Origin of the sequence: Quatrionicoccus australiensis, from assembly GCF_020510425.1 — a bacterium.
Taxonomy (GTDB): Bacteria; Pseudomonadota; Gammaproteobacteria; order Burkholderiales; family Rhodocyclaceae; genus Azonexus; species Azonexus australiensis_A.
In genome coordinates this window covers 2,957,977-3,013,027 of the sequence record NZ_JAHBAH010000001.1, presented here as the reverse complement: position 1 = coordinate 3,013,027, position 55,051 = coordinate 2,957,977, and the positions used below count along the sequence as shown (strand labels likewise).

61 protein-coding genes and 4 tRNA genes (2 of these 65 running past the window's edge) are annotated in these 55,051 nt (G+C 57.9%); 49 read left to right on the top strand and 16 right to left on the bottom strand.

What is annotated here, in order from left to right; all coding sequences use genetic code 11:
- The 3 genes in view from KIG99_RS14595 to KIG99_RS14585 are tightly spaced (at most 1 nt apart) and all read left to right on the top strand, a layout consistent with a single transcriptional unit that may run on beyond the window.
- On the top strand, positions 1-1,284 hold the 3' portion of the coding sequence (locus KIG99_RS14595; protein ID WP_226460806.1) for a type I secretion system permease/ATPase. It extends 474 nt beyond the left edge of the window; the window shows 1,284 of its 1,758 coding nt (coding positions 475-1,758); its start codon lies beyond the left edge, outside the window; its stop codon occupies positions 1,282-1,284.
- A complete protein-coding gene (locus tag KIG99_RS14590) occupies positions 1,271-2,662 on the top strand; it encodes an HlyD family type I secretion periplasmic adaptor subunit (protein WP_226460805.1) in 1,392 nt (463 codons plus the stop codon). Before KIG99_RS14595 ends, KIG99_RS14590 begins: the two co-directional genes overlap by 14 nt.
- 1 nt (position 2,663) lies before the next feature.
- The gene (locus tag KIG99_RS14585) at positions 2,664-3,989 is read left to right on the top strand and encodes a TolC family outer membrane protein (RefSeq protein WP_226460804.1); all 1,326 of its coding nucleotides are present in this window, start codon (positions 2,664-2,666) and stop codon (positions 3,987-3,989) included.
- 22 nt (positions 3,990-4,011) lie between these two features.
- On the opposite strand, the gene KIG99_RS14580 is transcribed toward KIG99_RS14585, so the two are convergent.
- Positions 4,012-4,088: transfer RNA gene (locus KIG99_RS14580), tRNA-Val, on the bottom strand.
- A 10-nt stretch (positions 4,089-4,098) separates the two neighbouring features.
- A tRNA-Gly gene (locus KIG99_RS14575) sits at positions 4,099-4,174 on the bottom strand.
- 182 nt (positions 4,175-4,356) lie between these two features.
- On the opposite strand from KIG99_RS14575, the gene KIG99_RS14570 reads away from it, so the two are divergent.
- The gene (locus KIG99_RS14570) at positions 4,357-4,587 is read left to right on the top strand and encodes a hypothetical protein (RefSeq protein ID WP_226460803.1); all 231 of its coding nucleotides are present in this window, start codon (positions 4,357-4,359) and stop codon (positions 4,585-4,587) included.
- Between the two features lie 181 nt (positions 4,588-4,768).
- On the opposite strand, the gene KIG99_RS14565 is transcribed toward KIG99_RS14570, so the two are convergent.
- A tRNA-OTHER gene (locus KIG99_RS14565) sits at positions 4,769-4,835 on the bottom strand.
- Between the two features lie 162 nt (positions 4,836-4,997).
- On the opposite strand from KIG99_RS14565, the gene KIG99_RS14560 reads away from it, so the two are divergent.
- The 16 genes from KIG99_RS14560 to KIG99_RS14485 all read left to right on the top strand — a co-directional run bounded on the left by KIG99_RS14560 (position 4,998) and on the right by KIG99_RS14485 (position 17,072).
- Complete coding sequence (locus KIG99_RS14560; protein ID WP_226460802.1) at positions 4,998-6,383, top strand: tyrosine-type recombinase/integrase; 1,386 nt, start codon at positions 4,998-5,000, stop codon at positions 6,381-6,383.
- Between the two features lie 119 nt (positions 6,384-6,502).
- Positions 6,503-7,165: a hypothetical protein gene (locus tag KIG99_RS14555; RefSeq protein WP_226460801.1), complete on the top strand. Its 663-nt coding sequence runs from the start codon at positions 6,503-6,505 to the stop codon at positions 7,163-7,165.
- 339 nt (positions 7,166-7,504) lie between these two features.
- A complete protein-coding gene (locus tag KIG99_RS14550) occupies positions 7,505-7,840 on the top strand; it encodes a helix-turn-helix domain-containing protein (protein WP_226460800.1) in 336 nt (111 codons plus the stop codon).
- Positions 7,840-7,998 carry a hypothetical protein gene (locus tag KIG99_RS14545; RefSeq protein ID WP_226460799.1) on the top strand — a complete coding sequence of 53 codons (159 nt, stop codon included), beginning with the start codon at positions 7,840-7,842 and terminating at the stop codon, positions 7,996-7,998. The genes KIG99_RS14550 and KIG99_RS14545 overlap by 1 nt, the downstream gene beginning before the upstream one ends.
- 1 nt (position 7,999) lies before the next feature.
- Complete coding sequence (locus KIG99_RS14540; RefSeq protein WP_226460798.1) at positions 8,000-8,824, top strand: hypothetical protein; 825 nt, start codon at positions 8,000-8,002, stop codon at positions 8,822-8,824.
- Positions 8,821-9,354, top strand: coding sequence for a hypothetical protein (locus KIG99_RS14535; protein WP_226460797.1), 534 nt, complete (start codon positions 8,821-8,823; stop codon positions 9,352-9,354). The genes KIG99_RS14540 and KIG99_RS14535 overlap by 4 nt, the downstream gene beginning before the upstream one ends.
- A complete protein-coding gene (locus tag KIG99_RS14530; protein WP_226460796.1) occupies positions 9,351-10,283 on the top strand; it encodes a DnaB-like helicase C-terminal domain-containing protein in 933 nt (310 codons plus the stop codon). The genes KIG99_RS14535 and KIG99_RS14530 overlap by 4 nt, the downstream gene beginning before the upstream one ends.
- Positions 10,283-10,573, top strand: coding sequence for a hypothetical protein (locus KIG99_RS14525; RefSeq protein ID WP_226460795.1), 291 nt, complete (start codon positions 10,283-10,285; stop codon positions 10,571-10,573). The genes KIG99_RS14530 and KIG99_RS14525 overlap by 1 nt, the downstream gene beginning before the upstream one ends.
- A 273-nt stretch (positions 10,574-10,846) precedes the next feature.
- Complete coding sequence (locus KIG99_RS14520; protein WP_226460794.1) at positions 10,847-12,364, top strand: phage tail tip lysozyme; 1,518 nt, start codon at positions 10,847-10,849, stop codon at positions 12,362-12,364.
- Between the two features lie 11 nt (positions 12,365-12,375).
- Positions 12,376-12,876, top strand: a complete 501-nt coding sequence (locus KIG99_RS14515) for a hypothetical protein (protein ID WP_226460793.1) — start codon at positions 12,376-12,378, stop codon at positions 12,874-12,876.
- Complete coding sequence (locus KIG99_RS14510; RefSeq protein WP_226460792.1) at positions 12,873-13,865, top strand: phage protein; 993 nt, start codon at positions 12,873-12,875, stop codon at positions 13,863-13,865. The genes KIG99_RS14515 and KIG99_RS14510 overlap by 4 nt, the downstream gene beginning before the upstream one ends.
- Before the next feature lie 103 nt (positions 13,866-13,968).
- A complete protein-coding gene (locus KIG99_RS14505) occupies positions 13,969-14,622 on the top strand; it encodes a hypothetical protein (protein ID WP_226460791.1) in 654 nt (217 codons plus the stop codon).
- Between the two features lie 530 nt (positions 14,623-15,152).
- Positions 15,153-15,434: a terminase small subunit gene (locus KIG99_RS20885; protein ID WP_226461842.1), complete on the top strand. Its 282-nt coding sequence runs from the start codon at positions 15,153-15,155 to the stop codon at positions 15,432-15,434.
- Positions 15,435-15,488: 54 nt separating this feature from the next.
- A complete protein-coding gene (locus KIG99_RS14495) occupies positions 15,489-16,229 on the top strand; it encodes a hypothetical protein (protein WP_226460790.1) in 741 nt (246 codons plus the stop codon).
- Between the two features lie 202 nt (positions 16,230-16,431).
- The gene (locus KIG99_RS14490; RefSeq protein WP_226460789.1) at positions 16,432-16,719 is read left to right on the top strand and encodes a hypothetical protein; all 288 of its coding nucleotides are present in this window, start codon (positions 16,432-16,434) and stop codon (positions 16,717-16,719) included.
- On the top strand, positions 16,716-17,072 hold the full coding sequence (locus KIG99_RS14485; protein WP_226460788.1) for a BrnA antitoxin family protein: 357 nt from the start codon (positions 16,716-16,718) through the stop codon (positions 17,070-17,072). The genes KIG99_RS14490 and KIG99_RS14485 overlap by 4 nt, the downstream gene beginning before the upstream one ends.
- Before the next feature lie 438 nt (positions 17,073-17,510).
- Here KIG99_RS14485 and KIG99_RS14480 read toward each other — a convergent pair whose 3' ends face one another.
- Both KIG99_RS14480 and KIG99_RS14475 read right to left on the bottom strand, forming a co-directional pair.
- On the bottom strand, positions 17,511-17,756 hold the full coding sequence (locus KIG99_RS14480) for a hypothetical protein (RefSeq protein ID WP_226460787.1): 246 nt from the start codon (positions 17,754-17,756) through the stop codon (positions 17,511-17,513).
- Positions 17,757-17,805: 49 nt separating this feature from the next.
- Positions 17,806-18,114, bottom strand: coding sequence for a hypothetical protein (locus KIG99_RS14475; protein ID WP_226460786.1), 309 nt, complete (start codon positions 18,112-18,114; stop codon positions 17,806-17,808).
- 349 nt (positions 18,115-18,463) lie between these two features.
- Between KIG99_RS14475 and KIG99_RS14470 the strand changes: the two genes are divergently transcribed.
- The 3 genes from KIG99_RS14470 (at position 18,464) to KIG99_RS14460 (ending at position 19,613) form a co-directional block, all read left to right on the top strand.
- The gene (locus tag KIG99_RS14470; RefSeq protein ID WP_226460785.1) at positions 18,464-18,682 is read left to right on the top strand and encodes a transposase; all 219 of its coding nucleotides are present in this window, start codon (positions 18,464-18,466) and stop codon (positions 18,680-18,682) included.
- Between the two features lie 71 nt (positions 18,683-18,753).
- Entirely contained in the window at positions 18,754-19,311 is a 558-nt protein-coding gene (locus KIG99_RS14465) for a helix-turn-helix transcriptional regulator (RefSeq protein ID WP_226460784.1), read from the top strand.
- Positions 19,308-19,613, top strand: coding sequence for an integration host factor subunit beta (locus KIG99_RS14460; RefSeq protein ID WP_226460783.1), 306 nt, complete (start codon positions 19,308-19,310; stop codon positions 19,611-19,613). The genes KIG99_RS14465 and KIG99_RS14460 overlap by 4 nt, the downstream gene beginning before the upstream one ends.
- A 154-nt stretch (positions 19,614-19,767) precedes the next feature.
- On the opposite strand, the gene KIG99_RS14455 is transcribed toward KIG99_RS14460, so the two are convergent.
- Positions 19,768-19,841 (bottom strand) — tRNA-Thr (locus KIG99_RS14455).
- Between the two features lie 46 nt (positions 19,842-19,887).
- Here KIG99_RS14455 and KIG99_RS14450 point away from each other — a divergent pair.
- From KIG99_RS14450 to KIG99_RS14435, 4 genes are all read left to right on the top strand, one after another.
- On the top strand, positions 19,888-21,645 hold the full coding sequence (locus tag KIG99_RS14450; protein ID WP_226460782.1) for a GGDEF domain-containing protein: 1,758 nt from the start codon (positions 19,888-19,890) through the stop codon (positions 21,643-21,645).
- Positions 21,646-21,710: 65 nt separating this feature from the next.
- Positions 21,711-22,865 carry a dTDP-4-amino-4,6-dideoxygalactose transaminase gene (rffA, locus tag KIG99_RS14445; RefSeq protein ID WP_226460781.1) on the top strand — a complete coding sequence of 385 codons (1,155 nt, stop codon included), beginning with the start codon at positions 21,711-21,713 and terminating at the stop codon, positions 22,863-22,865.
- 30 nt (positions 22,866-22,895) lie between these two features.
- Entirely contained in the window at positions 22,896-25,505 is a 2,610-nt protein-coding gene (locus tag KIG99_RS14440) for a tetratricopeptide repeat protein (protein WP_226460780.1), read from the top strand.
- On the top strand, positions 25,502-26,341 hold the full coding sequence (locus KIG99_RS14435) for a glycosyltransferase (protein ID WP_226460779.1): 840 nt from the start codon (positions 25,502-25,504) through the stop codon (positions 26,339-26,341). The genes KIG99_RS14440 and KIG99_RS14435 overlap by 4 nt, the downstream gene beginning before the upstream one ends.
- On the opposite strand, the gene KIG99_RS14430 is transcribed toward KIG99_RS14435, so the two are convergent.
- Both KIG99_RS14430 and KIG99_RS14425 read right to left on the bottom strand, forming a co-directional pair.
- Positions 26,338-26,901, bottom strand: coding sequence for an acyltransferase (locus KIG99_RS14430; RefSeq protein ID WP_226460778.1), 564 nt, complete (start codon positions 26,899-26,901; stop codon positions 26,338-26,340). The two genes, KIG99_RS14435 and KIG99_RS14430, sit on opposite strands and share 4 nt — an antisense overlap.
- 48 nt (positions 26,902-26,949) lie before the next feature.
- Positions 26,950-29,325, bottom strand: coding sequence for a tetratricopeptide repeat protein (locus KIG99_RS14425; protein ID WP_226460777.1), 2,376 nt, complete (start codon positions 29,323-29,325; stop codon positions 26,950-26,952).
- 210 nt (positions 29,326-29,535) lie between these two features.
- On the opposite strand from KIG99_RS14425, the gene KIG99_RS14420 reads away from it, so the two are divergent.
- The 9 genes from KIG99_RS14420 to KIG99_RS14380 all read left to right on the top strand — a co-directional run bounded on the left by KIG99_RS14420 (position 29,536) and on the right by KIG99_RS14380 (position 35,767).
- Positions 29,536-30,348, top strand: a complete 813-nt coding sequence (locus KIG99_RS14420; protein ID WP_226460776.1) for a flagellin N-terminal helical domain-containing protein — start codon at positions 29,536-29,538, stop codon at positions 30,346-30,348.
- Positions 30,349-30,441: 93 nt separating this feature from the next.
- Positions 30,442-30,795, top strand: a complete 354-nt coding sequence (locus KIG99_RS14415) for a flagellar protein FlaG (protein ID WP_226460775.1) — start codon at positions 30,442-30,444, stop codon at positions 30,793-30,795.
- A 31-nt stretch (positions 30,796-30,826) separates the two neighbouring features.
- Positions 30,827-32,272, top strand: a complete 1,446-nt coding sequence (gene fliD, locus KIG99_RS14410; RefSeq protein WP_226460774.1) for a flagellar filament capping protein FliD — start codon at positions 30,827-30,829, stop codon at positions 32,270-32,272.
- Positions 32,273-32,278: 6 nt separating this feature from the next.
- Positions 32,279-32,683 (top strand): flagellar export chaperone FliS, encoded by a 405-nt coding sequence (gene fliS / locus KIG99_RS14405; protein ID WP_226460773.1) that lies wholly within the window; start codon positions 32,279-32,281, stop codon positions 32,681-32,683.
- A 3-nt stretch (positions 32,684-32,686) separates the two neighbouring features.
- Positions 32,687-32,971 carry a flagellar protein FliT gene (gene fliT, locus KIG99_RS14400; protein WP_226460772.1) on the top strand — a complete coding sequence of 95 codons (285 nt, stop codon included), beginning with the start codon at positions 32,687-32,689 and terminating at the stop codon, positions 32,969-32,971.
- Complete coding sequence (gene fliK / locus KIG99_RS14395; protein ID WP_226460771.1) at positions 32,968-34,086, top strand: flagellar hook-length control protein FliK; 1,119 nt, start codon at positions 32,968-32,970, stop codon at positions 34,084-34,086. The genes fliT and fliK overlap by 4 nt, the downstream gene beginning before the upstream one ends.
- Entirely contained in the window at positions 34,067-34,360 is a 294-nt protein-coding gene (locus tag KIG99_RS14390) for an EscU/YscU/HrcU family type III secretion system export apparatus switch protein (protein ID WP_226460770.1), read from the top strand. Before fliK ends, KIG99_RS14390 begins: the two co-directional genes overlap by 20 nt.
- Before the next feature lie 69 nt (positions 34,361-34,429).
- A complete protein-coding gene (locus KIG99_RS14385) occupies positions 34,430-35,227 on the top strand; it encodes a flagellar brake protein (protein ID WP_226460769.1) in 798 nt (265 codons plus the stop codon).
- A 102-nt stretch (positions 35,228-35,329) separates the two neighbouring features.
- Positions 35,330-35,767 carry a hypothetical protein gene (locus KIG99_RS14380; RefSeq protein ID WP_226460768.1) on the top strand — a complete coding sequence of 146 codons (438 nt, stop codon included), beginning with the start codon at positions 35,330-35,332 and terminating at the stop codon, positions 35,765-35,767.
- A 90-nt stretch (positions 35,768-35,857) separates the two neighbouring features.
- On the opposite strand, the gene fliE is transcribed toward KIG99_RS14380, so the two are convergent.
- From fliE to KIG99_RS14365, 3 genes are read right to left on the bottom strand one after another with little or no spacing between them, the layout of a single operon-like run.
- A complete protein-coding gene (fliE, locus tag KIG99_RS14375; protein ID WP_226442643.1) occupies positions 35,858-36,178 on the bottom strand; it encodes a flagellar hook-basal body complex protein FliE in 321 nt (106 codons plus the stop codon).
- A gap of 49 nt (positions 36,179-36,227) precedes the next feature.
- Positions 36,228-37,598, bottom strand: a complete 1,371-nt coding sequence (locus KIG99_RS14370) for a sigma-54-dependent transcriptional regulator (protein ID WP_226461841.1) — start codon at positions 37,596-37,598, stop codon at positions 36,228-36,230.
- Positions 37,591-38,787 (bottom strand): sensor histidine kinase, encoded by a 1,197-nt coding sequence (locus KIG99_RS14365; RefSeq protein ID WP_226461840.1) that lies wholly within the window; start codon positions 38,785-38,787, stop codon positions 37,591-37,593. The genes KIG99_RS14370 and KIG99_RS14365 overlap by 8 nt, the downstream gene beginning before the upstream one ends.
- A gap of 109 nt (positions 38,788-38,896) precedes the next feature.
- On the opposite strand from KIG99_RS14365, the gene fliF reads away from it, so the two are divergent.
- Genes fliF through fliR form a run of 13 tightly spaced genes read left to right on the top strand, consistent with a single transcriptional unit; the run spans position 38,897 to position 49,596 of the window.
- A complete protein-coding gene (gene fliF, locus KIG99_RS14360; RefSeq protein WP_226460767.1) occupies positions 38,897-40,633 on the top strand; it encodes a flagellar basal-body MS-ring/collar protein FliF in 1,737 nt (578 codons plus the stop codon).
- On the top strand, positions 40,626-41,627 hold the full coding sequence (gene fliG / locus KIG99_RS14355) for a flagellar motor switch protein FliG (protein ID WP_226460766.1): 1,002 nt from the start codon (positions 40,626-40,628) through the stop codon (positions 41,625-41,627). Before fliF ends, fliG begins: the two co-directional genes overlap by 8 nt.
- Positions 41,628-41,639: 12 nt before the next feature.
- A complete protein-coding gene (locus tag KIG99_RS14350) occupies positions 41,640-42,335 on the top strand; it encodes a flagellar assembly protein FliH (protein WP_226460765.1) in 696 nt (231 codons plus the stop codon).
- The gene (fliI, locus tag KIG99_RS14345) at positions 42,320-43,729 is read left to right on the top strand and encodes a flagellar protein export ATPase FliI (protein WP_226460764.1); all 1,410 of its coding nucleotides are present in this window, start codon (positions 42,320-42,322) and stop codon (positions 43,727-43,729) included. Before KIG99_RS14350 ends, fliI begins: the two co-directional genes overlap by 16 nt.
- A gap of 6 nt (positions 43,730-43,735) precedes the next feature.
- A complete protein-coding gene (gene fliJ / locus KIG99_RS14340) occupies positions 43,736-44,188 on the top strand; it encodes a flagellar export protein FliJ (RefSeq protein ID WP_226460763.1) in 453 nt (150 codons plus the stop codon).
- A 58-nt stretch (positions 44,189-44,246) separates the two neighbouring features.
- Positions 44,247-45,293 carry a flagellar hook-length control protein FliK gene (locus tag KIG99_RS14335; RefSeq protein ID WP_226460762.1) on the top strand — a complete coding sequence of 349 codons (1,047 nt, stop codon included), beginning with the start codon at positions 44,247-44,249 and terminating at the stop codon, positions 45,291-45,293.
- Positions 45,294-45,323: 30 nt separating this feature from the next.
- Positions 45,324-45,896, top strand: a complete 573-nt coding sequence (locus tag KIG99_RS14330) for a flagellar basal body-associated FliL family protein (RefSeq protein ID WP_226460761.1) — start codon at positions 45,324-45,326, stop codon at positions 45,894-45,896.
- Between the two features lie 6 nt (positions 45,897-45,902).
- Positions 45,903-46,919, top strand: a complete 1,017-nt coding sequence (fliM, locus tag KIG99_RS14325; protein ID WP_226460760.1) for a flagellar motor switch protein FliM — start codon at positions 45,903-45,905, stop codon at positions 46,917-46,919.
- A complete protein-coding gene (fliN, locus tag KIG99_RS14320; protein WP_404817886.1) occupies positions 46,912-47,346 on the top strand; it encodes a flagellar motor switch protein FliN in 435 nt (144 codons plus the stop codon). The genes fliM and fliN overlap by 8 nt, the downstream gene beginning before the upstream one ends.
- Before the next feature lie 44 nt (positions 47,347-47,390).
- A complete protein-coding gene (gene fliO, locus KIG99_RS14315; RefSeq protein ID WP_226460759.1) occupies positions 47,391-47,810 on the top strand; it encodes a flagellar biosynthetic protein FliO in 420 nt (139 codons plus the stop codon).
- Positions 47,803-48,546 (top strand): flagellar type III secretion system pore protein FliP, encoded by a 744-nt coding sequence (gene fliP / locus KIG99_RS14310; RefSeq protein WP_404817885.1) that lies wholly within the window; start codon positions 47,803-47,805, stop codon positions 48,544-48,546. Before fliO ends, fliP begins: the two co-directional genes overlap by 8 nt.
- The gene (gene fliQ / locus KIG99_RS14305) at positions 48,543-48,812 is read left to right on the top strand and encodes a flagellar biosynthesis protein FliQ (RefSeq protein WP_226442631.1); all 270 of its coding nucleotides are present in this window, start codon (positions 48,543-48,545) and stop codon (positions 48,810-48,812) included. Before fliP ends, fliQ begins: the two co-directional genes overlap by 4 nt.
- A gap of 1 nt (position 48,813) precedes the next feature.
- Positions 48,814-49,596 carry a flagellar biosynthetic protein FliR gene (gene fliR / locus KIG99_RS14300; protein ID WP_226460758.1) on the top strand — a complete coding sequence of 261 codons (783 nt, stop codon included), beginning with the start codon at positions 48,814-48,816 and terminating at the stop codon, positions 49,594-49,596.
- A gap of 11 nt (positions 49,597-49,607) precedes the next feature.
- Here the strand turns inward: fliR and KIG99_RS14295 are convergent, their stop codons facing one another.
- The 5 genes in view from KIG99_RS14295 to KIG99_RS14275 are tightly spaced (at most 51 nt apart) and all read right to left on the bottom strand, a layout consistent with a single transcriptional unit that may run on beyond the window.
- A complete protein-coding gene (locus KIG99_RS14295; RefSeq protein WP_226460757.1) occupies positions 49,608-50,093 on the bottom strand; it encodes a hypothetical protein in 486 nt (161 codons plus the stop codon).
- A complete protein-coding gene (gene flgL / locus KIG99_RS14290) occupies positions 50,090-51,046 on the bottom strand; it encodes a flagellar hook-associated protein FlgL (protein WP_226460756.1) in 957 nt (318 codons plus the stop codon). The genes KIG99_RS14295 and flgL overlap by 4 nt, the downstream gene beginning before the upstream one ends.
- Positions 51,047-51,059: 13 nt before the next feature.
- The gene (gene flgK / locus KIG99_RS14285; protein ID WP_226460755.1) at positions 51,060-53,096 is read right to left on the bottom strand and encodes a flagellar hook-associated protein FlgK; all 2,037 of its coding nucleotides are present in this window, start codon (positions 53,094-53,096) and stop codon (positions 51,060-51,062) included.
- A gap of 51 nt (positions 53,097-53,147) precedes the next feature.
- Complete coding sequence (gene flgJ, locus KIG99_RS14280; RefSeq protein WP_226460754.1) at positions 53,148-54,125, bottom strand: flagellar assembly peptidoglycan hydrolase FlgJ; 978 nt, start codon at positions 54,123-54,125, stop codon at positions 53,148-53,150.
- A gap of 9 nt (positions 54,126-54,134) precedes the next feature.
- On the bottom strand, positions 54,135-55,051 hold the 3' portion of the coding sequence (locus tag KIG99_RS14275) for a flagellar basal body P-ring protein FlgI (protein ID WP_226460753.1). Its footprint extends 178 nt past the window's final position; the window shows 917 of its 1,095 coding nt (coding positions 179-1,095); its start codon lies off the right edge, out of view — the gene reads right to left on this strand; it ends in the stop codon at positions 54,135-54,137.

The following is a 55,051-nucleotide window of genomic DNA, read 5'->3' as shown; positions in this document are numbered from 1 at the left end:
CTGCACCCCTGGCTCGGCCTGATTGCCCTGGTCAGCGCCGTCATCCTGTCGATCCTGACCTATGTCACCGAACTGCTGACCCAGCATCCGCTATCACGCGCCAACGCGCACGCCCATGAAGCCAGGAAGATCAGCGACGTCAATCAGCGCAACGGCGAAGTGGTCGAGGCGATGGGCATGCTGCCCGCCCTGACCGGGCGCTGGCAGGCCGCCCAGGATGGCCATCTCTACGAACAGGCCCGCGCCAGCGACCGCGCCGCGCATGTCTCGTCCTTCACGCACTTCTTCCGCCTGCTGCAGCAGGGCCTGATTCTCGGCGCCGGCGCGATGCTCGCCGTCGACGGCTCGCTCACGCCCGGCGGTATGATCGCCGGCTCCATCCTGGCCAGCCGCATGATGCTGCCGATCGAGCAACTGATCGCCTCCTGGCGGCAATGGATCGACGCGCACGAAGCCTGGAAGCGGATCGACCATGCCTTGTCACTGCCCGAACCCGGCTTTTCCGGCGTCAAGCTGCCGGCACCGAAGGGCGAGATTTTCCTCGAAAACGTCTATGCCGGCCCGCCCGGCTCGACCACTCCGACGCTCAAGAACATCACCCTGCGCATTCCGGCCGGCGCCAGCGTTGCCGTGGTCGGCGCCAGCGCCGCCGGCAAGTCGTCGCTGCTGCGTGTTCTGGCTGGTGTCTGGAAGCCGCTCAACGGCCTCGTCCGCATCGACGGCGCCGACATGCAGCACTGGCCGCGCGCCGACCTCGGCCCGCATATCGGCTATCTGCCGCAGGACGTCGAACTGTTCGACGGCACGGTCGCCGAAAACATCTGCCGCCATGGCGAGCTGAACAGCGAGGCCATCCTCGCCGCTGCCTCGGCTGCCGGCGTCGACGACATCATTCGGCGTCTGGCGCAGGGTTATGGCACGCCAGTCGGCAGCGGCGGCACCTTCCTGTCCGGCGGCCAGCGCCAGCGCATCGGCCTGGCCCGTGCTCTGTACGGCACGCCGGCCCTGGTCTTTCTCGATGAACCGAATGCCAACCTCGACGAGGCCGGCGAACTCGCGCTCGATGGAGCGCTCAAGCTGGCCCACGAACGCGGCCAGACCATCGTCCTGGTCAGCCATCGCCCGAATGCGATCCGCAACTGCGACCTGATCCTGATGCTGCAGGATGGCCAGGTGGCGCTGTTCGGCCCGCGCGACCTCGTGCTGCAGAGCCTGGCCAATGCTTCCGCCAAGACCCTGCCCCAGCAACCGCCTGCCGTGGAAAATGGCCATGCGCCCCAGTAAATCTCCCCTTCGCCGTTTCCTGCAACAACTGCGCATCGCCTTCAAGGGCTTCATCTTCCCGCGCGTGAAAAACATCGATCCAGCACTCGACGACTGGGAAAATCCGCGCCAGGCGATGAATCTGGGCCGCAACATCATCATCTTCGGCTTCGGCGGCTTCCTGCTCTGGGCCTTTTTCGCCCCGCTGGAAGAAGGTGTCGTGGCGAGCGGCTCGGTGGCCGTGGAATCCAAACGCAAGACCGTCTCCCACCTGACCGGCGGCGTCGTTGCCAGCATCCGCGTCAAGGAAAACCAGGGGGTCAAGGCCGGCGACATCCTCGTCACCTTTGAAGACGTTCAGGCCAAGGCCGCGCTGGACACCATACTGCAGCAATATGTTGCCGCGGCGGTGCGCCTCGCCCGCCTGAAGGCCGAGCAAAGCCAGGGCAGCAGCATCCAGTACCCGGAGGAGATCAGGACCTACTTTGCCGAGCCCTGGGGCAAGGAACTGGTCAGCGCGCAGGAACATCTCTTCAAGACCCGCAAGCTGGCCCTCGACAACGAACAGGCGATCTACGGCCAGAATCTCGCCGCCCTCGACAAGCAATTGCAGGGCACCCGCCAGCAACTGACTGCACGCACCCAGCAATCGGGCTTCCTGCAACAGGAAATCGACGGCATGCGCGGCCTGGTTGCCGAAGGCTACGCGTCGCGCAACCAGTTGCTCGCCCAGGAACGCACCCAGGCCGAACTGTCCAGCGTGACCAGCGAACTGCAGGCCAGCATTGCCAAAAACGCCAGCCAGGCGGCCGAGATCCGCTTGCGCCAGTTGCAGTTGCGCCAGGACTTCCTGCGCGATGTCGAAGCGCAACTGGTCGAGGCCCAGCGCGACCAGTCGGCACTGAGCGAACGCCTCAAGGCAGTGCGCGATGAATATGCGCGTACGGTCGTCCGTGCCCCGGCCGACGGCCAGGTGGTCTCGCTGCAGACCCAGACCATCGGCGGCATCGTCGGCCCCGGCGGACGCATTCTCGAAATCGTACCGCAAGGCGATGCACTGCTGCTCGATGTGCAGGTGCAGCCGGGCATGGTCAATCGCATTCATCCCGGGCAGGCCACCGATATCCGCATCAATGCCTTCTCCGACCGGCCGCAACTGGTGGTCGAGGGCCGGGTCAGCTCGGTTTCCTCCGACCGCCATACCGATCCGCTAACCGGCCTGCCCTACTTCCTTGCCCGCGTCGAAGTCACGCCGGAAGGTCTGAAAGAACTCGGCAGCCACCATCTGCATCCGGGCATGCCGGTCGATGTCATCATCAAGGCAGGCGAACGCACCTTTGCCGCCTACCTGATGAAGCCGCTGACCCTGCGCATGTTCTCGGCGCTGCGGGAACCCTGAGATGAAGAAGCGACTTCTCGTTGCGGCCTTGCTGCCGCTGTTTGCCACGTTCCCGCTCCATGCCGAAACAGTCAACCTGCGCCAGGCCTGGCAATACGCACTGCAAAACGACCCGACCTGGCAGGTCGCACAGGCCGATGCCGGCTACGAGCGCGCCGAGCAAGGCAAGGCGCTGGCCGGACTGCTGCCGTCGCTGTCCTTCTCCGCTTCGCGCTACAAGAACGAACTCGACCGCCAGGGCGCGAGCAACAATCCGACCCGCTACGACTCCAGCGTCGATGCCTGGTCGCTACGCCAGCCGCTGATCCGTTTCCAGAACATCGCCGACTACAAGCGCACCGTTGCGCATAGCGAAGCGGCCGACTTCACCCTGAGCGCAGCAGCACAGCAACTGACCGTGCGGGTCGCCCAGGCCTATTTCGATGCGCTGCTGACCGAAGACCAGTTGCGCCTGGCCCGCTTCCTGGTTGCTTCGCTGGAAGCGCAGCAGGATGCCGCCAGCAAGTCATTCCGCAGTGGTGCCGGCACGCGCATTGAAATCGACGAAGCCGCCTCCCGGCTTGCCATTGCCGTCTCGGAAGTGCTCGCCACGGAAAACCTGCGCGCCAATACACGGCAGAAACTCGCCGCCCTGCTCGGCGTCGACGTCACCGGGATTGTTGCCCTGGATGAAAAAAGGCTGAGCGCCCTGCAACTCGCGCCGGCCGACTTTGCCGCGTGGCGCGACATGGTCCTGCAGACCAACCCCGAACTGCAGGCCGCGGGCAAAACCATCGATGAAACGGCGTGGACCGTCAATCGCGCCCGGGCCGGACATCTGCCCACCGTAGACCTGGTGGTTTCCAAATCGCGCTCGGAAAGCGAAACCGTCTCAACGGTCAACTCGCGCTACGACCTGAATTCGGCAGGTGTCCAGCTCAATGTGCCGATTTTCGCGGGCGGTTACGTCAACGCCGAAACCACCCAGGCACGCGCCCGACATCAGCGCGCCCAGGCAGTTTATGAAGGCATTCGTCGCGATCTGGAAACCCGGGTCCAGAAGGAATTCAACGGCATCATGCAGGGCCGCGAACGGCTCAATTCGCTCAAGCAGGCGCTGCTTGCCAGCCAGGTGGCGCTCAAGTCGACCCGGCGCGGCGTCGAGGCCGGCACGCGCAATACACTGGATGTCCTGAATGCCGAGCGTCAGGTCTATAACATGCAGCTCGAACTGTCGCGCTCGCGACACGAGTTCGTGATGAGCCGCCTGCGCCTGAAGGCCATGGCGAACATGCTGGACGAGGAAGAAATTCTGCTGATCAGCAGCCTGCTGAACGCCGCCCCCTGATCCGGCAAACGGATGGCGGGGCTGGTGCGTCCTGACGGAATCGAACCGCCGACCTCCACGATGTCAACGTGGCGCTCTAACCAGCTGAGCTAAGGACGCATGGGGAAAATGGAGCGGCAGAAGAGTCTCGAACTCTCGACCTATACCTTGGCAAGGTATCGCTCTACCAACTGAGCTACTGCCGCTCTGTGCTTCCACGCAACAATCATCGGGGAAGGGCGCGCATTATAAATTCCCGGACAGGATTTGCAAGCCCCCTGGCAACATTTGTTTCCCGGCGGCGAAAAATACCAAGACAGCTGCGGCACAACGGCTTTCAGGCACAAGAGATGCTTTTGTTTAGCCACCAATTCACGAAAGGCACCTCATGTCCGTCAGCTCCATCCTGTCCTACGGCATGCAAAGCATGCAGGCCGGCATGAACCGCAGCGCCATCGCCGGCGCCCGCATCGCCGGTTTCGGTGCCAGCAGCGACAACAGTGCGATGGCGGGCAGCATGGTCGAGCTCAGTCGCGGCGCGATCGACGCCAAGGCCGCCGCCAACGTGATCAAGACCGGCGATGCAATGCTCGGTACGCTGGTCAATCTGCGCGCCTAGGCAAATATTGCCGGGCAGCAAACTGCAAGTCTGTGCAAATTGCGTTTTCTGCAACCGCCACCCCGGTTATGATCTTGAATCAGTCATGGATGACCGGAACGGCAAAGCGATGCAACCAATCGGGAGATCGGCCAAAAACAAAAAAGCCACTCGAAAGAGTGGCTTGAATGCTTGATTTTACTGGTGCCCCCGAACGGAATCGAACCGCTACCTGATGATTACAAATCCATGATTTTGCTTGTTTAACTGGATTGATTTGCGTTGAAGACCCCCACGGGAAATACAGAAATAACCCTTATATATCATGACGATATATAGCACCCATTGTTGATCAAAGTAGATTCGCGTTGATATAATTTGGCTACGTTGGAGCTACGCCGTAGCCAAACCAACCCATAGAGGCCAAATCAATGGGGCGCATCAAAGCGAAACGCGAACGACTGACAATCCCACGCATCGAGGCATTCAAGCGCCCTGCCGACAAAGAGCAGGCGTTCCTATGGGATACCGAGTCACCCCGACTTGCCGTTAAGGCAACCGCCAGCGGGAAAGCTTTCATTTTTGAAGGAAAGCTGAAAGGCCAGACGATTCGACGCGTTATTGGCGATGTCCTCAACTGGACCATTGAGGATGCGAGATCCGAAGCTCGACGACTACAAACCATTATTGACCAGGGCAACGACCCGAGAGAGCTAGACCGGGAAAAAGCCGAATCGAAAACCCGAGCGAAGGCCGCCACGGAAGCAGCCGAGAAAGAGGCGGAGAACCGCAAGCAATACACCTTGCGCGCACTGCTCGACGCTTACAGCAACCTTCTGGAGTCCAAGGGCAAAGAACAGAGCGCCAGACAGACCCGCTCAATCGTTAAGTGTCACGTTCTGAAGCCACACCCAGCGATTGCCGACCTGCCGGCAAGCGAAATCACTGCGCACCATATCGCCTCGTTAGTACGATCGGTGCTCGAACAGGGCAAGGAGCGCGCAGCCGGCCTATTGCGAAGCTACCTATCCGCAGCATTCAATGCAGCCAGAAAATCACCATTTGACGCGAAGCTGCCGGCAAGCCTGATCCCCTACAACGTCACGATCAACCCTGTTGAGCCGGTATCCACCATTCCCGTAAACCGAGGCAATCGAACGCTGAATACGGAAGAAATGAAATCGTATCTGGCCGGCCTGGCTGATGACGACCTATCCAACATGGCGCTAAGGCTAGCGCTCTTTGCTGGAGGACAGCGCATGGCACAACTACTGCGCGCCAAAATTAACGACTATGAGCCGGAAGCACAGACCCTTCGTCTATGGGATGGAAAAGGCAAACGCACCACCCCCCGCGAGCACTTGTTGCCACTTGCCCCGAAGGCTGCCGCCATTATCGAAAAACTGATCGACCGCGCCAAGATCCAAGAGGATGCCAACGCCAAGAAGGAAAACCGAGCACCTGCTTACAACAACCTGCTTCTGTTCTCCTCGTATGGCAAAACCCAACTGGTGGAAACCACCCCCGGCAAACGCGCAGCGGAAATTTGCAAGTTGATGAAGTGCGAGCCTTTCGACCTGCTCGACATTCGCCGCACCTGTGAAACGATGATGGCCGGCCTTGGCATTCACAAAGACACCCGTGCCCAACTGCTTAGTCACGGCCTATCTGGCGTCCAAACCGCCCACTATGACCGCTACGAATACATTACCGAAAAGCGCAAGGCGCTGGTGGCATGGGAAAAGCGCCTGGACGAAATTGCCACAGGCAAGAAGTCAGGAAACGTGGTGCAGATAAAACAGGAAAAAGCATCTTGATGCCCGTAACGCAAGGCGCATGACGAGTGCGCTGCCCCCTAGCCCGGCCAGGCAAAAAGCGGATTCCTTCACCGCCTGGGGGCGGCTCCCGAATGAAGGGCACATAGAAGGTGTGCACAATGAATAAACACAACGATGCCGATATTTTGACCCCAGATTGGAGTTACTGGGGAAGCCTCAAAACGACCACCCTATTCCAGGCTGTGCTTTTGAGCTTTGATATTTGCCCGGATTGGTTTGCCAATGCCGCCGCAAAAGACCCGAGCTTTCGGCTATCGGCCGAGCTGAGCGACGAGTTGTTTAAATTCCTTCGCATTTGCGAAAATAGAGCAGTCGAATTTGATGGCTGGCTGGCCATCATGCCTGAAGAAAACCGCTCGAAAGGAAAGGTAGACCTAGCAACCTTCGGCACATGGGCGCGAACCGTATGGAATGACCTACCTAGAGAATTACCAGGCCGCGACGTTGAAGCTGAGCCCGTCGCAAAGGGGGTGCAACTAAAGCGCCAAAAGATACCAAATACCGAACAAGCGTCAAGAACACGAACAGATGGGCTTAGCCTTGCCATGCAAGCGGGCATCGTCGCCTACCGAGAAAAACACCGTGCCGAACCGAGCGCTCGAGCGTTGTTCGATTTCATAGCTAACCATGACGAAACCAATAACATCGAAGAATTTGACGCCGACAAAGATAAGCTTACCTGGCGGCGCGCAGACGGAGGGCTTTCCGACACTACGTTCAAGTCATTCCAAGGGCGATTCACAAATTTGATCCGGAAATAATCCCGGCTTTATCTAGGGTAAATCCCGGCTTTATCCCGACATCGAAATAGCCGGGATGTCTCCTTGTTGAACTGCATTCCATACCGTGCAAACGGGTTAATTGGAGTCAGTTCAAATGACGCAAATCGCTTCAGCACCAACCGCCGGTATTGGTGCAAAACTCTCGACTGAAGAGGCGGCCGCCAAATTGCGCGCAGCGCCGCAAACGCCTCGCGCCTCTCTGTGCCGCCTTGGCCACTGGTTGGGCATGCGCCCGGTCAAGCTGCCGAATGGCCGCCTTCTTTGGGATGCCGCAGAAGTTGAGCGCCTAGCATCCGGCAACGTTGCATAGGGGCCGCCATGGTTCCCGACAACAAACCTGCCCCGCCGATGGTCACCGGCCAATGCGCCCAGGTTCTCGGCCTGATTCGCGAACAGCAGCCGGTCCTCTCCTTCACCCTGACCGCCGATCACGCAATTCCAGAGACGGCCGCCCGTGTGCATGACCTCCGGGCCGCAGGCTTCAACATCCTCACCACGATCCATCCGGCCGTCGAGTTTCGCGGTTCTGTTCGGCGCAATGTGGCCAGCTACTCGCTCGGCTCTCCAGAGTGGCCGCGCCCCGGCTTCCTTGACGACCATCCTGCTGCTGGCCAGATCGAGATGGATCTGGATCAGGACCGGAGGGCCGCGTAATGGCTGCCCGCGACCAAGCAGTTATCCCGCTGGTGATCGGCCGTGGCCATCAGGCATACATCGAGGCCAAGCGCTGGATCGAAGCGAACCACCCGAACCTGTCGCCGGCTGAATACGCGCAGGCCTGCCGACTGGCTGCCCGAATGGCGGGGGTGTGACATGGCCAGGGCGCGCAACATCAAACCGGGGTTTTTCAGAAATGCTGATCTTGTCGAGCTGCCATTCGAGGCTCGGCTGCTTTTTATCGGACTCTGGACCATAGCCGATCGCGCCGGCCGCCTTGAGGACCGTCCGAAACAGATCAAGATGGAGTTGTTTCCCGCAGACAACATGGATTGCGACGCGCTGCTAGGACTGCTCGCCGGGATTCGAATGATCGAGCGATACAAGGCCGGTGGCACTCGTTATCTTCAGGTGGTCAATTTCGGGAAGCACCAGAACCCACACAAGGACGAGAAGCAGAGCACCATTCCCCCCAATGACGGCACAGCAGAAACCGTCATAGAAAATCGGGATGGGCACAGTGCAAACACCATGCAAGCAGGGTGCAAACATGGTGCAACTTCGGAAGTCGTCGGGCTGATTCCTGATTCCCTATTACTGATTCCTGAAGAAAACCCTTGCTCACCTCCGGCGAGCGAGTCGGCAGATGATGGCTTCGCCACTTTCTGGGAACAGTACCCGAAGAAGGTAGCCAAGCCCCAGGCCCTGAAAGCCTGGAAGAAGATCAAGCCGGCCGGCCAAGTCCTCGCCAGCCTGATGGAAGCCTTGGGGAAGCAGAGTGATTCTCTCGACTGGAAGAAGGATGGCGGCCAGTTCATCCCGCACCCGGCAACCTGGCTCAACGGCCGGCGCTGGGAGGACGAAGCGCCGCAGGCTGCTGGTCAGACACCGGCCACCACTTCGCCGAAGCCAGGCGACACCAGAAAGCGCTGGGGCGCCGACGAAATCTTCGATGAGACCATGGGATGGATTCCAGCATGAGCGCCCAGAGTCTTCCCTACGGTGCCGCCGAGATTGTCGCCCTGCGCTCCACCGGAAAGCGCCCGGCAGACATGCTGCTGATTTCCCTCATCGGTCCGCTGCGCGAAACAAACCCGGTGATCGTTGCCCAGCCATCGCGCAGCTACGACTGGCGCTTCCTGGTCGCGTTGCCTGCCCTGATCGTGGCGAGCACTGACACGCCGAACCTCTCCAACATCGCCAAGGCGATCGATGCCGCGGCGCCTGCGTCCCTGTCGGTCTGGTTCGCCGATCGGCAGGACGGCATCAACGTGTTGCTCGACGGCTACCGCCCCCGGACCAAAGCCGGCCGGCGTATGGGCGCGGCGCAGCGTGCAGCACTTGCGGGGCTGGGCTCAAGCGAAACAGCCAGCGACTGCCTGCTGCAGATTGCCGAACAGGTGAAACGCCGGGCGATGGCGAACGCTGACCGATTCGAGTCTGCCCTGGTTGAGATGGCTACCGCCGGCTTTCGCCGTACCTTCGGCGCAGCCTGGGGGGCGGAAGCATGAACGTGATCGACGACACCTTCGATTTCGACGCCTACCTGCAAGGCCCTGACGAATCAGCAATGGTGCTGCCGGCTTCCGCCTGGGTGGATGAGGTCATCCAGGCATTCGAGCGGCCGGCCGCCGTCACCGGCGCCGCTCTGCCTTGGAGCCGGACCCATAACACTGTCCGCCTGCGCCGCGGCGAACTGAGCATTTGGCCCGGCATGTCTGGCCATGGAAAAAGCGTGCTTATCGGCCAGGTGGCTTTGGGGCTGATGGCCCAGGGCGAGAGAGTCTGTGTCGCTTCCATGGAAATGAAGCCGGCGGCAACGATGCAGCGGATGTGCCGGCAGGCCTTCGCCAGCAACTCACCACTGGCGCGCGACGTCCGCGACTTGCACGCTTGGACCGATGGCCGCCTCTGGCTCTATGCCCAAATGGGCGAAGTCAGCCCTGAACGGATCTTGGCCGTTGCCAGGTACTGCTGGGATCTGCACGGGGTGACCCATTTCATCATCGACAACCTGCTCAGTTGCGGCATCGCCGAGGATGGCTACGACGCACAGAAGCAGTTCGTTCTGGCGCTGGCCACTCATGCCCACGACACCGGACAGGCTGTTCATCTGCTGGCGCACAGCCGGAAAGGGGCCAACGAACTGACGCCCCCGGGCAAATTCGACGTGCGCGGCTCAACCTCGATCACCGATCTGGCCGACAACGTTTTCAGCGTCTGGCGCAATCGCGGCAAAGAGTTGGCGCAAGAGGAAGGGCGACACGACAAGGATGCCGAACACGACGCCCTGATGATCGTCTGCAAGCACCGCCACGGCGAATGGGAGGGGCGCATTCCCCTCTGGTTCGACCGCCGCAGCCAGACCTACCTGCAATGCGCAGCAGATCAACCCAAGGCCATGGCGCTGATGGCTGAAACCGACGAGGTGGAATTCTGATGGCGACTGTCACCCGAAAATTTCGCGACGACTTCGACACGTGGGCGGTCGACCGCGTGCGCAGGGGCGAATTCACGCCGGCCGACATGGAGGACTTCAAGGAGATGCTGCGCCGCGACCTGACGCCGGGCCCAGATCAGTTGCGAGCCGGTTACACGGTGATCGTCGCGGCGGGTGTCGAAATCCCGGCGGCCATCGACGACCACGAAGAGCGCTACCTCCTCTGGGCTGATTTCTTCTCGATCGAGGCCGAGGCCATCCGGATCAACACAAAGGAGGCTCAACGATGAAGAGCAACGCAGCGCCCCAAACCATCACCGCAGGTCAGGTGCCGCCTTACTGCTACCGGCAGACGGGTATGTCTGCCGATGAGGCGGCGGTGGTTGCCGTTCGGGAAATGCGAATTTCGCACCTTTGCGATGCGCTGGCATTGCTTTGGGAGTTACGGCGATACGCCGCCAAGGTGCAAACGGACTCGGTCCCAACTGGATCCAGTCCAGTACCGAGATAGCCGACCAGACGAACACGGCGAAAGCCGTGTGTCTGTTTATTCAGGAAGGAAATTGACGTGGCAGAAAAATCCAAATCAGTACGTATCTATCAATCATCGAAAGGAAATCGAAATGGCACAAGCTGAAGTTATCCGCGAGTTTGTGGTTCAACTGGGATTCAAGACCGACGAACGGTCGCTCAAGAAGTTCTCGGACGGTGTGGAAAACGCGACCAAGCAAGTCGCCGGCCTTGTTACGGCTATTGCCGGTTCGGCGACCATCGCGGCGCTCTACAAGTTCGCCAGCAACATGGAGGCGGTCTATTTTTCCGTCCAGAAGGCTGGGGCCAGCGCCGTCAATCTCAAGGCATTCGAGAAGGCAGCGCAGAACTTCGGTGCAGCATCGGGCGATGCGCTGCAGTCTGTCCAATCCCTCGCAAGGATGCTCAGGCAAGAGCCTGGAACAGAGGGCTTCCTCGCAAGCATTGGCATTCAGACAAGGGATGCGAACGGGAATCTTCGCGACACCACCGAGCTAATGGCTGATCTCGGCAACGCGCTAAAGAACAAGCCGTATTACCTGGCCGCCCAATACAGCTCAATGCTCGGGATCGGCGAAGACACGCTGCGCGCCATGATGAACGGCGACTTTGCCCGCGAACTGGAGAAGCAACGGGCTTTGCTGCAGGACTCCGGCTACGACCAGGCAAGCAAGGATGCCCACAAGCTCATGGTCGAACTTCGCGAGCTTCAAACAAAGATTGAGGCCGTTGGCGTGACTGTTGGGCTTGGCGCCCTTGAGTTTATCGACAAGTACAACCCTGCGATTCAAGAGACGATAAATGTTGTATCCAGGCTCGTCGATTCTCTCGGGAAAGGAGCTCATTACATATCTGACTTTGGGTTCAGGGCAACATCGAGCGTGATGATGCTTTCGCGCTTGGTCAGTGGTGACAAGAAGGGGGCTAGAGAGGCTGCAAAAGCCATGGTCAACGGCATGGATGAAAGCCTGAAGGCCGGGGCCGCAGGAAAGGCATCGCCGGAGACTTCGGTTGCAAGGACAGGAAAGCCGTCTGGATTCTTGGCTGATCCTGTTCGCTTCTTCATGGGTATGGGCTGGAGCAAAGAGCAGGCCGCCGGCATGGTGGCTAATCTTCAACGGGAGAGCCGACTCAATCCCGGTGCCGTCGGCGACAGCGGCCTAGCCTATGGCCTTGCTCAGTGGCACCCAGACCGCCAGGCGAATTTTGCCAAGTGGGCCGGCAAGGACATTCGGCAATCGACCGCAGACGAGCAGGCCGCATTCGTCAATTACGAACTTACCCAGGGCGCAGAACGAAAGGCAGGAATGCTTCTTCGTGCGGCACAGAGTGCGGAATTTGCCGGCCAGGTGATGAGTCGCCACTACGAGCGCCCGAAAAATGCAGCGGATGAAGCGGCTTTGCGCGGCGCGGCGGCCGTGCAGATCGCTCAGACAACCACCATCAACGTGAATGGCAGCAATGCCGCGGCAACTGGCCAAGCTGTTGCCGGCGAACAAGATCGCGTCAATCAGAGATTGGCAAGGAACGCCGGGGGCGTTGTTAAGTAAAGGGGGTAAAAATGACCAATAAGCACATTTTTGAGACCGCCTACCTTTGGCAGTTCGTTGATGAAAATATCGTCGACGGTGTCTTTGCCGCCATGGCTGTCTCGGATAACGCAAGCGATCCGCGGAACATCGCAATCAAGGCCCGAGACGGGAGGGATCTGCTCGCCATTACCCTCTACAAGGAAAGCTGGGCATTCGAAAAGGGGGATGAAATGCCTCTGATCATCGATTTTTTCGAGGGCAAACCGGAGACGCTTACCGGTTACGGTGATGGAAAGGTTCTGAATGCCACGCTGCCGATGTCTGATGCTCCGCTTTTCCTTCACCTTGTCGCCTCTAGAGAGGCGGTAAAACTTTCCGTGCCGAGGCTTGGTGATCATTGGTTGATCGACTTGAGGTTTGCTCCGCCGGTGATCGTGAAGTTCCTCCGTCGATTGATGGGCGACTCCAAAAAATTCAGCAAGAACAGCCAAATGCCAGACAAACAAAAGGGAAAAGGAAATTCAAAATGAGCACTAAACAGTACATGCGCAAAGCCAGCCTCATCGTTGGTAATGTCGACGAGCATGCCCTCGACTTGTCAGAACTTCGGTTCCAGTTTTCGACCCGCCGTGGAGACTTCCAGACCCCGAACAGCGCCGACATCCGGATCTACAACGTGTCCGACAAGACGGCCGACCGCATCCGCCAGACACTGCCGCAGCCGGAATTCACGCGCATCGTTGTTCAGGGCGGCTACGACGGAAACTTCGGCGTCCTGTTCGACGGTGAGATCATACAAGTTAGGCACGGCCGCGAGTCGCCGACCGATACCTATCTCGACATCACGGCCGCCGACGGTGACAGCGCCTACAACTACTCGGTTACGGCAATGTCGCTCGCTGCAGGTAGCACGCCAAATGACGAGGTGTCAGCAATCCTGAAAGATATGGCCAGGCATGGTGTAACTGCCGGGCACGTGCCAGACCTCCCCGGAAACCCATTGCCGCGCGGCAAGGTGATTTACGGCATGTCCCGCGATGCCCTGCGGAATGTTGCTGAAAACACGCAAACCTCCTGGAGTATTCAGGACGGCAAACTGCAGATGGTTCCGGAAACCTCATACATTGAAGGCGAAATACCGGTGATTACCTCGGCGACCGGCATGATCGGATTGCCGACACAAACCCAGAACGGCATCAATGTTCGCGTCCTGCTGAACCCGAATATCAAGATCGGCCAAGCGATCAAGCTCGACAACAAGAGCATTCAGGGATTCCGGTTTGGACTTGGCGTTAAACAGCAGCTCGGAAATGAAAATGCCGAGGCGCTCGCAAAGGTCAATAACGACGGGCTTTACTATGTGATGCTGGCGGAGCACAGCGGCGACACCCGCGGTGACGCCTGGTACTCAGACTTGGTTTGCCTGGCCATCGATGCGTCAGTTAGACCAAGCATAAAATCTTCGGCGCGTTTCCCCTTGGGGAGCGATTATTTTGGAGCTATAAAGCGCCGGGGGTGATGGGGCGACCTGTGCTATTACCCGCCTTTGGGCGGGTTTTCTTTTCCTGATGTGTGGCGCATTATTTAAAAGCCATGCAGCCCGACTGCAACCAGGAGAGATGATGCGTACAGCTTTGTTGATTGCGTTGTTCTGCCTCTGCATCGGTCGACCAGCCGTTGCGGCGAGCATTCAGCAAGATATTGCGGAAGCCGATAGGCTGAATAGCCTTTGCCGGGGTGGATCTGGAGATAGTGCCGCAACAGCCAAGCACTGCGAGAAACGAGATGCCGCCTATGCCGCAATCGAGAGGCGTGGATGGTGCTGGGGCCACGAAGGCCAGGCAGGCAACGAGCGCCAGTGGGAAAAGTGCCAGCAATCAAACGGCGAGGCTACACCAGAGCCCAAGCCATACAGCGCGATGTTCCTGGCCATGCACAAGGACGTGATGCTCAAAGAGCAGCGTCAGCAGTGCGAGGATATGGGCATCGCGGCCGGTGATCAGAAGGGGGCGGCTCGATGCCTCAATTATCTGGAGCGCGCCTATTCGTACATGCGGCGGCAGGCTTACGAGGTGGCGATCCCCGCGGTTGGTTGGAGCATCTGCATGGACAAGGCTGCCTACGACATCGACCTTGGGGCGCGCTGCATCGCCGCGGCCAAAGAGATTTGCAAGGCTGATGAGAACGGGACGGCGATGGATTACAGCCAGTGCGTGCGCATCATGACCAACGGAGCATGGGTAACTACCCCGGCGGCAAGGGCGTTGCGTTTTTAGGGGATGTTAGCAAATGTTAGTGTTCAGGCCTTTGCGCAACAGGTTTCAAGGAAAGTTTGAAACCAGGGACGGGGGCGGCGGTCGCAGGTATCCAGGCGCGAGGTATCCACTTCGGTATCCACGAAAACGCCTGCTCGAGCACTCCGGTTGGCTGGTTACCAACGGGCGGTTACCAGACAAATGCCATGTAACAGCCGGCCTGTGACAGAGAAATGTCGGTACGCAGGCCCGAGGTACGCAGCCCGGTACGCAGCAAATCGACGGGTTTCCAAATGCGAGGTTGCCACGGAAAGCCGCCCCCAGACCTTGGCAACCAGCAGCGGTTTTTGAAGGTTCGAAGCTTGGTTCGCAGTTCGAAGTGCGAACCAGTTGCAGGCGGTACGAACGATGGTACGAACATCGCACTTCGTACCATTGAGGAAGCAGCCGCCGATGACATCGCCGATTCGATGCGGCGTTACGCAGAGCGTTACGCAAGCCGTAATGCGTAATATCGAACGGACCGCGTCTGAGGCGGTACGAACGCCGCTATTCGTACTTGGTATGCAGCCCGCCGGTCCGCAGAGAAAGGATGCGAACTTGTAGCGTCCGTCCGGGCTGGCTATTCCGCGAAAACAGCATCATTGCAAGGCGAGCGCCTGTTGAGAAATGTTGAGGTTCAGGCATTGCGCACCGAGCGCATGAAAGCCCGCGAGAAGCGCACCGAGATTACCAAGAGCAGCAAGCAGTGGATGTCCATCACCTGGGACGAGAGCCCCGGCGCGCCTCGTCTATGCCGTTTGTCTTATTGTTGGCACGTAACGATTAGATGAAAATCCATCGAAGGTTTCGCCGAAGCCAGAATAAAAGGACACGATGGGGTCGCAATGAAAAATAAATTCCTGCTGGCCATGGTTTTTGCCGCATCGCTTGCCGGCTGCTCAAATCCAAAAAATGAAATCGTCCCAACCGACGTTTCGAAGATGGAAAGTATCAAACCGGCAATCGAAAAGCTTTCCGCGGACGAGAAGCAACTGCTTGTTGCTTTCATTATGCGGCACAGCATGAGCGTAGCAGCCAAAGGTCTATTTGGTATCAAGCCTGATCCGATTCCGGAGGGCATGACTATTGGCAAGGCGATCGAAGAGCAGGCTGAATTCATCGCGAAGCAAAAGGCTAAGGAGGCCGAAGAGGCTGCGCTTAAGGCAAAGCTGAAGGCTGAGAGAGACCAGGCTATGGCAACGATGCGTGATGCGATTCTCGTTACCGTGATCAGCAAGAAATCAAAAATCGAAAGCGGCTATAGCGGCATGGTGATGGATGAATTTCTTTCGGTAACCTTTGGGTATCAGAACAACTCAGGCAAAGACATTGCCGGCGTAAAGGGAACAGTCGACATCGAAGACCTGTTTGGCGACCACCTGGTTGGTTTCAACATTTCCAACGACACGACCATCAAGGCTGGCGGTACATCGACGTGGACCGGTGGGCGTTCGCTGAAATACGGGATGTCCAAGGACAACGATCGAAAGTTCCTCGAGTTGCCGGACGACAAATACAAAGTTGTCTGGAAGCCCGAAATGGTTGTTTTTAGTGATGGGACGAAGCTGACCGCGCCGAGAGATTAGCAAGTAAGGTTGCCACGAAAACCTGAGATTTCAGAATCAATTTCGGAAGCCATGAAGGCCCGCGAAGAGCAGGGGCAATATTTGAAGCACTCGTATCACCTACGGATAAAGGATCGCGGCGAAAGGCGAATGTGCCAATCGGATCAGAGAAATCGGGCTTTATAATTTTGCGTTCTGGGGGATTGTATATACAATGGAAGACATGAAGATCATCATCTCGTCCCGAGTCCGGGAAAAGCTGGACGTGAAACACGACGGGGTAAGCATTCACGAAATTCGTGAATGCTTTGCGAACCGAGACGGAAAGATCCTGATCGAAAGCCGAGAAGAGCACCTCACAAATCCTTTGACGCGCTGGTTCATCGCCGAAACCAATTTTGGAAGAGAACTTAAGATTTGCTACATGCCAATCCGTGACGAATTCCATATCAAGACTGCATACGAACCTGACGCCGACGATCGACACGCATACCGCGAGGGAAACAAATGACTGACAAAATTATTGGAACCCCGGAAGCATGGGAAGAAGGACCGCTTGGCAAAGACCCCAAATTTGCAATAGCGCTTTCGCCGGAAGAGCAGGCCGCTGACGAGGCCGCAATTGATGCCGCATTTGGCCTCAAACCCATCTCTATTCGCATGGAAATCGAGGTATTGGAAAGCCTCAAGGCCATCGCTAAGCACCGAGGGCTTGGCTATCAGCCGCTGATTCGCCAGGTGCTGCATCGCTGGGTGGATAGCGAGCTGAAACTGATCGCCCTGGAGTCGATGGACACAAACGAAGAAAAGGAAGTTAAGGTCGGTTGCCCGGCCCTTCAGCAGGCTTTACCTAAGGCAGCATGAAACGCCAAGCATCTAAACACTAAGCCGCCTTCGGGCGGTTTTTTTATTCCCCATGCCCACCGTGAGCCTCCTGCCCCAAGCCACCGGTGCAGAATGCTCCTTGCACCATGAAAAACTCACGTTACCGAAATCATCAGGAGGTGCACAACGGATGGTGGCAATTGAGCATGCCCAGCCTGGCGCATGCTCATTCGATAGGTGGCGAGTCAGTCGATGTAAACGATGGCTGGCCCGTACTTGGCCGCCAGTAGTTCGCGAGCTAGGTGCGCCCTGCTGCGCGCGCTGAACCATGGGGATCTGCGCTCTTTGCCGCCTCTTAGGTAGAGAACACAAAAGCACTGGGTGCCGAGGTTGGCAATCGACTGCTTTGCTGCTCGTTTTATGGCGCGTCTCGCAGTTCGCCCCCCTTTGCTGTTGGATATTTCGGTGCTCATGCTGTCAGGTCTCATCGGAATAAATGGCGACCGCAACGCCACGTATCTGGGGCTGCCCATTCCACAGCTCCAGGCAATTGCCGGCGAGAACCATCTTTCCATCCTCTGGCTTCATGTCTGAATCGATAAAGATGTATTCCCCTGGGGAAATTATTCGTCTAGGAGCCCTGATTTCAGTGGAGGCCGTAACGAAGAAGCCGGCGATCACTGGAACTACCGGGCAAGCTACAGTGGGGGCGTTTGTGTTCATGATCATTTCCTCAGGGTTGCCGCCGCCCAGGTGAGCGGCGGAGATCTGATTACAGCGCGTACAGCCGGCCGGAGGTGGTCGACGTGGTCTTCATGCACTTCAAGAGCTGGGCCGGCGTGAGGAAGGATTGCGCCAGAGCGGAGTCCAGGCGCTTGCCGGTGACGGTGGTGACCATGAATTTGTGGGCATTGCCGAAATAGACGCCTTTGCCCTGGTACTTGAGCAGGTCGACCAAGTTGTCGGCCTCGGTTTCGAGGTTGGCGATTTGTGCCTTGAGGGCCGCGAGCCTGTCGACCGTGCGCTTGATCTGGTTGTTAGTGAGCGCGGCGGCGACGGCGGTAGAATTGGTCTTAGCCATGATTGATCTCCTGTTGATCGGTTTCGGTCAGAGGCCCGGAGGTGGTGAGACACCCCCGGGCTTCGTTGTTTGCGGCATCTGGGCGCTAGCTGGGCTCCCGGATAGTCACCGGCCTACCATGCGCATTTCCCTGCTCCACGACTTCTATCAACGGCGGCTAGCAGGCTCGATGTCTTGGTTCCCTGCGCCCCTGGCGGCCTGTGTTCTGGTCCGTTACTGGCTGCGGCTTCGTTGTTTGCTGCGACGGGTGAATATTACACAACATGATGTATTGTGTCAACAGGTTGTGTTGGTCAATATATTGTGTTGTGCTAGAATTTGTTCTCACCCCGACCGATGGAGTTTGCAAATGAAAACGAAAAGCCGAACACAACAAGCACTCGACCTAGTGACGGGGGGATTAACCGCCTATGCAGCAGCCGAACAGGTTGGCATAACAGAACAGGCGGTCTACGCCGCCAAGCGACGACTGGAAAAAGCCAAGGAAGAAGGCAAAGAGCAGTGTCCCTGCTGCGGCCAGGTAGTGCGCGATGGATTCGAGATTAACCGGGATGTCCTGAAGAGCTGACCACCATTACCGGGGGCGCTACCTCTACGCCGGCCAGGTGCCGGGTGCTTTCTTTGACAGATGAGGAAAAAATGGAGCAGTTGCAATATCTCAACCAATCCGAAGTGCTAGACATCGCGTTTCAGGCAGTTCGCCTGTATGCCGAGACGCACCCGCGCCCCATTCATGTAACGCAAGGACAAGCAGCCGAAATGCTCGGGATAACGATGGACGCCTTGGTCAGAAAGATGGCGGCGAAGAAAATCCGCCTCAACGAATGCGGAATGATCCCCATGCCCGACATTGACCTGATTATCGCATCGAGGATACGGCGACACCTTTACGAGGCTCCAAAGCCAGTCGAAGCAGCGCCTCCGACTGATCTCGTCAAACCAGCAAGTCCCTTGGGTGACGATACTCCAAGACGAAAACGCGCAAGAAGTGCAACACCTGGTGGCCCATGGATGCGAATCGTTGAGGTTGAGGAAATGGCGGGTGTCAAAACGTCAGCCATTTACTCATGGGTGAAAAATGGCAGCTTCCCGAAGCCGATCAAAGTTGGTCGGACATCGCAGTGGGTGAGGGCCGAGGTTGAGGCGTGGGTCGATCAGCAGAGAGCGAAACGCAACGCTGCAGGAAATTGGCTGTGACCCGCTCTGAACTGGTGGCGCTGCTGGCCAGCCGATTCCCGCAACTCACAGCCAAGGATGCCGAGGTAGCGGTAAAGGAAATCGTCACCGCAATTTCTGACACGCTGACGGCCGGCGATCGCGTAGAGATTCGCGGCTTCGGCGTTTTCAGCCTGAACCACCGACCACCGCGCACCGGCAGGAATCCTAAGACTGGCGAGACGGTTGCTGTGCCGGCGAAGTCGGTACCCCACTTCAAGGCAGGGAAGGAGTTGCGGGAAAGTGTTGATACCGGAGATGGGCAAGCGCGCCTGCCGATGTAAATCTCGTTCTCCGCCGGTCGACAGGCGGTTATCATCGCGCATCAACCTCGATAAACATCAGGGAGCATTGATGGAATCTAGCTACGCCGAAGCTACGCCAAGCCCGGAAAACAAAAAAGCCACTCCAGAGAGTGGCTTAAATGCTTGATTTTACTGGTGCCCCCGAACGGAATCGAACCGCTACCTGATGATTACAAATCAACTGCACGACCTTCATGCTACGGGGGCCCGGAACAATCGGGCCGAATTATAGCCTGATCGATCGCACAACAACATGAGCACGCTAAGCAACCCATTCGAAATTGCCCGCGAAACGCTTCGCCTGCTGGCGGCCCGTCGCGTTCCCCCGACGCCGGACAATTACCTGACCCTGTACCAGGAAATTGCCGGCATCAAGGCCGCCCCCGAGCCCTTCCCGGACAAGCAACTGCGCACGCTCACCGCCGCACTGCCCAAGGCCAGCAACGAACAGTTGCGGCTCGCCCGCCAACTCGATGAAGCAGTCAAGGCCGGCAGTTGGGACGATTACCGCAACCGCCTGGTCGAGTTCGTCAGCGCCCTGACCGACGTCCAGAAACTGACCTGGTCCGAGCTGATTACCGACCTCGTTCGACAGTGGGACGCCAAGCACGTCGGCCTGACCGTTGCCCGCAAGCGCGAGTCGCTGGAGCACGTCCTGAGCAGCAGCGCCAACAACCCGGAAACGCTGTTCACCCGCCTGCAGAACCTGTTGCGCTCCTGGGGCCAGGGCCGCGAGCAGGAAAACGGCAATGGCAGCGAACCCGCCCCGCCAGAAAATGCCGTTTCCCGGGCGTCGACCGCTGAGCCGACCAATTTGCTGCCGGAGTTGCGCGAACTCTTTGCCTTCACGCTGGAAACCGCCATCGCCGCCCAACTGGTTGAAAGCCCGGTGCTGTCGACCGACGCCAAGGCGCTCGCCGCGGATATCCGCAAGGCGAGGAACGAAGACCAGATCGCCGATTTTCTCACCCGCCTGAAGCGTTTTGCCTTCAAGCTCGAATTGCTCGCCGAGGATCAGGCCGAGCTGCGACGCAGCCTGCTTAGCCTGCTGCGCCTGCTGGTCGAGAACATGACCGAGTTGGTGCTCGACGACCGCTGGCTGCATGGCCAGATCGAAGTCGTCCGTGAAATCATCGACAAGCCGCTGTCGCAGCGCGCCGTCGACGATGCCGAGCGCCGCCTGAAGGAAGTGATTTACAAGCAGAGCATGCTCAAGGCCAGCCTGTTCGACGCTCGCGAGTCGATCAAGCAGATGCTGGCCGGCTTTGTCGACCAGCTCGCCAACTTTGCCGAGGTCACTTCGGACTACCACGACAAGATCGAGGGTTACGCCGGCAAGATCAGCGCCGCCAACGACATCAGCGAACTGGAAAGCGTGCTCGGCGAAGTCATGCACGAAACGCGCAACATCCAGATCAACGCGCTGCGCTCGCGCGACGAGCTGCGCTCGACCCAGAAAAAAGTGCAGGAATCGGAAGCGCGCATACGCGAACTCGAAGCCGAACTGGAAAACACCAGCAATCTGGTGCGTTACGACCAGTTGACCGGTACGCTCAACCGGCGCGGCCTGGAAGAAATGTTCGAGAAGGAAGCTGCCCGCTCGAAACGCCATGACACACTGCTCTGCGTTGGCCTGCTCGACATCGACAATTTCAAAAAACTGAACGACACGATGGGGCACGAAACCGGCGACGAAGCCCTCATCCACCTCGCCACCGTCTGCCGCGAAACCCTGCGCCCGCAGGACACCGTGGCCCGCTACGGCGGCGAGGAGTTCATCGTCCTGCTGCCGGAAACACCGCTGGAAGATGCGATCAGTGCCCTCACCCGCCTGCAGCGCGAACTGACCAAGAAATTCTTCATGCACGACAACGAGAAAGTCCTGATCACCTTCAGCGCCGGCGTCACGCAAATGCTGCCGGAAGACAGCCAAGCCAGCGTCATCAAGCGCGCCGACGAGGCCATGTACGAAGCCAAGAAAACCGGCAAGAACCGGGTGGTCAGCAGCTGATGGCACGCACCAGCCCGGCCACCATGTAACAACCTCACGCCAGTACTTACGCCCGGAACCCCTACATGACGAATGTCCGCATCCCCTTTGGCAAGCCTTTCATCGTCGGCAAAGAGCTTTTCTACATCGCTCAGGCGGTCATGAATGGCTCCATTGCCGGCGACGGCATGTTCACCAAACGCTGCCACCAGTGGCTGGAAGAGAATCTCCGCTGCCGCAAGGCCTTGCTCGCCAACTCCTGCACGGCCGCCCTCGAAATGAGCGCCATTCTCGCCGGCATCGGCCCTGGCGACGAAGTCATCATGCCTTCCTTCACTTTTGTCTCGACTGCCAATGCCTTCGTCCTGCGCGGCGGTGTGCCGGTATTCGTAGACATCAGGCCTGATACGCTGAATATTGATGAGCGCCTGATCGAGGCAAGCATTACGCCGCGCACCAAGGCCATCGTGGCCGTCCATTACGCCGGACGACCCTGCGCCATGGACGAACTGAAGAAAATTTGCCAGCGCCATGGCCTGTTCCTGATCGAAGATGCCGCCCAGGCAATCCTGGCGCATGAAGATGGCCACGCGCTGGGCACCATCGGCGACATGGGCTGCCTCAGTTTTCATGAAACCAAGAATGTCATCAGCGGCGAAGGTGGCGCCCTGCTCATCAACAATCCGGAACTGATCGAGCGCGCCGAAATCATCTGGCAGAAAGGGACCAACCGTAAGGCCTTCCTGCGCGGACAGGTTGATAAATACACCTGGGTAGATATCGGCTCATCCTTTTTGCCCAGCGAACTGACCGCCGCTTTCCTTTACGCCCAGCTGGAACATGCCGGCCGGATCAACGCCCACCGCCGCAAGCTGTACAAGGAATACACCAGGCAACTCGCGGCCCTGGCCGCCGAAAGCTGTTTCGCGCTGCCGATGATGGGAGAGGACGAAGAGACCAATGCCCATATCTTCTATCTCGTCACCCGCCACGAAAATGAACGGGCCGCATTGATCCAGCACCTCGGCGCCGCCGGCATTTCTGCCGTCTTCCATTACGTGCCGCTGCACAGCTCACCGGCCGGCCAAAGCTTTGGCCGCGCCAACGGCGAACTGCCGGTAACCGACCGGATCTCTTCCCGCCTCTTGCGCCTGCCGCTTTACTCCGAGCTGACGACGCAACAGGTCCGGACAGTCTGCGAGCAGATCAGGCAGTTTTACAGGCCGGCAAACAAGGCTTAGTTTGAACCGGGCATGAACCGAGACCCAAAAATGGCAACGACAAAAAAGCTCTTTGGCGAAGCAAACGCGCCTTATTACATCTACGCCCCGCCGTACGAGGAGAACTCCGGCGGCGTGCGCGCAATGCACTACCTGTGTCATGCCCTGAACCTGGCCGGGGAGGAAGCCTATGTCCTGACGGACAAGGTTGCCGACAAGCTGCGCACGCCCAGCCTGACCGACCCGATCATCCAGCGGCATACGACAACCGGAGTCGAGCCGATTGTCGTCTACCCCGAAGTGACCCGGGATAATCCGCTCGGACTCAGGAACGTCGCCAGATTTCTGCTCAACATTCCGGGCTTTCTGACGGGTGAGAAAACGGATTGGCAGCCCTCCGATATGATTTTCAGCCTGAGCATGGAAATCATCCCGCAAGGAATGAAAGGCGACTTGCTCGAACTGCCCTTGATCGACTCGTCAATTTACTGGCCACCCAAGCCGGAAGAAGAAAAACGCGAAGGCACCCTGCTCTTCGTCAATCGCTTTTTCAAACGGGGCGGCGTCCAGCTCCCGGTCACCGAGCAATCGACCGAAATCTCATTCCGCGTCGAACGCCGCTCCCCCGAAGAACTTGCCGAGCTCTATCGCAAGGCCGAGCTGCTCTATACCTACGAGCACTCAACCGCCTGCTACGAAGCCCTGCTTTGCGGCTGCCCTGTCATCTATATTCCGAACGACATCATGCTCCCCGAACGCACCAGCGAATACCTCGGCCCGGATGGGTCAGCCTGGGGGCTTGATCCGGTCGACATCGAGACGGCAAAGAAATCCGTGTTTCTGGCTCAGAAAAAATACCAGGCGCTCGAAGAGCAGTTCTGGAGCCAGCTCGCCTCCTTCATCACGACAACCCAGGCCCGCGCCCGGGAGAACAAGATGACGGCGCCGCTCGCCCGTCCCCGTACGGCCACCCTGGACCAGGCAATTGCGCGCTACAACGCTGCAGATTACGAAGCCGCCACCGAGATGTTCAGCATATTGCTGGAAACCGATCCCGAGGAGGCGCTCGTCTATGCCTATCTGGCCTTCATCTGCGCCAATCAGGGTTTGCTGGAGGATGCCGCCGCATTCATCGAACAAGCCAGGCAACTCTCGCCGGAACGTCCCGAACTGCCCGCCGCACTGGGCGAAGTATTGCTCAAGGCTGGCTACCCCAAGGAAGCGCAAAAATATCTCGGCATGGCGGTCATGCAGCAGTCCGATTTCTTCGGCGCCTACCCGGCACTGGCCGAGTCGCTGCGCCGCAATGGCAACATCGCTGCAGCGATCGAACTTCTGGAAAGCGGGGCCAAAATCCCGTCGACCGCCCAGCAAAACATCCGCGAGGTTCTCCTCGACATGCTGCGCCAGCGCGGAGATGTCGCCGCCCTTGCCGAACTGTGCCGACGCATGCAGGACGAACCGGACCGGCACGCAGAAGCCATCCAGTTGCTGGCTGACAGTGGCGCGTCCCCGGAAAGCATTTACCCGGAACTTGAATCCTGGATCGGCAGGCAACGGAGGCATGGCGAGACGCCCGCCCCCTGCAAGCAGCGGCCTCCCCGACGCCCGCTGCTCATCGGCTTCCTGGTCAGCAGTTTTGCGCCCGGCATCGCCTCTGCTCGACTTGAAGCCCTGCTGCTGCACCTCCCCCCGAAAACATTCCGCACCGCGGTCATCGATAACTCGCCAACGGACAAAATGACAGCGATCACGCAGCGCTGCTTTGTACTCTGCGACTACTGGTTATCAATCGATGCCATGGACGACACCGCCGCAAGCGAGGCCATCGCTGCGCTGAACATCGACGTCCTGATCGACATGAACGGCTTTGACCACCGGCACAGGCTCAACTTGCTCCTTGGCGCCAGCGCGCCGTTCAAGGCATCCTGGAGTGAGATCCTGCCCTGGCATTGCCCCGGAATCATCCCGATTGCCGGCACGGCACTACTGAACGAGATACCAACCGGGGTGCTGCCTGCAAGCATCATCACCCTGGACGGCGTGGGTGAAATCCCCCCCATGCCGGCAATCAGCGCTGGCAAGACCACACAACCAGGGCATCCCCAATTTGCCTGCCTGAGCCCGGCCGGAAAAATTGGCGCAGGCGACTGGCGATTTTTTGCGCAACTCCTCTCCGCAATACCGGACAGCAGGCTGACCATCAATCTGGAGGAGCTTGCCCCCCCCGCAGCCGAGTTCATCAGTGACATTTTTTCGGGGCAAGGCGTTGCCGCAAGCAGGCTTGCATTCATCTCTGCCACATCCACCAGCGAACTCTGCGCGGCATGGAAAGAGGCCGACATTGGCCTGGCGCCGCTGCATGGCACAGGTGGTCAGGCCTTGGCGACTGCGCTCTGGATGAACACGCCGTTCATCGCCCTCGCCTCGCCACTTCCCTGGTCTTGCCGCCCGGCAGCACTCTTGCGCAACAGCGGCCTCGACCACCTGATCGCCGACAGCCAAGCGGAATACCTGAAAATTGCCATGCATCTTGCGCACGAGCCGCAGGCACTGGAACGCCGCCCGTCATTGCAGGCAAGCCAGAAGAATGCCGAGAAAGATTTCGCACACAACTTTGGCAAGGCGCTGATCAACACCTGTTTTGGACAAGCAAAATGACCGCCGGAAAAATCTCGATCATCATCTGCAGCGTCGATGCCGGCAAGTTTGCGCGCGCCTGCGCCAACTACCGAAACCTGATGAGCGGGCAAGACCACGAAATCATCGGCATCCACGATGCCCGCTCGCTGGCGGAAGGCTACAACCGGGGCATCGGAAAGGCGACCGGGGAAATCATGATTTTCTCGCACGACGATGTCCTCATTCTCGACCGTGCCTTTGCCCGCAAGATCAGGCAGCGTCTGGACAAGTTCGATCTGCTCGGATTTGTCGGCAGCAGCCGGATCATCAACGGAACGTGGTTCGCTGCTGGCGCCCCGCACCTGCATGGCGTCATGTCGCACGCCTCACCGAAACAACGGATGCTCAGCCTCGACATCTTCGGCGTTTCGGCATGGCCGGTTATCGGTGGCATCAAGGCGATCGACGGCTTGTGCATGATTTCGACCGGTGAACTAGCCAGAAACGTCGGTTTTGATGCCAGCACCTTCGACAGTTTCCATCTCTACGATCTTGATTTCAGCTATGCCGCCTATCTCGCCGGCTACAAGCTTGGCGTCTGCTGTGACATCCCGATCATTCACGAATCGAGAGGACAATTCAACGAACAGCACAGCGAGCAGGCCAAACGCTTCTGCGCCAAGTATCAGCAGCAACTTGACCAGTTTGATCCCGAAGATCCGCAGCAAAGTGCGCGCACCACTGCCGAGGGGAAAAAAGCCTGGCTAGCGGACGCCGACATCCTGCTGGAAGCATGGCACCCCGACCTGCTCAAACGCGCTACCGATGCCCTGCATTACGCCACAAAACGACCGGCCGGAGCGCCCAAGGGCTAAAGCCCCTCGCTATCGAGATAGGCCTGCTCAAGGACCAGAAGGTCGCGCTTTCTGTCCTTCAGCCGGCGGGCGGGAATACCGGAATAAACGCCCCACTCTTCGGTCGACTTGGTCACCATCGACATCGCGCCGATCGAGCAGCCTTCGGCAAGGGTGACACCGGGAAAAATCAGCGAATTGGTTCCGACAATGCAATGACGGCCGAGCCTGACCGCCTTTTTGAACTCGCGCTTGAACTGGGCCGGCACAGTCGGATTGGTCAGCGTCCGCCCGGTGTAGTCGTCGCTTTGCGAAAAAACGTGACAGCCGTAGGCCAGCCCGGAAAAGTCCTCGAAGACGATCCCCTCGCTGCCGCCGGCCACGTTGCAGAATACGGCGATATGCACATTGCGCCCGATCGAGACCTTGCCGGAAACAACGCAAAAATCGTCAATGCGCGAATGATCGCCAATTTCGATCTGCTCGGGATTATAGATGGCGGCCTTGTCACTGATCCGCACATTCTTGCCCAGGGAACGAAACCCCAGCGACTCCAGTTGCTGCTGCGAGAGAAAAGACATTTGCTCAGCCCCTTTGCTGTTTGAATCCGCAAGATGACGCAGGCGAGACTATTTCCCGCACCAGCGTCGCCACATTTCCCCGAATGCACTTTCCAAAGCGCGCGCCAGGCGTGGCGCATCCATCAGGGGACTGGACAGCATTCGCTCGCGCAGGCCGGTTCGCAGATTCTGCAACCTTGCCTGGTCAAAAGCCAGCGCCACCGCCACGTCAACATACGCCTCAGCCGAATCGACCACCAGTTCGCCCAGGCCAACATTTTCCAGAATCGCTTTGCCCATTCGCGACACCAACATGTCACCCGGCCAATTGACAAATGGCACGCCCATCCAGATCGAGTCGTAGCCGGTCGTACCGCCGTTGAACGGGAAGGGATCGAGCGCCAGATCGATCTCGTTGTAGGTATTGAAGTACGCCAACTGCGGCTGAATTCCCTTGATTTCGAGGCGTTGACCGTCAATGCCGTAACGTCCGAATTGCTCATGGATATAGGAAACCAGTGACCCATCCGTGCCGCCACGAGCAACAACGAGCAGGCGGGAGTCCGGCACACGCTTGAGGATTTCCGCCCACAGTTTGATCGTGCCCTGGCTCACCTTGCGAAAGTTGTTCAGACAGCCAAACATGAACGGTTTGCCATTTCGCCTGGACGGCAGCCCCGGCAACACCGGCACATCAGGAATACCTCCCCGCACACCGTAACAGTCGGGCAAAGGCCAGGGCGTTTCGCTGCACCAGGCACCGGCCGCCAGTACGGGATCGGGCGGAACCAGGATGTAATCGACCGCAGACATGCCGCTGGTCCCGGGGAAGCCCAGCCAGGTCACGACGATCGGCGCCGGCTTGCGGGCAACGGCGAGCAGGCGGTTGCCCTCGGTATTGCCATTCAGATCGACCAGAATGTCGATTTCGTCGGCCTCGATCAAATCGGCCAGGGCGTCGTCGCCAATGGAAATCACCTCGCGCCAGAGGTCAACCGCAGCGCGGCAGCGCTGGGTAATCGCATCGGAAACCGGCGAATTGAAATAAACAACGCTTTCGATTTTGCCGGCATCGAACTGGTCGAGAAAGGGCAAGACAAAAGCCGCGACCGGATGGGTACGAAAGTCCGAGGTCAGCCAGCCGATCCTCAGCTTTCTTCCAGGCGTCCTGTCTCGCCCGGCAAAAGCATTCTCCCGCCGATGCGGCAGGCAAAGATTGCGATCAAACTCGCGCGCCAGGTGAAGTACATCGGCAGCGGACGATTCGCTTGAGTGCACCAGCACCCAAAGCGAGTTAACGTAGGCCGTTGCCGATCGGGGATTGACCGCCAGAGCCTTGCGATACTGTTCCAGCGCCTCGGCATTTCTCGCCTGATCGGAGAACCAGCTGCCCAGATTCAACAAGGCATTGACGTGCCGCGGGTTGATCGCAAGAACGTTTTCGGCCGCCTGGCGGGCCTTTTCACTCATCCCGAGCTTGGTATAGACAACGATCAGCGTATTCCATGCATTGAGATTTTCAGGCTGGCGGGCCACCGCCATTTCCAGATTCTCCCTGGCCACATCCATTTGTCCACGCGTCGTGAACAGCAGGCCCATATGCTCGAAAATCCAGTCCTCGGCAACACCGAGTGCATGCGCTTTTTCCAGGGCATCAATGGCGGGAATCGTCTCGCCGCACTGGACCAGGGCAATTCCCAGCTTGGCCCAGACTTCGGGAGTGTCCACACCGAGATCAATCGCCTGCCGGAAATAGCGTCCGGCCTCGCGGGAGTTTCCTTTGGCCAGCTCGATATCGCCGCAAATCGTCACAATCGCTGAAGAAGCCGGATTCAGAACCAAGGCCTGCTGAGCAGCGAGAGTCGCCTTGTCCAGCTCCCCCTTGAGCCGATACAAATCGGCCAGCGAAAGCCAGGCGTCGGCATAGCCCGAATCCAGGCGCGCCGCGACCTTGAAATCGGCCAGTGCTTCATCAAGCTCGCCGAGATGCTGGGAAGCCATGCCCCGCAGGCAGTAATGTCCGGCCTGGGCACCTTTCCGGGCCAGCACCCTGGTCAGGACCCGCTTGGCCAAGGCCCAGTTCCCGGCAGCCACATAGGCCCCACTCAAGGCACAGAGCATATCCATGTCCTCTGGCGCCAGTCCGACAGCAAGCTCCAGTTGAGCTACCCCTTGCTCGATCAAGCCCTGGCGACAATAAAGCTCGCCCAGGCGACGCTTGTACTGGGCCACCTTGGGGGCCAAACCTGCCGCGTGCTCAAGAAAAGGCAACGCCGAATCACTGTCGCCAATCCGTATCGCCAACTCTCCCAGACCGAACCATGCCTGGTGACAATCCGGCTGAACCGAAACGACCGTCTCGAACAAGCCCCCCGCCTTTTCATTATCTCCAGCCTTGAGTGCGGCTTCGGCCAGCCCCAGTTCATGCATGCGACGCGATTTCATATCCAGCTCAGCCCTCTTGAATCCGAGTTTGGAAGTTTAACGGCTGATCCGCTTCAGTAACCCGTTTGGTCGCAGATTCAAGAAAATCAAAAAAACACTAAAGTTCCAGCAGTGACATCCGTTAATGATTTCAAGCGGCGAAACTTCCTTCGCGAATGAAACGCCGAAGCTAGTGGAACCATCGAACAAGCCCTCTCAAGGAGATCGAAAATGGCACAAATCATCAACACCAACATTGCTTCCCTGAACGCTCAGCGCAATCTGGATTCGTCGCAAAGCTCTCTGAAGACTTCCCTGCAACGCCTGTCGTCCGGCCTGCGCATCAACAGCTCCAAGGATGATGCTGCCGGTTTGGCCATTGCCGAAAAGATGAGCTCGCAGTCCCGCGGCATGACCGTTGCAATGCGTAACGCCAACGACGGCATCTCTACCGCACAAACGGCTGAAGCCGGCCTCGCCACCGTTGCCACCCACCTGCAGCGTATGCGCGAACTGGCCACGCAAGCAGCATCCGGCCAATACGATTCCGCCAACCGTGCAGCACTGGACAAGGAATTTACCGCCCTCTCCAGCGAAATCACCCGCGCTCTTGACGCCACCAACTTCAACGGCACCAAGCTGCTCGACGGCAACTACAGCAGCATCGCCTTCCAGATCGGTTCGACGACGACCAGCGAATCGCAGATTTCCATCACCATCAGCTCGGTTGACGTTTCCTCGCTGACCAGCATCAGTGATGTCGCCTCTGCTACGGCCGCCATGTCCGCCCTGGACTCCGCCATTGACACGGTCAGCTCCTCCCGTGCCGACCTCGGCGCCCTCCAGTCCCGCTTTGAAGGCGTGCTGTCGCAACTGTCCTCGGCCAAGGAAAACACCGAAGCTGCCCGCAGCCGCATCATGGATGCCGACTACGCCGTTGAAACCGCCAATCTGAGCCGCTCGCAGATTCTGCAACAGGCTGGTACCGCGATGCTGGCTCAAGCCAACGCACTGCCGCAGAACGTGCTGTCGCTGCTGCAATAAATCCGGTTACCCGGTTTCCGGGTTAGCTCGACTTATGGGGCGCGTTGGCGGCAAAGCTAACGCGCCTGCTTTCACATCAGGAAGGAGAAGCACATGAGTATCCAGTCCATAGGCAATCGTGCCCCGGCTTTTTCAATGCCGGCAGAAACTCAGGCTGCTACCAAGCAAACTCAGGCAGTGCAGAGCGAAACCACTCAGCCCGCAGTACAAAATGAGTCTTCGCCGCAGCAAGTGCAGGAAGCGGTACAAAGCATGAACGATTTTGCTGCCAGCACGCTCAATAGCAGCCTCAATTTCAGCGTCGACAACGACACTGGAAAGACCATCGTTAAAGTGATGGATTCCGAAACAAAAGAAGTCCTGAAGCAGATTCCTTCGGAAGAAATGGTCGCCATCGCCAAAGCTGTTGATAAACTGAAGGGCTTGCTGGTGCATCAAAAGGCGTAAGATGCTGGCGTCTGGCAGTTAGGAGGAAAAAATGGCCACAATTACATCCCTCGGCTCCGGCTCCGGGCTGGAGCTCGAGTCTTTGGTATCCAAGTTAATGGCTGCCGAGAGCGTGTCTTTGACTACGCTGCAAAAAAAACAGGCCTCCTACGAAACCAAAATTTCGGCTATGGGCACGTTGCGTAGTTCATTGGCTGCCCTGCAAACTGCCGCAACCAGCATGACGCCCTCCACACTGCAAAGTGCCAGCGAGAAATTTGCGTCATACACAGCCTCGGTCACCAATACTGCAGTCGCATCTGCCACAGCCTCAACAGGCGCAGTTGCCGGCAGTTACTCACTGGAAGTCAGTAAGCTGGCCCAAGGCCAACGCTTGACCGGAGGCGTAGTCGCATCCTCAACGACCAGCATCACGACCAACGGCGGAACGCTGACCTTGAGTTTGGGCAGCATGAATGCGTCCACCGGAAACTACGAGGCTGACTCCGCGAGGACTTACAGCATCGCGCTAGACGCTGGCGCCACGCTTGCCGATTTGCGCGACGCAATCAACGATTCCGACGCGGGCGTAACGGCAAGCATCATCAATGGCACGAATGGCGCCCAACTCGTCCTTAACGGCCCGGAAGGGAACAACAGCGTCATGCGCCTTGCCAGCAGCGTGACCACGGATCCGGACACCCTGGTGCAAACGAATGACATTAGCGGCGTCAATTACGATCCGGATGTCAGCGGCAGCCAGGACATGACGCAAAGCCTTGCGGCACTGGATGCCGAGTTCACCCTGAACGGTATTGCCGCAACCAGCCACTCGAACACGGTCACAGGCGTGCTCGAAGGCGTAACGCTGGAACTGGCGACCACCAATATTGGCTCGGCAACCACGCTGAAAATTACCGAAGAGTCGACAACAAACCTGACCAAGGCTCTTGAGGCATTCGTCACTGCCTACAACAGTTCACAGACGACGATGAGCGCGCTCGGTGCCTACGATCCGGAAACCAAGGTCGCCGGAAATCTGCAAGGCAACAGCACGCTGCGTTATGCCACGGGACAAATTCGCCAAACTGTATTCAGCGCCACTTCGGGCAACGCATCCTCGTCCTATCAGACACTCTCCAATATTGGCGTCACGATCAATTCCAGCGGCAAACTGGAGATTGACAGCACCAAACTGAATGCCGCCATCAAGGCCGACTCGAACACCGTTTCAAACCTTGTCGCTAACGTCGGCGAGGCTTTTGACACCACGCTCACCAATCTCATGGATACCGACGGATCGTTGACCATCGCGACCAAAGGCCTCACCACAACGGTTGATGATCTTGAAAAACAACAAACCAAACTGCAGGAGCGACTCGATGCCATCGAAACTCGCTACCGAGCCCAATTTACCGCACTGGATACCCTAGTCGCTTCGTTAACCAGCACTGGCGACTACCTAACCAGCTTCATTTCCAGCCTTAGCTCGAATTAACCTGACATGTTCGGAAGAAACCTCAACCCGGTCGCTGCTTATGCTGACGTAGGCGTAGCAGCAAAGATCAAATCTGCAACACCTCATCAACTTATTCTATTGCTGTTTGAAGGCGCCTCCTCGGCAATCTCTGTTGCCAAGCTGCACATTGAGCGCGGTGAAATAGCGCAAAAAGGCAAACTGATTTCCCAGGCCATCGACATCATCTCCAATGGCCTGAAGGCCAGCCTGAACATTGAGGCAGGGGGCAAACTGGCCGAGCAACTGGCAGCACTTTACGACTACATGGCACGCCGTCTGCTATCAGCCAACCTGGAAAACAACATCGCTGCGCTTGATGAAGTCAGCACCCTGCTTGATGAAATCCATTCAGCATGGATTGAAATCACCCCGGATAATTCAGACTCCTGAACCATGCCAATCGCCCCCGAACTTGCCAGGCTGGAGCAAACCTTCCAGGAAATGCTGCTGGCAGCCAAGTCCGAGAACTGGGCTTTACTGGCCAGCCTGGAGAATGACTCCCGCTCCATGCTGCTCAACATCGAAAAAAGCAAAGTTTCCCGAGCCCAACTGAAGGCAAGTTTGCAAAGACTGCTCGACTGCAATCAGGAAATCACACGCCGGGCAAAAGACCGCCGTAGTGATATTGCATTTCTGCTTGATGCATTTGCAGCCTCAGCGCCCGGAGCCAATGGATGATTCCGGCTGACATTGCCAGCCACTTACGGCTGGCTGTACCGGATCAACCCTCAGCCCCGCAGCCGGTCACCCCGGTCAAGAATCTCGGCGATGTACTTTCAGACCTGGTTCCCGGCCAACGCATCATGGCCGAAATTCAGGCCATGTTGCCCAATGGCACATACCGTGCCGTCGTTGCCCAGCGCGACATCACCCTGGCACTGCCCTTTGCCGCAAAACAGGGGGACAGCCTCGAACTAGAAGTCGTCGAAAACGATGGCAAACTTGCCCTGGCTGTCGTATCAAACCGGACCAGCGGCGCTCAGGCGGGCACCACACAAGACTCCGTCGCAACGACCCTGAGCCAGACCGGCAAGCTGATCGGCGACTTGCTTGCCGACATTGATGGCCAGGGAAAAAGAGCAGCCCCTGCTCCCTTGAACGGAAACCAGCCGCTGGTCGAAAAATTCCCGGCCAGCGCCGCTGATCTTGCCCCCCTCCTGAAAGATGCATTAAGCAAGAGCGGCGTGTTCTACGAAGCCCACCAGGCACGCTGGGTAGCCGGACAACTGCCGACCGAACAGCTGTTACAGGAACCACAAGGCAAACACTCATCACCGGAGGCCGCCCTCAACACCGCGGCAAGCCAAACCGCCAATGGCGACAAACCCCTTGTTGAATCAAAGCCATCCCCCACACCCACCTCTACAGCAAGCGACGCAATCAGCATCGGCAACAAGTCCCAGTCGACGGGAATTCCCAGCGACCTTACACCACTGGTTCAACAGCAACTCGAATCCCTGGCGACACAGACGTTTGCCTGGCAAGGGCAAGTCTGGCCAGGGCAACAAATGCACTGGGAAATCGACGAGCAGTCAGAAAACGCGACGCGCAGCGACCGGGAAACTTCCGGCCAGTGGCAAACCCGCCTGAAACTGAACCTTCCTCAACTGGGTGGCATTGATGCGACGCTTAGCCTGCGCCCCGGCAACGAGGTTGAAATTGCACTCTCGGCAACCAGCGACAATAGCGAAGCAGCCCTCAGCAGTGCGGCCAATTCATTAAGACAGCAATTCGAAGCCGCCGGACTCAACCTGACCAAACTTTCGATCAAGCATGGCACGCTCACCGAGTGATACTGCACGCGAGGCAATTGCCCTCGCCTACCGGCAGACCGACGCTGCACCACGGGTCGTCGCCCGCGGCAAGGGGCTGATTGCGGAAGAAATCATCTCGCGCGCACGTGAGCACGGCATTTACGTGCACGAATCCCCCGAACTGGTGGCGCTGCTGACCCAGGTAGACATCGACCAGAGCATTCCGCCGCAACTTTACATGGCGGTGGCCGAACTGCTGGCCTGGCTCTATCGCATCGAGCATGGCGACAAGAGTGCTTTGCCACCAATCTGATTGAGGTATTCGGCAAGTACCGCCCGCTTGGATTAACATGGGCAGAATAAAAAACTTTCAGCTATCGGCATGCCAACTGTCAACGAAGAACCACTCTCCAACCCGGTTTTCGAAATCGACCACCCGGAAGAGTTCAGCCAGTTTCTGCTGACCAACCCACGCGAAATCGCCTTTTATCTGCAACTGCTGGCCAAGCAACGCAGCATCGTCACGGCTTACATTGACGAGGGACGACATTTTTTCCTCACATCAATCGTGGCGGTCGACCTCTCAGAAAACCTGATTTTGCTCGACCCGTCGCACACGGAAGAAAGCAATCTGGCTGCCCTGGCCGCAAGCCGGATAACGCTGGTTGCCGCCCTTGACCGCGTCAAGATGCAGGTTCGCCTAAGCGGCATGAAAAAACAGACCTACCAAGGCCAGAACACGCTCAGTTCGAACATTCCGGGCCTCTTGCTCCGCTTGCAGCGTCGGGAGTTTTTCCGCCTTGAACCGCCGCTTTTACACCCCATTCAGTGCAAGTTGGCAACAAAGAAAGCTGATGATTCAACCCAGACCTTTGAACTTACCCTGTCAGATATCAGCGGCGGCGGCGTCAGCCTGATTGCGGCCGTTGAACAAGCCACGAATTTCCCTCGTGACGCCCTGTTTCAGGACTGCCGCCTCGAAATCCCCGGCGAAGGGGTTATTCAGGTCAATCTTCGGGTACGCAAGACCATCGAAATATCAAGTCGCAATGGCGAGCACAGCCTGCGAGTCGGCAGTGAATTCGTCAATTTGACCGGAACAAAACTGGCCTTTATCGAACGTTACATCACGCGCATCGAACGCGAACGCAAAGCCCGCGACACCGGCCTGAACGACTAACGCCCACCAATGCCGACACCTCCCCTCGCCCTGACCGCCCGGCAAGTCGGGAATGCACGACATGGCCCAGGAGTCTTCGCCCAGAGCAGACTGCTCATCAGCTTGACCCTGTCACTCACCGCCCCGTTTGCAATCGCACAGGGCAGCACGTTCTCGACCACGGTGGGTACCGCCGTTTTGTGTCTGGACGATGTCGAGCCCGGCTTTTTCCGCAATTACATGACCGCGATCAAACCGGCCTACAAACAAGAGCAAGGCGCTTACTGGTTCAAGGCATCAGCGGAAATGTACGGAGCGGCGGTTACCGAGGTATTTGTCAGCGACGAGAGCAGCGCACATCGCTTCATCGGCGTACTCACTTCGCTGCCACCGGACCAACTGGCAGAAGCTGTCAACAAGGCAGCTCCGGCCGGCACCGGATTCAGAAAAGACAATCCGAACGACAAATATTCGACCTACACCTCACTGAGCGGCTCGGTTATCGCCTTTCAGGGAAAAAACGGAAAAATGTATTGCCGCAGGGATCGCATGCTCAAGTAGCCGCAAAACAAACGGGGCCGGTTTCCCGACCCCGATCAACACTCGACACATATTGGCTTTCGCATGCCTGACGAACAGGCAAACGATGCATCAGACCGACATGTTCATCACGTCCTGATAGGCCGAAACCAGCTTGTTGCGAACCTGCACCATTTCCTGAAATGAAACACTCGCCGTCTGCAAGGCAATCATGACTTCGTGCAGATTCTGGCTGGTATCGCCGGAGGCAAGCTTCTCGCCCATCTGATCAGCCTGCTGCTGGGTCTGATTCACCTTGTCGATGGAGCTTTTCAAAACCTGGGCAAAGTCGGGCGCACCGGGTGCGGCGGCAGTTTCTGCCGTTTTGCCGGTAGCTTGTGCCGCGGTAGACCGCAACACACTCAACATTTGTTCAATCCCTTGGGTATCCATTCTTCACTCCTCTAGCAACGGGCTATTACAAGCAATTCCCGGGCCTGCCTCAGCCCTGAAAATACCCCTCATCCCGATACTGCTGCAACTTGTAGCGCAAAGTCCGCTCGGAAATCCCCAGGCGCTCGATTGCCTGCCGCCTTGAACCACCGACTTCTGCCAGCGTGCGCAGAATATGGTCGCGCTCCAAGTCTTTCATATTATCAGCCCTTTTTTCCAACTCTGGCAGACTGGAAATATCCCTGACTTCGGGAGAAGCCACAGGAACCGCCGGTTTTTCAGAAAAAACCCGCGGCGTCAGATTAAGGTGCTCAGGGCCAATCAACGCACCACTGGAAAGAATCAGGGCGCGTTGAATCACGTTCTCCAGTTCGCGCACATTCCCTGGCCAGTTATGGTTTTGCAAGGCCTGCTCTGCTTCCGCCGACAAGGAAACCCCCGTCCGGCCAAGACGCCCGCCATGCTCGACGACGAAATGCCGGGCAATGGCGACGATATCCTCACGGCGCTGACGCAGGGCCGGAATGGCCACCGGGAACACATTCAGGCGATAGAAAAGATCCTCCCGGAAAGTACCCTTGGCGACTGCTTCGGCCATATCGCGATTCGAGGTGGCAATGATCCGGATATTCAATGACACCGGTTTCTTGCCACCGACCCGCTCGACCTCGCGCTCCTGCAGCACGCGCAACAGTTTGGCCTGCAGGCTCATCGGCATCTCGGTCACTTCGTCGAGCAGCAGGGTTCCATCCTGCGCCTGTTCGAATTTACCAGCCTGCGCCTGCTGGGCGCCGGTAAAAGCGCCCTTCTCATAACCGAACAGGGTGGCCTCAAGCAGGGTATCCGGAATGGCAGCACAGTTGATGGCAACAAATGGGCCGCTCTTGCGCGCCGAATTGCGATGAATGAAGCGGGCAACCACTTCCTTGCCAACACCTGACTCACCGGTCAACAGCACGGTTGCATCGGTTTGCGCGACGCGCTGGGCCATGGCAAACATCTCGCGGCTGGCCGCGTCGCTAGCGACAACTCCCGGCGACTCGCCGGTGTCCGGCAATTCATATTTGTTGATGTGAGCCAGCAAAGCCTGCGGTTCAAAAGGCTTCAGCAAAAAATCACAGGCGCCGGAGCGCATCGCATCGACCGCCTTTTCGACTTCGGCATAGGCTGTCATCAACACGACCGGCAAATGCGGCAAGCGAGCGCGAATTTCCTTCAGCAGAGTAATGCCATCCATCGGCATCATCCGCACGTCGCTGACGACAATCGAAAAAGCCTGCTCCGCCAGCACCTTGAGTGCTGCTTCGCCACCATCGACCGCGACATAGGGACGCCCGGCCAGTTCCAGCGTATCGCCGATCGCCTCGCGCAAACTCGGATCATCCTCGACAACCAGGATCGGCAAACTATGCTCAGCCATTTTCCTCAATTCCGCTCTCTGCCGACCCAAGCGGCAGACTGATGACAAACTCGGCACCATCACCCGGCTCGGAAAAAAGCTCGATGGTGCCACCGTGGGCACGCGCCACACCAAGGGCAATCGCCAGGCCGAGCCCGGTTCCCTGGCCCTTGGTCGTAAAAAAGGGTTCAAAAATACGAACCTGCGTTTCGCGCGCAATACCTGGACCACTATCACGCACGCCAATCGCCAGCAAATCGCCGCTCCGTTTGCCGGACAGGCAAATTTTGCCGCCTGCCGGTGTCGCCTGCATGGCGTTCTCCAGGAGATTGATCAGCCCACCGAACAAGGCCTTGCGGCTACCAACGATTTTTGCCCCTTCACAGGCGTCGACCGTAGCGAATTCCAGGCCATGCTCACGCATCAATGGCTCAACGGTCTGTGCAGCCTCAAGCAGCAAGTCGCTGGCCGGGATGATATCGCGACCAATACTTTCGCCGCGGGCAAAGAGCAAAACATCCTGAATCAGTCGCTCCAAACGCCGTAGCTGACCACTCGCCTTTTCCGAAAAGCGCGCCCGCGCCTCGTCAGGCACACCAGCCTGCCCGAGGTTCGAGGTGTACAGCAAGGCAGCGGCGAGCGGCGTACGCAACTGATGCGCCAGCGAAGCGGCCATTTCCCCCATCGCTGCCAGACGATGGTTACGCTCTAGCTCCGCTTTCATCCGGTGCGCTGCGGTCACGTCATGAATCAGCAGGATCTTGCCACCGGCCGAAGCCAGCACACTTTCCGCAATCGAAACCCGCCCCTCACCGAGCAACCACTCACCGACAGTCAAGGTTGGTTCGAGATGCTGGCGCACCACATCCCCCCAGTGCCGCCCGACCATGTCACTTCCGAACATCGTCATGGCCGCCGGATTGAAAGCGGTGACCATCGCCAGCTGATCGAGCAGGACGACCCCGGCCGGCAAGGCATCCAGCAAGGAGGACAAGCGTTCGGAAAGGGCCTCCTTTTCCTGGTACTGGCGGCGCAACTCCCCATTGGCAATCGCCAGCTCTTCGGTCAACGATGCGACCCGCCCCTGCAAAGCCTCATAAGCCTGGGTCAATTCGGCCGAAACCTGATTGAACATGGCGAAAGCCCGTTGCAACTCAGCGGCTTTGGCGTCGGAATCGAGAGGAATGGGGGGAGTTTGAGAAGTAGACATCAAAAAAGTTTTGGGGGAATTCTGCGCGGGTAATAGTAGAATATTTCTAGGATAATTTGGCTTCTCAATTGATTCTTCTTCTGTTTCCAAGAATTTTACCCGGGCATTGATGGCAGCAACGACTGAAACGACGGCAGGAACCGCACCGGAAGGCAACCCGGCGGAACGCCTGCGCGAGGCTTTCAACCGGCTCGGCAACCAGCAGAAGATCATTTTCATGGTCGCCATCGCGGCCATTGTTGCGGTGATTGTCGGCAGCATCCTGTGGAGCCGCCAGCCCGACTGGAAAGTGCTGTTCTCCAACCTGAACGAAAAAGATGGCGGCGCCATCGTTGCCATCCTCGAACAGCAGAATATTCCCCACAAGTTCAACGAAAGCGGCTCCCTGCTCGTTTCCGCTGACCGGGTCCATGAAATTCGCCTCAAGCTTGCGACGCAAGGCCTGCCGCGCGGCGGCATGGTCGGCTTCGAGTTGATGGAAAACCAGAAGTTCGGCACCAGCCAGTTTGCCGAGCAGGTCAATTACCAGCGTGGTCTGGAAGGCGAACTGGCGCGCACCATCCAGTCGATCAGCGCAGTGCAGGCGGCACGCGTGCATCTGGCCATCCCCAAGCCTTCGGTCTTCGTGCGGGAAGAACAGAAGCCGACGGCTTCGGTGCTGCTTAATCTCTACCCCGGCCGCACGCTCGACAATGGCCAGATTGCCGGCATTACCCACCTGATTTCCTCCAGCGTGCCGCAACTGCCCAACGCGAACGTCACCGTCATCGATCAGGACGGAAGCCTGCTTTCGCAGCTCAAGAGCAAGTTGACCGAAGCCGGCCTCGACCCGGCCCAGATCAAGTACGTGCGCGAAGTCGAAGACAGCATCATCAAGCGTATCGATGAAATCCTGAAGCCGGTGCTGGGCAGCGAGAACTACAAGGTGCAAGTCGCCGCGGATGTCGACTTTTCGCAGACCGAACAAACGGCAGAGAGCTACCGTCCGAACAACACGCCGGAAAACACCAGCATCCGCAGCCAGCAAAACAACGAAACCGCGAGCGTCAACCAGGCGTCCGGCGGCGTTCCGGGCGCCCTCAGCAACCAGCCGCCGGTACCGGCGACCGCGCCGGTGACCCAACCCGCACCTGGCGCCCCAACCGGTCAACCGGCAAAACCAGGCGAAATCCAGGGCAAGGTCGAGGCCGCCGGCGTGACGGCTCCGCTCAATGCTGCCGGACAGCCGATCAACACCAGCAAGAACGCGACGATCAATTACGAAGTCGATAAGACCGTGCGTTACACCAAGCAGGCCATCGGCAATATCCGTCGCCTGTCGGCTGCCGTGGTCGTCAATCACCGCAAGGATCTTGGCAAGGATGGCAAACCGATCACCAAGGCCTTGCCGGAAGCCGAAATGAAGCAGATCAATGATCTGGTCCGCGAAGCCATGGGCTTCTCCAAGGAGCGTGGCGACACGCTGTCGATTGCCAATTCGCCATTCACTTCCAGCGAAAAGACGGAAACGGAACTGCCGATCTGGAAGGATCCGGAGAACATTTCCTACATCAAGGACATCGTCAAATACCTGTTGCTGGCCGGCATCATTGCCTTCCTCTATTTCAAGGTTATCCAGCCCTCGATGAAGGTCATGTTCCCGCCGCCTCCGGGCTCGGAAGAAGGCACCTCGGCCGAAGGCGTGGCCGGCGCGGTCGGCCACATCGCAATCGAAGGCGAAGAGGGCGAAGACCATGTCAAGATCGACCACTATGCCGCCAAGGTCCAGAAGGCAAGAGACTTTGCCCAGGCCGATCCGAAGGCTGTCGCCAACATCATGAAAGACTGGATGGGTGCCAATGGCTAGCCCTGAAGAAGGCCTGGAAAACAGCGCCACCCTGCTCATTGCACTGGGTGAGGACCATGCAGCGGAGGTCCTCAAGCACCTCGGTCCGCGCGAAGTACAGAAGCTCGGTCACGCCATGGCCGCACTCAAATCCGTGCCGCGCGCCAAGGTCGAGGCCGTCCTCGACGAGTTCCACAAGGTCGCCGAGGAAAGCGCTGCCGTTCACGTCGATACCGACAATTACATCCGCTCTGTACTGACCAAGGCACTGGGCGACGACAAGGCTTCCAACCTGATTTCGCGCATCCTGCAGGGTGGCGAAACTTCCGGCATCGAAGGCCTGAAATGGATGGATGCGCCAACCGTCGCCGACCTGATCAAGAACGAACACCCGCAGATCATCGCCACCATCCTCGTTCACCTCGAGCACGACCACGCCAGTGAAATCCTCAACCATTTCACCGAGCGCCTGCGCAACGACGTAGTGCTGCGGATTGCCACGCTGGAAGGCATCCAGCCGGCCGCCCTGCGCGAACTGAACGAAGCGATGATGCGCATCTTGTCCGGCTCGGCCAGCGTCAAGCACACCGCGATGGGCGGCGTGCGCACGGTTGCCGAGATCCTCAATTTCATCGGCACGGCCAACGAGACCTCTGTCGTCGATGCGATCCGCGAATACGACCCCGACCTGGCCCAGAAGATCCTCGACGAAATGTTCGTTTTCGAAAATCTGATGGACATCGACGACCGTTCGATCCAGCTCATCCTGCGCGAGGTTCAATCCGACTCGCTGATCCTGGCCCTGAAGGGCGCCTCGCCGGATCTGCGCGAGAAGATTTTCAAGAACATGTCGCAACGCGCTGCCGAGATGATGCGCGAAGACCTGGAGTCGAAAGGCCCGGTTCGCCTTTCCGAGGTCGAAGCCGAACAGAAGGAAATCCTCAAGGTGGTTCGCCGCCTCGCCGACGAAGGACAGATCGTCCTCGGTGGCGCAGGTGGGGAACAGATGGTCTGACGACCTTAAGCCATGTCCGAAATCATCCCCAAAGAAAAACTGGGCGGCTTTCAGCGCTGGCAGGTCAATTCATTTGATCCGCCCAAGCCCGTCGTCGCACCGGCAGCACCACCGCCTCCGCCGCCGGTCGAGGAGAGCAGCGAGGAAGTCGATCAAGCCTTCCACCTGCCAACCGCGGAAGAGCTTGAGCGCCTCCACGAAGAAACGCGTGCCGCTGGCTACCAGGCCGGCTATGAAGAAGGACGACTCGCCGCTGAAGAAAGCAGTCGTGCGGCAGCAGAGGCTGAAATTGAGAATCTCAGAACGCTGGCTGACGGGTTCCAGCATGCGCTGGACGAACTGGACCAGAGCGTTGCCGAAAACTTACTCGCACTGGCCACCGAAATTGCCAGCCAGATGATTTCCGGCAGTCTTGCCGTCAAGGAAGACATCCTGCTCCCGATCATCCGCCAGGCAATCGCGGCACTTCCCTTGCAGCACAGCCACTTGACCCTGCGCCTTAACCCAGCTGACGCGATACGTGTCCGCGCCCAACTCGGCGAGCAGTTTCAGCAGAGCGGCACACAGATCATCGACGATAGCGAAATCAGCCCGGGCGGCTGCCTGGTTCGAGCCGGCACCAGCGAGGTGGACGCCACCATAGAAACACGCTGGAAGCGCGTTCTCGAAGCCATTGGCACCGAACCTACAGCATGGCTAAACCAGTGACACCTCCGGATCACACCGGTCGCTGGCAAACCTTTCTCGACAACTGCAGGCTTGCCGCCGCGAATGCCCAGCCACTATGGCCAGTCGGGCACCTGACCCGGATCAATGGCCTGGTCATGGAGGCCGCCGGACTGAAGCTGCCGCTCGGCAGCTCCTGCCGCATCTACCCGCAGGGTGGCGCGCCGGTCGAAGCCGAGGTGGTCGGCTTTGCCGGCGAAAAGCTTTACCTGATGCCATCAGATGATGTCTATGGGCTGGCCCCCGGCTGCAAGGTTGTCGCCTTCGAAACGCCGACCACGCCGCCGCGTATCGATGGCCCGCCCCCCTTCCGGCGTCGTGCCATCGACCGCGCCAAGCAGGTTCCGGTCGGCGATGAACTACTTGGACGCGTCGTCGACGGTGTAGGACGCCCCCTCGACAGCAAGGGGCATCTCAGTACGGCGCAATCGCGTTCGTTGCAAAGCCGGCCGGTCAACCCGATGTCGCGCGCGGCGATCCACCAACCGCTCGACGTCGGCATTCGTGCCATCAACGCGCTGTTGACCGTTGGACGCGGCCAACGCATGGGCTTGTTTGCCGGCTCCGGCGTCGGCAAGTCAGTGCTGCTCGGCATGATGGCCCGCTACACCGAAGCCGAAGTCATCGTCGTCGGACTGATCGGCGAGCGCGGCCGCGAGGTCAAGGAATTCATCGAGCAGATTCTTGGTGAAGAAGGCATGCGCCGCGCCGTCGTCGTCGCCGCACCGGCCGATACCGGCCCGCTGATGCGCCTGCAGGGGGCCGCCTACGCCACCACCATTGCAGAATATTTCCGCGACCAGGGCAAGCAGGTCCTGCTCATCATGGATTCGTTAACCCGCTACGCCATGGCGCAGCGTGAAATCGCCCTGGCCATCGGTGAACCACCGGCAACCCGCGGTTATCCGCCTTCGGTTTTCGCCCGCTTGCCTCAGCTTGTCGAACGCGCCGGCAACGGTCCGGAAGGCGGTGGTTCGATTACGGCCTTCTACACGGTACTCGCCGAAGGCGATGACCAACAGGACCCGATTGCCGACTCGGCCCGTGCCATTCTCGATGGCCACATCGTGCTCTCACGAACACTCGCCGATGCAGGCCATTACCCGGCCATCGACATCGAACAATCGATCAGCCGGGCGATGGTCAACCTGATCGAGCCGGCACACCTCGATCAGATACGGCGGTTCAAGGTGCTTTTTGCCCGTTATCAGCGCTCCCGCGACCTGATTTCGGTTGGCGCCTATGCGCCGGGCTCCGACCCGGTACTCGACCAGGCGATTGCCATCTATCCGAAGATGGAACACTTCCTGCAGCAACGGCTCAACGAACAGTCCGACTTTGCCGCCAGCACGGCCGCATTGGCCACCCTGTTCTGATAAAACATGGCTCAGCCCTTTTCCCTGCAACCACTGCTCGAGGTCATGCAGACCCGGACCGACGAAGCCACCCGCAAGCTCGGTCAACTGATCGCAGCTGAGCAGAATCAGCGCAGCCGCCTGCAGATGCTCGAAGAATACCGGGCTGAATACGCTCAACGGATGAGCGAAGCGACAGCGCAAGGTATCACTCGTCTCGTCCTGCATAATTATCAGGACTTCCTCGCCCGAATTGACCAAGCCATCGAACAGCAACGCCTGACGGTGGTCGATTCGGAAAACAGCACCAAGGCAGGCCAGGAGCATTGGAAGAACCAGAACAAGCAGCTCAAGGCAATCGACACCCTATCCCTGCGCCACGATGCGCGCGAACGCTATCGGGAAGGAAAACAGGAACAAAAACTGCAGGATGAGTTTTCATCCCGCAAATACAGCATACCGGAGAATCCCGACGCCTAAGCATCAGGCATGCTATTTGCTGATATCCAGGCAAATCAACGCCCGAAGAAGGTTCACGATGGGAATCACGATTATCTCCACTTCCAGCACGTCGACCGCTGCAAGCAGCCCGACGCTGGCTGCCTCACTACCGAGCGACGGACTGCCAGCCGGATTCGCCGCCTTGCTTTCCGGGCAGATTGGCAATGCCGCATCCCTGGCCAGCACCTTATCTTCCGGCTCTGCTGCAAAAGAAGAAGAGGCAGGAACCGAGAACAAGACCACATCGGACCTGATCGCAACAGACCCAGCCCTTGCGCTATTCATGGCCATTCCTGCCCAGTCCATACCGGCGACGACAAACTCCCTGTCACCCGGCGCATCGGACACAGCGGCCATCACGGGATTCGGCCAGGAAGCCAGCAATGCCTCCGGTGACAAGCTCGCCATACTCTCCAAGGAACAAGAGGCACGAGCCAACAGTCCTCTTCAAAGCCAGAGTGCATATCAGGATGATTTTGCCGCCGCCCTCAAATTAAAAGCCCAGACAGACCAGGGTACAGCGGCAAATATTGCCGCCGAGACACTCGCCCAGGCCCCTGCATCACAAGACACGTCTGCCGTTCTTGCAGCCGGAACAGCTGCAGCCCAACAAAAACAGGCGACTCAAGCACAAAGTGTCAGCACTGAAGTCAGCACCCCGTTGCATGCCGACAACTGGTCTAACAATTTCAGCGAGAAAATCGTCTGGCTGGCAAAAAATGACCAACAAACGGCCCAAATCAATATCAACCCGCCGCAGTTGGGTCCAGTGCAAATCACCCTGCAGATAAACGGCGACCAGGCTTCCGCAATTTTTGCTTCCCCTCACGCCGAGGTACGCCAGGCAATTGAAAGCTCGTTGTCGCAGCTGAAAGAGATGCTGGCCGGCGCGGGAATCAATCTTGGCCAGGCTGATGTTGGTGCCAACATGGCCCAACAAAACCGCGAAGCACCGTTCCAGTCAGCGAACGGGAACCGTTCGACGGGCGAAAACGCTATACTTCCGGGCATCGGAAATACCGTGGATAGCACGGTCAGCACCCCGGTCCAGCGCGGCAGGGGCATGGTTGATCTGTTCGCCTGAGCGACCACAGCGTAACAAAAGAGGAAACATATGGCCAAAGATGCCAAGCCAGTTGAAGAAGGGGCAGAAGCCCCCAAGAAAAAAAGCAAGAAACTGTTGATCATCATTCTGGCCGTCGTGCTCCTGCTCGTACTCGGCGGTGGAGGCGCGGCCTTCATGCTGCTCAAGAAGAGCGACAACCCGGACGACGAAGAAACGGCGGAAGAGACCGAAAAGCCGGCAAAAAAGGAAAAGAAAAAAGATGGCCATGAGTTGCCACCGGTTTTCGTCAATCTGGAGCCGTTCACCGTCAATCTGATCCCTGAAACGGCAGGCAGTGATCAGTATTTGCAGGTTGTCTTGTCGCTCGAGCTTGAAGACCCGTTGTCCGAACCGGTGCTCAAGGCGCAAATGCCGAAAATTCGCAACAACATCACCTTGTTGCTGTCGTCGAAGAAATCTTCGGAACTCTTGTCGAAAGAAGGCAAGGAACATCTGGCCGAGGCTCTGAAAGACGAAATCAATTCGGTGATTGAGCCACCGAAGAAAAACAGGAAGGGCGAGCTGGTCATGCCAGAAGGCCCGGCCAAGTCGGTTTTGTTCACCTCCTTTATCATCCAGTAAGGAGTCATGGCGGGCGATTTTCTCTCCCAGGACGAGGTTGACGCCCTACTCAAGGGCGTCACCGGGGAATCCGACGAGCCCGAAGCAGCCGAGGGCGATGGCGGCAGCATACGCTCGTACAATCTTGGCACCCAGGAACGCATCGTCCGTGGGCGCATGCCGACGCTGGAACTGGTCAATGAGCGTTTTGCCCGATATTTGCGGATTGGCCTGTTCAACTACATGCACCGGAATGCAGAGATTTCGGTCGGGCCGATCCGGGTGCAGAAATACAGCGAGTTCATCCGCAATCTGGTCGTACCAACCAATCTGAACCTGGTCATCGCCAAGCCTCTGCGCGGAACGGCGCTTTTTGTTTTCGACCCCAACCTGGTCTTTCTGGTGGTCGACAACATGTTCGGTGGCGATGGCCGTTTCCATACCCGGGTCGAGGGACGCGACTTCACGCCCACCGAGCAGCGCATCATTCAGGGCCTGCTCACCGTCGTGTTCACCGAATATGAGAAATCCTGGAAGCCGGTACACAACATCACTTTCGAATACATCCGTTCGGAAATGAACTCGCAGTTTGCCAACATCGCCACGCCATCGGAAATCGTCGTTTCGACGACTTTCACTCTTGAATTTGGCGGCGCCACGGCCGACATGCACATCTGCTTCCCGTACTCGATGCTGGAACCGATTCGCGACCTGCTGTACAGCACCATGCAGAGCGATCAGCTATCGACTGACAAACGCTGGATCGGCACCTTGCGCAAGCAGTTGCAAGGCGCTGAAGTTGAAATCGTTGCCCATCTGGGCGGCGGAAAAATCACGCTGGGACAGATTCTGAACCTGAAAGTGGGCGATGTCGTTCCACTCCACATTCCGGACAAAATTCAGGCGCTGGTCGACAACGTCCCTCTGATGGAATGCACCTATGGCCAACTCAATGGCCAATACGCACTGAAAGTCGAGCGATTCATCGCTGCATTGCCCGACGCACCGCCCGGAGAACCGGCGATGGGAGAAAAAAATGGCTGAAGAAATGGAAAATATCGAGAACCCGGCGGCAGAAGAAGAACAGATCAGCGAAGACGACTGGGCTGCAGCCATGGCAGAGCAGGCGATCGTCGATGCCGCCCCGGCAGCCCAGCCTGCCGACATCTTCCCTTCTTTTGGCGGCACTACCGGCAACAATGGCATGATGAACGAGCTCGACATGATTCTGGATATTCCCGTCCAGATCACCGTCGAATTGGGACGCACAAAAATCACCATCAAGAACCTGCTGCAACTGGCCCACGGCTCGGTCGTTGAACTTGACGCCATGGCCGGCGAACCGATGGATGTACTGGTAAACGGCACCTTGATTGCCCAGGGTGAAGTCGTTGTCGTGAACGACAAGTTCGGCATTCGTTTGACCGATATCATCACCCCCTCCGAGCGGATGCGAAAACTCAATCGCTAATCTGCGGGCTGCTTTGCATTAAGATAGCGGCCTGATCACAACTCATGCCGGGCCATCTGTTGCGCACCCTTCTCCTGCTGCTTCCTCTTTCCGCCCACGCGGCCGAAGCCGCCAATACCGGCGTCTCGTTGAGCACCTACCTGCAGGCAGGACTTGCCTTGCTGCTGATTGTCGGGATTCTGTTCGGTACCGCCTGGATGGCGCGAAAGGTCTCCGGCGGCAAGGGATTCGGCCACGGCGACATGAAAATCATTGGCGGCGTGGCGCTCGGTCCACGCGAGCGTATTGTTCTTGTCGAGGTCGGCGAAGACTGGCTGGTTATTGGCATTGTTCCCGGTCAAATTCGTACCCTGCATCGGCTCCCCAAGGGAAGCCAATTCCCTGACAAACCGGACTCGGCAGGAGACAAACCCTTTTCCCTATGGTTCAAGGCAGTTTCTGAACGAGGTAACGACCGTGCTTAAGCGCAGCCTCGCCTTGCTTGTGCTCCTGGCACCAGTCTCACTTGCCCTCGCGCAGGTAGGGGGCTTACCTGCCATCACCAGCAGCCCGGCGTCAGGTGGCGGCACCACCTACTCGCTGACGATCCAGACGCTGCTGCTGATGACAGCGCTGACCTTCATCCCGGCCGTGGTGCTGATGATGACCGGCTTTACGCGCATCATCATCGTCCTTTCCCTCCTCCGCCATGCGATGGGAACCCAGACCTCCCCTCCGAACCAGGTCATTGTTGGACTATCGCTGTTCCTGACCTTCTTCGTGATGTCCCCGGTGCTCGAAAAGGTCTATACCGATGCCTACGTGCCACTCGCCGAAAATAAGATCAACATCATGCAGGCCGCAGACAGGGCGGCGATCCCGATGCGCGGCTTCATGCTCAAGCAGACCCGAGAGTCAGACCTGGCATTATTTGCCGGCATTGCCAAGATTGACAAGATCGAAAAGCCTGAAGACACGCCACTACGCATCCTGGTACCGGCTTTCGTCATCAGCGAGCTGAAAACGGCTTTCCAGATCGGCTTTATCGTTTTCATCCCCTTTCTGGTCATCGACATGGTGGTCGCCAGCCTGCTGATGTCCATGGGTATGATGATGATGTCGCCAGTGATGGTGGCACTACCATTCAAACTCATGCTGTTCGTCCTGGTTGACGGTTGGCATCTCGTCATTGGCTCACTGATTCAGAGTTTCGGCGCATGACCCCCGGCACCGTCATGGAAATCGGCCGCCAGGCAATCGAAGTCACGCTGACCATTGCCGCTCCGATGCTACTGGCTGCCCTGGTGGTCGGCCTGATCGTCAGCATCTTCCAGGCGGCTACCCAATTGAACGAAGCGACGCTGCAATTCGTTCCGAAGCTGGTCGTGATGTTTCTCGTCCTGCTTCTGGTCGGGCCCTGGATGCTGCAATACCTGATGGACTATATCCAGCGCCTGTTCGAGAGCATCCCGCAACTGATCGGCTGAGATGATCAGCCTGACTTCAGTTCAGCTCGATACGTGGATTGCCGCCTTCATTTATCCACTGGCGCGCATTCTTGCCTTTATCGCTGCGGCCCCACTCTGGAGTACAGCTGGCATCCCTCGCCGTACTCGCCTGGTGCTCGGCATCAGTATCGCTGTTGCCATCGCGCCGGGACTACCGACAATGCCGTCCGTAGCGCCGGCATCCTTGTTTGGACTATGGATTCTTGCTCAACAGATCCTGATCGGATTGGGTATGGGCTTTGCTGCAAAAATCGTGTTCAGCGCAGTAGATTTTGCCGGGGAATTCATCGGCGCACAAATGGGGCTGGGATTTGCCACCTCCTACGACCCGCTCAACTCATCACAAACGGCTGTCATCACCGAATTCATGAGCCTTCTCTCCCTGCTCATGTTTCTCTCGCTGAATGGTCACCTGCTCTATGTCGGGACCTTGGCTCAAAGTTTTACAGCCATTCCCGTCAGCGCATTGCCACTCGCCGCTGAAAGCTGGCTTAACCTTGCCGAGCTGGGCGGCAAAATATTCTCCGCAGGGCTTCTGCTGGCATTACCGATCGTCGTTGCACTGATGATTACCAACGTAGCCCTGGCTGTTCTGACACGGGCCGCACCACAACTGAACATCTTTGCCCTGGGCTTCCCACTGACCCTCAGCATCGGTTTTGTCGGACTGGCAATCAGCCTCAATTACCTTGCCGAACCTCTTCAGGCACTCTTCGAGTTCGGCATGAGTGCCATGCTGGGATTTGCGGTTCCCGCCCGCTAAAGAAGCCGCGATCAGTAAAGCTCGTTCTGCAAAAAAGAATCTGCCTGATCTCGCTGCACAAGGCGAATCGTCCCCTCGGCAATCCGACGCGCACCGATTGTCTGCGAATCGATACCTTCGGTAAATTCCATCAACTGATACGCGGTGTAGCCTTGCGCCAGCTGCAACTGCCGCGCCCGGCGCTTCAATATCTGAATCGACTCGCCAGCCCCACCGGTGTGATAGCGCTTCATCTTCATCGAAAAACGATAAGTATTTTCCGAGAGGCGGGCTTCCTCTATTTCCCAGTTCGGGGCCAAAGGATCATAAATCAGCTGAATGGCACCAATAATCAACGCACCAGTTGCCAGATTGGAAAGGGAAATCGAGGTCTGGGCGGTCAACCTCAGCGCCTTGTCCGGAATCAGCGGCGAAGCGTTGGAATCTCCCGTCGTGCTGCAAGCAGTCAGCATCAAGGCCGAAAGCAGGCAGGCCAGTAACGCTTTGACAGCACTCATATGTAATCAAAAAGGCTGAGTTTGGAAGTTAGCGTAAATGATGCCATGGCCGCTTCAAGCTGGAGTTTCTTTTGTGACACACTGGAAAGCGCCGAGGCGTAATCAAGATCCTCGAGATTGGAGAGTTGCTCTTTGTATTGAAGTTTTTGATCTGCAGCCATGTTCGAAATACTCTCAAGAGACGAGAGTTTGGAGCCGACCCCAGCACGGACAGTCAATACATTATCCATTGAAGCGGTGATATCACCGAGCGCCTGAGTGTAGGTCGCCGAAGAAGCACTCGCTCCCGGAGTCTTGAGGAAGTTGACCATGTTCTGAACTGCATCAAACATGCTTCGCCCGGTCACATTGCCAGCGGCATCCTTGACGCGCATGAACACCTCGCTTCCCGGCACACTGGTTTCCAGATTCTGGCTGGCGCTGACCTGCAAGGCTTGAACACCATCGTCACCACTGTAACTCATGTAAGCATTGCTCAATGAATAGGGTGAAGCATTTGCACTCAAGGCAAATGGCGTAGTCGTTGATTGAAAGCCGGAGAATATGTAACGCCCGGTCCCATCCTGCGAATTGGCAAGAGATACCAGATTTTTTAACCGCTCGGAGAGTTCGCTTGCCACCGCAGCACGCTCGGAGTCGGAGTAGCTGCCATTACCTGCCGCCAAAGCATTGTCGTAAATATTTTTCAGCTCCTCACCAACCCCACCCAGGACGTTATCAAGCGCCCCGAGCTTGGTGGTCGCCGTCTGTTGATTCTTGATATACAACTCGTTGACCGCCTGGGTCTGGGTCACCACCAGAACCTGCGCCGCACCAACCGGATCGTCCTTGGGCGTCACGATCCGCCGTCCCGTATCCACCTGATTCTGCAGGGTATAAACCTCACTCTGCAAACGCTGAATACCACTGGTTCCGCCGTTATAGAGTTGCTGGGTGCTAATTCTCATGCTCATGATTTACCTCTTTTTACCCAAGCGAGATCAAGGTATCAAAAATATTGGAGGCAATTTCGAGGATTTTGGCGGAGGCCTGATACGCCTGCTGATACTCGATCAATTTAGCCGCCTCTTCGTCACGATTGACTCCGGAAACTGATTCACGTGCTGCTGTAGCCTGCGACAGCAAAGTAGTCTGGGCTGATGAGGAAATCTCGGAGGCTGAAGTCTTGTTGCCAATGTCGTTAACAAAAGCAGCATAGTTATCCTGATAGGTTGCCGAGCCACCCAACATCGTATTTTGGGTCTGCAAATTGCCCATCCTGACGATATTGCTGGCATCCTCAACACCGCTGCTGTTGGCAGCAACGGTGAACGCGTCGCCGGTTGCCGGCACACCGGAAAAAACCAGCGACACTCCTGCTGGCGAAGCTGCCGTATTGGTCGCGTTGATTGTGTAGGTTGCCCCTGAAGTAAAGGTCACCGTATCGGTTGTCGCCGTGATCGGGTAAGTCACCGGTGGATTGCCACCGACAGTGACCGTTACCGACCCCACAGGGAAGCCGGTCAAACCGGTTCCGTCATAGCTGATCGCCAGCGGCAAACCATTTGTCGAATAATTGGGACCGACACTGACTGAACCGACCGTAGTACTTCCTGTATTGGTCAATGCAGCGGAGGCCCTTGCTGGGGCAGCCGCAGCAACCAGTCGGGGATCCGCAGCAACACTGCTATCGACAGAAAACTGGCGTGCACCAAAATGCGTAGGCTGTATCAGATAGCTATCACCGGCAGCAAAAGCACCAGCGGTTGAACTCAAGCTGAACCCCTGGGGGTCAGCCGCCAAAGCGGTATTGATATCGGCGATCGAGGCCCCGGACCAGGCAGTATTATCCGATAGACGCTTCAATGAAAAATTGCTGCCATCATAAGAAAGCTGATAGTCGCTGGAAGTCAGATCCGTGTAGAAATTCGTTCCGTTATACGAAGCCGCATCAAAGCTCGCAGAAACCGTCGGGCTGCCAACTGCATTGCTGGAGCGGGAGGTGACTGTTGGCTGGCTAATCTTGAAGAAATCTGCAATGAAGCCGGTATCTCCGGCAATATTACCGAGCATGTCCTGACCCAGGGCGTTCTGGGCATTAAAGGTTAGCGCCATCGAACTGGCCATCAGGCCCAATTGATTGAACGAAGTATCAAGCGCCTGCGAGCGAAAGCTCAGGAACCCACCCAGTTCCCCTCCGGTAATCAAGGACTCCGGCAGTTCCTGCACATTACCTGCTGCACCGACCAGACCGACCACAATCCGTGATGGATCGGCCGAGGAGGCAACTGCAGCCATCTGGGTCACCCGACTGCCAACCACCAATTGCTGACCACTCCCAACAAAAACGTTGTAGCTGCCATCGGTGTCGGTCGTCACATTAACCTTGACCAACTCGTTGAGCTTCGAAACCAGTTGATCCCGTTTGTCGAGCAAATCATTAGGAGCCTGTCCATTGAGAGAACTGGCAGAAATAATCCGCTGGTTGATATCACCAATTTCCTGGGTATAAGTATTGATCGATGTCACCAGACTGGAAATCTGCGAATTGACACCATCCTTCATTTCATCCAGGCGGCTATACATGCTTTGGAAGCTGGTCACCATGGTATCGGCAGCGGAAATCATCGACTGACGCGAAGAGGTGGACGACGGATTGGTTGCCACCGCCTGAATGGCATCAAAGAATTCCTGCACCACGGGCGTCAAGCCCGAGGTTTTATCCGCCAGCATATTGTCGATCTGGGAAATCTGGGCGTTATAGGTGTCAAGCGAACTGACGTTGGTCTGCGCACTCAGCACCTGTTTGGTCAATGCCTCGCTGTACATGCGCTCAACGGTCACAACATGCGTGCCCTGGCCGATGCCGCCAGCCCCGGTCATGATGGTCGGATTCGATGCCTGCACCACACGCTGACGGGTATATCCCGCAGTACTGAGGTTGGAAATATTGTTGCTGGTGGTCAGCAATCCAGCCTGAGCTGCATTGATTCCTGTGACCGCGATACTGATTAAACCACCCATTTCCACTCTCCTTCCTGCTTGTTAACGACACAAGCAGGATTAACTTGATCCCTAACCAACCAATGCCATACGCAAGGTAGGACCATTAATGATCCGGCTCAGCTTTTCGGCGTAGGCCGGATCAGTTGCATATCCGGCCTTCTGTAATCCTTTAGCAAACTCCGCGCCATCCTGCGAGCCGATCACACCGCTGTAACGCGGATTGCTGCGCAGCAAGGATGCGTAATCACGGAACGCTTCATCGTATGAGCCGTAAGCACGAAACTTCTCGATCTTTTGCTGCGCCTGCCCATCGACATACTCGGTTGTCGTCGCGTCGACCGTTGCGCCATTCCAGCTTTTTCCAGCCTTGATACCAAACAGGTTGTAACTGGTCGAACCGTCACTTCTGCGGATCTCACCGCGCCCCCAGGCGCTCTCAAGCGCGGCCTGGGCAACCAGAAACTGGGGAGGAATGCCTGTCGACCGTGACGCTTCCACCGCGTTTGGCCAGACTCGATTTACAAACTCCTTTGACGACACGGGGGCATCGGAAGCTGCGGTGCCGGTTGCCGAATTCGGAGCCAAGTTAACGGCAGAGGGATAAGCCGATGATGTCGGCAACCTGCTCGGTACCTGTGTATATTGCAGATGTCGCGCGTCCGCGGCGGTCAGCGGCAAGGCATTGCCGGCAGCATTTGCCGGCGCACCTGGAGCCGCCTGCCCTTCCGCTGAAACCATATTGCGTCCGAGCTGCTGCTCGATCAAACGTGCGAAGCCAACACCCTTGCCACTGGTCGACAAGTTCTGCGCCATCTGCTGATCGAGCAAACCATTGTAGAAACGTGTCGAATCGCTATCGAGCATGCCATCCTGCGGCGTTGCATCACGCATGCTTTTCATGACCATTTGCAGGAACAGGGTCTCGAATTGCTGGGCCGCTGCCTTCAGCCCCTGCTGCGGATCCTTCTTGAACTGGGCGCGCAAATCCTGGGCTGACGTAACATCAAACGCTGCCCGATTTGGACTGTCCTGAATCTTGAACGACATGGCGATGAATCAGATGATTTCGAGATCAGCGCGCAACGCACCTGCGGCCTTCATGGCCTGCAGAATGGCGAGCAGATCCAGTGGATTCGCACCCAATGCATTCAGTGCCTTGACCACCTCGGCCAGACTGGCGCCCGCCTTGACGTTCATCAAGCTGCCCCCCTCCTGCTTGACCTGGATATCCGCCCCCTGGCCCATTGCCGGATTTGGCGCATCGATGACCACGGAAAGACTGCCATGCGCTACAGCGCATGCATCCAGCGTCACACGCTGATTCATCACCACGGACCCGGTCCGCGGATTGACAATCACCTTTGCGGCGCTCTGGACCGGCTTGACATCGAGATTGTCAATCCGACCAAGGAAGGAAACCCTGGCATCACTTTCCTCTGGCGCGCGAACAGCGATGCGCCGCCCATCGACCGCCTGCGCCGTTCCCGGACCCATGCTCTTGTTGATGGCATCGACCACGTTCTGCACCGTACCGAAGTCGGTCGCACTCAACTCGTAATAGACGAATCCACCTTGACCGAGGGCAGAGGGAACGGCCCGTTCAATAGTCGCACCATCGGGTATGCGCCCTGCCGAAAGGTGATTAACTGTAACTTTTGAGCCACCGGAGGAGGCACCCACACCGCCCACCAGAATGTTGCCCTGGGCAATCGCATAAACCTGCCCGTCTGCCCCCTTGAGCTGCGTCATCAGCAGCGTGCCGCCACGCAGACTCTTGGCGTTGCCCATGGATGAAACCGTCACGTCGATCGGCTGCCCCGGTTTGGCAAAAGGCGGCATGCTCGCGGTGATCATCGCCGCCGCGACGTTCTTCAATTGCAGCTTGGATGCCTGATCCGAGGTCAGGTTGATCCCCATTTGCGAAAGCATGTTGCCAATCGCCTGGGTCGTAAATGGGGTCTGCGTCGTCTGGT

Coding starts and splice junctions, on each gene's coding strand:
- KIG99_RS14590 (WP_226460805.1), top strand. CDS start 1,271: ATGCGCCCCAGTAAATCTCCCCTTCGCCGTTTCCTGCAACAACTGCGC.
- KIG99_RS14585 (WP_226460804.1), top strand. CDS start 2,664: ATGAAGAAGCGACTTCTCGTTGCGGCCTTGCTGCCGCTGTTTGCCACG.
- KIG99_RS14570 (WP_226460803.1), top strand. CDS start 4,357: ATGTCCGTCAGCTCCATCCTGTCCTACGGCATGCAAAGCATGCAGGCC.
- KIG99_RS14560 (WP_226460802.1), top strand. CDS start 4,998: ATGGGGCGCATCAAAGCGAAACGCGAACGACTGACAATCCCACGCATC.
- KIG99_RS14555 (WP_226460801.1), top strand. CDS start 6,503: ATGAATAAACACAACGATGCCGATATTTTGACCCCAGATTGGAGTTAC.
- KIG99_RS14550 (WP_226460800.1), top strand. CDS start 7,505: ATGGTTCCCGACAACAAACCTGCCCCGCCGATGGTCACCGGCCAATGC.
- KIG99_RS14545 (WP_226460799.1), top strand. CDS start 7,840: ATGGCTGCCCGCGACCAAGCAGTTATCCCGCTGGTGATCGGCCGTGGC.
- KIG99_RS14540 (WP_226460798.1), top strand. CDS start 8,000: ATGGCCAGGGCGCGCAACATCAAACCGGGGTTTTTCAGAAATGCTGAT.
- KIG99_RS14535 (WP_226460797.1), top strand. CDS start 8,821: ATGAGCGCCCAGAGTCTTCCCTACGGTGCCGCCGAGATTGTCGCCCTG.
- KIG99_RS14530 (WP_226460796.1), top strand. CDS start 9,351: ATGAACGTGATCGACGACACCTTCGATTTCGACGCCTACCTGCAAGGC.
- KIG99_RS14525 (WP_226460795.1), top strand. CDS start 10,283: ATGGCGACTGTCACCCGAAAATTTCGCGACGACTTCGACACGTGGGCG.
- KIG99_RS14515 (WP_226460793.1), top strand. CDS start 12,376: ATGACCAATAAGCACATTTTTGAGACCGCCTACCTTTGGCAGTTCGTT.
- KIG99_RS14510 (WP_226460792.1), top strand. CDS start 12,873: ATGAGCACTAAACAGTACATGCGCAAAGCCAGCCTCATCGTTGGTAAT.
- KIG99_RS14505 (WP_226460791.1), top strand. CDS start 13,969: ATGCGTACAGCTTTGTTGATTGCGTTGTTCTGCCTCTGCATCGGTCGA.
- KIG99_RS14495 (WP_226460790.1), top strand. CDS start 15,489: ATGAAAAATAAATTCCTGCTGGCCATGGTTTTTGCCGCATCGCTTGCC.
- KIG99_RS14490 (WP_226460789.1), top strand. CDS start 16,432: ATGAAGATCATCATCTCGTCCCGAGTCCGGGAAAAGCTGGACGTGAAA.
- KIG99_RS14485 (WP_226460788.1), top strand. CDS start 16,716: ATGACTGACAAAATTATTGGAACCCCGGAAGCATGGGAAGAAGGACCG.
- KIG99_RS14480 (WP_226460787.1), bottom strand. CDS start 17,756: ATGAACACAAACGCCCCCACTGTAGCTTGCCCGGTAGTTCCAGTGATC.
- KIG99_RS14475 (WP_226460786.1), bottom strand. CDS start 18,114: ATGGCTAAGACCAATTCTACCGCCGTCGCCGCCGCGCTCACTAACAAC.
- KIG99_RS14470 (WP_226460785.1), top strand. CDS start 18,464: ATGAAAACGAAAAGCCGAACACAACAAGCACTCGACCTAGTGACGGGG.
- KIG99_RS14465 (WP_226460784.1), top strand. CDS start 18,754: ATGGAGCAGTTGCAATATCTCAACCAATCCGAAGTGCTAGACATCGCG.
- KIG99_RS14450 (WP_226460782.1), top strand. CDS start 19,888: ATGAGCACGCTAAGCAACCCATTCGAAATTGCCCGCGAAACGCTTCGC.
- rffA (WP_226460781.1), top strand. CDS start 21,711: ATGACGAATGTCCGCATCCCCTTTGGCAAGCCTTTCATCGTCGGCAAA.
- KIG99_RS14440 (WP_226460780.1), top strand. CDS start 22,896: ATGGCAACGACAAAAAAGCTCTTTGGCGAAGCAAACGCGCCTTATTAC.
- KIG99_RS14435 (WP_226460779.1), top strand. CDS start 25,502: ATGACCGCCGGAAAAATCTCGATCATCATCTGCAGCGTCGATGCCGGC.
- KIG99_RS14430 (WP_226460778.1), bottom strand. CDS start 26,901: ATGTCTTTTCTCTCGCAGCAGCAACTGGAGTCGCTGGGGTTTCGTTCC.
- KIG99_RS14425 (WP_226460777.1), bottom strand. CDS start 29,325: ATGAAATCGCGTCGCATGCATGAACTGGGGCTGGCCGAAGCCGCACTC.
- KIG99_RS14420 (WP_226460776.1), top strand. CDS start 29,536: ATGGCACAAATCATCAACACCAACATTGCTTCCCTGAACGCTCAGCGC.
- KIG99_RS14415 (WP_226460775.1), top strand. CDS start 30,442: ATGAGTATCCAGTCCATAGGCAATCGTGCCCCGGCTTTTTCAATGCCG.
- fliD (WP_226460774.1), top strand. CDS start 30,827: ATGGCCACAATTACATCCCTCGGCTCCGGCTCCGGGCTGGAGCTCGAG.
- fliS (WP_226460773.1), top strand. CDS start 32,279: ATGTTCGGAAGAAACCTCAACCCGGTCGCTGCTTATGCTGACGTAGGC.
- fliT (WP_226460772.1), top strand. CDS start 32,687: ATGCCAATCGCCCCCGAACTTGCCAGGCTGGAGCAAACCTTCCAGGAA.
- fliK (WP_226460771.1), top strand. CDS start 32,968: ATGATTCCGGCTGACATTGCCAGCCACTTACGGCTGGCTGTACCGGAT.
- KIG99_RS14390 (WP_226460770.1), top strand. CDS start 34,067: ATGGCACGCTCACCGAGTGATACTGCACGCGAGGCAATTGCCCTCGCC.
- KIG99_RS14385 (WP_226460769.1), top strand. CDS start 34,430: ATGCCAACTGTCAACGAAGAACCACTCTCCAACCCGGTTTTCGAAATC.
- fliE (WP_226442643.1), bottom strand. CDS start 36,178: ATGGATACCCAAGGGATTGAACAAATGTTGAGTGTGTTGCGGTCTACC.
- KIG99_RS14370 (WP_226461841.1), bottom strand. CDS start 37,598: ATGGCTGAGCATAGTTTGCCGATCCTGGTTGTCGAGGATGATCCGAGT.
- KIG99_RS14365 (WP_226461840.1), bottom strand. CDS start 38,787: ATGTCTACTTCTCAAACTCCCCCCATTCCTCTCGATTCCGACGCCAAA.
- fliF (WP_226460767.1), top strand. CDS start 38,897: ATGGCAGCAACGACTGAAACGACGGCAGGAACCGCACCGGAAGGCAAC.
- fliG (WP_226460766.1), top strand. CDS start 40,626: ATGGCTAGCCCTGAAGAAGGCCTGGAAAACAGCGCCACCCTGCTCATT.
- KIG99_RS14350 (WP_226460765.1), top strand. CDS start 41,640: ATGTCCGAAATCATCCCCAAAGAAAAACTGGGCGGCTTTCAGCGCTGG.
- fliI (WP_226460764.1), top strand. CDS start 42,320: ATGGCTAAACCAGTGACACCTCCGGATCACACCGGTCGCTGGCAAACC.
- fliJ (WP_226460763.1), top strand. CDS start 43,736: ATGGCTCAGCCCTTTTCCCTGCAACCACTGCTCGAGGTCATGCAGACC.
- KIG99_RS14335 (WP_226460762.1), top strand. CDS start 44,247: ATGGGAATCACGATTATCTCCACTTCCAGCACGTCGACCGCTGCAAGC.
- KIG99_RS14330 (WP_226460761.1), top strand. CDS start 45,324: ATGGCCAAAGATGCCAAGCCAGTTGAAGAAGGGGCAGAAGCCCCCAAG.
- fliM (WP_226460760.1), top strand. CDS start 45,903: ATGGCGGGCGATTTTCTCTCCCAGGACGAGGTTGACGCCCTACTCAAG.
- fliN (WP_404817886.1), top strand. CDS start 46,912: ATGGCTGAAGAAATGGAAAATATCGAGAACCCGGCGGCAGAAGAAGAA.
- fliO (WP_226460759.1), top strand. CDS start 47,391: ATGCCGGGCCATCTGTTGCGCACCCTTCTCCTGCTGCTTCCTCTTTCC.
- fliQ (WP_226442631.1), top strand. CDS start 48,543: ATGACCCCCGGCACCGTCATGGAAATCGGCCGCCAGGCAATCGAAGTC.
- fliR (WP_226460758.1), top strand. CDS start 48,814: ATGATCAGCCTGACTTCAGTTCAGCTCGATACGTGGATTGCCGCCTTC.
- KIG99_RS14295 (WP_226460757.1), bottom strand. CDS start 50,093: ATGAGTGCTGTCAAAGCGTTACTGGCCTGCCTGCTTTCGGCCTTGATG.
- flgL (WP_226460756.1), bottom strand. CDS start 51,046: ATGAGCATGAGAATTAGCACCCAGCAACTCTATAACGGCGGAACCAGT.
- flgK (WP_226460755.1), bottom strand. CDS start 53,096: ATGGGTGGTTTAATCAGTATCGCGGTCACAGGAATCAATGCAGCTCAG.
- flgJ (WP_226460754.1), bottom strand. CDS start 54,125: ATGTCGTTCAAGATTCAGGACAGTCCAAATCGGGCAGCGTTTGATGTT.